Genomic DNA, 57671 nt, shown 5'->3' with positions numbered 1-57671 from the left:
CACGGAATCTTCCAGGGAATCGTTGTACAGAAGGCATTTAAAATGGGGTATGTGGGTGTTCGGGAAACTGTTAAGATGCTGCGTGGAGAAGACTATAAGAAGAATATTAATTCCGGGTGCCAGCTTGTGACTCCTGACAATATGTATACCAGTGAGATCGAAAAACTGCTTTTTCCGTTTAATACGTTAAAAACATATGGTGATCTTACACCGTAAATAGTCATAAATGTACAAAGAAAAGGGTTAAATATTTACCATACAGTAAATATTTAACCTTTTTTTGCAAGATATTCTATTACAATTATTGATTTTTGACGGTATTATAATAACCAAGAAAACACAAGATACGTGCAAAACGTGAGGAGGGTAAAAATTGGAAAACTTAAAACAAAATCCAATCGTTAAGAAGCTCGGATTGAACAGAATACTTCTTGTCTGTGTTCTGATTCTTATGTTCCTGGTTTTTAAAGTAGTTCTTGGAAACAAGTTTCCGGCTGTTGATAGTATCAGATCTACTTTGAACTATGTGTACTTCCTGGGCTTCTTGTCACTTGGCGTTACATTCGTAATCGCTACAGGAGGAATTGATTTCTCCATCGGACCTGTAATGTTCTGCTGTGCACTGGTATCCGGTTACTGCATGACATCTTACAAGGTTCCCTGTGCAGTTGCCATGATCCTTTGCATTCTGATCGGTCTCTGCTTTGGTATTTTCAATGGCTGGATGGTTTCTTACATGTCAGTGCCACCATTCATTATTTCCATGGCATCCATGAACATTGCAAAAGGTATTGCTTCTGTATTCACAAAAACACAGTCCGTAAGCTGGCCGGCAGCTGGCGATGCAAACGGCTGGTTCCGTAATATCGTTTCCGTAAACGGCTTCCCTGTAGGAATTATTATTTTCCTGGTAATGGCAGTTATCTGCGGTATCGTTCTTTACAACACAAAACCGGGACGTTACATCCTCTGCCTTGGTTCCAACAAAGAGGCTGTCCGCCTTTCCGGTGTTAACACAAAGAAATGGGAAATGCTTGCTTATGTGATCTGCGGATTCCTGGTAGGTATTGGAGCACTCTTCTTTGTAGCTACATACACAACTGTTCAGCCTGGCTATGGCGATCAGTACAACAACGAGGCTATTGCAGGTTGCGTTATGGGTGGTACATCCATGGTTGGTGGACTTGCTTCCATCGGCGGTACTGTAATCGGCGTATTCATCATCTCTCTTCTTCAGCAGGGCATCATGGCATTTGGTCTTGGTAAAGGACAGCAGATGATCATCACAGGTATCATCGTTATCGTTGCAGTTTATATCGACGTTTCTGCAAGACGCAGAAAGAACTGATCTTAGAGGGAGGATGCGACAATGGGTGAAGTTATTTTAACTATGAAGGACATTGATAAGTCCTTTCCTGGAGTTCATGCTCTGGATCACGTTAATTTCGAAGTAAAACGCGGCGAAGTACATGCACTTATGGGAGAAAACGGTGCCGGTAAATCAACACTGATGAAGGTTCTTACCGGTATTTATCAGAAGGATTCAGGTTCCATCGTTTACAAAGGACAGGAAACAGAATTCCACAATACACGTGAGGCACAGGATGCCGGCGTTGTAATCGTACATCAGGAGCTGAACATGGTAGGTGATCTTACCGTTGCTCAGAACATCTTTATCGGACGTGAGCCGAAAAAAGGTTTCCGCATTGATGACAAAAAGATGATCGAGGATTCAAAGAAGCTTTTCCAGGATCTGAACATTGAGATCAATCCGAAGGAAAAGATGAAAAACCTGACAGTCGGAAAACAGCAGATGTGTGAGATCGCAAAAGCAATCTCTCATAAAGCTGAGGTCATCATCTTCGATGAGCCTTCCGCAGCACTTACCGAGAAAGAGATCGCGGATCTGTTCGAGATCATCCGTGACCTTCGTAAGAAAAATCTTGGTATCGTGTATATCTCACACCGTATGGATGAGATCAAAACCATCACAGACCGTGTAACAGTCATGCGAGATGGTGGTTACGTAGGAACTCTCATCACAAAAGACAGTACAAAAGAAGATATCATCAACATGATGGTTGGTCGTGTTATTTATGAGGATCCGAAGCAGGAGAGTGCAGTTCCGGCAGATGCACCGGTAGTTCTTAAGGTTGAACATCTGAACGCAGGAAAGATGGTTCAAGATGTAAGCTTTGAACTGAAGAAAGGTGAGATCCTTGGTTTCTCAGGACTGATGGGTGCAGGACGTACCGAGACAGCCAGAGCACTGTTCGGAGCAGACCCGAAACAGAGTGGTAAGATCTCTGTTATGGGTAAAGATGGACAGCTTCACGAAGTTACCATCAACAGCCCGCAGGATGCTGTTAAATACGGTATCGGTTATCTGTCAGAGGACAGAAGAAGATACGGCTGTGTTGTACAGAAATCTGTAACAGAGAATACAACACTGGCAACAATGGAAGAGTTTACCAATGGTATCTTTATCAACAAAGCAAAAGAGAAAAAAGTTGCTGAGAAATATGTAAACGAACTTGCAACTAAGACACCTACTACAGACCAGCTGGTAGTTAACCTTTCCGGTGGTAACCAGCAGAAGGTAGTTATCGCAAAATGGCTGACACGAGACAGTGACATCCTTATTTTCGATGAGCCTACCAGAGGTATCGATGTTGGTGCTAAGAACGAAATCTACAAATTAATGAACAGACTGGCAGCAGAAGGAAAATCCATTATCATGATTTCTTCTGAGATGACGGAAGTTCTCCGAATGAGTGACCGTATCATCATCATGTGTGAGGGTAAAGTTACCGGATGTATTGATATCTCCGAGGCAACCCAGGAAAACATCATGGACAAGGCCACACGGAATATCGATTAAGGAGGAAAGTCATGACTAAGAAGAAAAAAAGTATTTTAAGTGATCAGAGATTTATTGTTTTGCTCGTTATCATTGTCCTGTGTGCAATATTCTCAGGCTTGAGTAAAGAATTCAGACAGTACACCACGATCCTGAGTATGCTGGATTTCTCATATTACGATCTTCTTATGGCGATCGGAGTTACATTCCCGCTTATCACTGGTGGTGTTGACCTGTCAATCGGAACTGGTATGGTAGCATACGCACTGATCGCCGGAACATTGATCAGAAACAACAATTGCCCGGTAGCTCTGGCAATGCTGATCTGTGTTGTTCTTGGTATCGCAGTCGGTGCACTGAACGGTGTACTGATCGGTGTTATGAACCTGCCGCCATTTTTGGCAACACTTTGTACCTGTATGATCACCCGTGGTGCCGGATCTCTCTGCAGTGCGACACCTTGGCCGGGACTTACACAGGATGGTGGATGGTTCCACACAATCTTTAAAGTAACTGTTGGTACAGGAAGAAGTGCTTCCCGTTATCCGCTTGGATTCCTGTGGATGGTCATTCTGGTTCTTCTTATGGAGTACATCCTGAACCACACCAAATTCGGTCGTTATACAATTGCAATCGGTTCCAACAAAGAGGCAGCAGCCCTTTCCGGAATCAATACAAAGTTCTATCACGTAATGGTATACGTTGTCTGCGGTCTGTTTACAGGTCTTGCAGCGATCGCATACGCAGCAGTAACACCTACTGTACAGCCTGGTACTGGTGCCGGACTTGAGATGGATGCTATCGGTGGTGTATTCGTTGGTGGTGTAGCAGCTACCGGTGGATATGGTTCCGTGATCGGTACATTCGTTGGTATCTTCGTCATCATGCTTCTGAAAACAGGTCTTCCATATATCGGCCTGCAGGCAAACTGGCAGCAGATCATCACTGGTATCGTTCTGATCGTAGCCGTTCTGATCGATATCCTGAAAGAGAAAAAAGCAGCTCACTGATAAGCAGTGAGATATAATGTGAAAAAGGGTGCTGTTCACAGAGAAATGTGACAGTACCCATTATCAAAGATGTGAAACGCCAAGGGGTAGCAATGGCGTATGAACATAAAAAAAATATATAATATATTTAAGGAGGAAATATTATATGAAAGCAAAAAAGGTTATGGCATTAATGCTCTGTGCAGCAATGGTAACAAGCATGAGTGCAACTGCAGCTTTTGCAGCTGAGGAGAAAGAAGATGCAGCAACAGAGAAATCTGCAGATTCCACAGCAGCTGAGGATCCTACTGCACAGTTCGACGGACTGAAAGCAAACGAAGCTTATGTGTTCCCGATGATGGTTAAATCTTTCCAGTCCACATACTGGGATGCAGCTCAGGAAGGTATGAAGAAAGCATCTAAGGAGCTGGGCGTTGATTATAAACCACAGGGACCGAACAGTGAGTCCGATATCGCTGACCAGGTTAACATGATCAACACAGCTATCGCTTCCAATCCTGTTGGATTAGGACTTGCAGCTTGTGATACATCTTCCGTTACAGATGCACTTAAGACATGTGCAGAAAAAGGAATCCCGGTTGTAACATTCGATACAGGTATCGCTGATGCTCCAGAGGGATCTGTAGTATGCGAGGTTTGTACAGACAACGCACAGGCTGGTGCAGTAGCAGCTGAGAATATGTACAACAGCATTAAAGACGTTGTTAAAGATGCTGAGGGACAGGTTGTAATCGGTGAGGTTAACCAGGATGCAACAGCTCAGAACATCCAGCAGCGTGGTACAGGATTCATCAACAAGATGATCGAGCTTCTTCAGGCTGATGGCAAGACAGTTGCAGTAAGCGGTAACGAGTTCTATGTAAACGCAGCAGAGGGTGCTGACGCAGACGCTAAAGACGCTGACGTTGTTATCCAGGTAGCTGTTCCGGCACAGACAACTGTAGAGCTCTGCTCCACAGAGGCACAGGCAATCCTTTCCCAGGAGAACTGTATTGCAATCTTCGGTTCCAACCAGGTTTCCGCAGAGGGTGTTCTTGCAGCAAATGCTAACCTTAACGTTCTTGGTTCTGACCCGGCAAACGGTGATGTAGTTGGTGTTGGTTTCGATGCTGGTTCTATCATCAAAGCAGCTGTTAAAGATGGCACATTCGTTGGTGCTGTTACACAGTCTCCTCTTATGATGGGATACTATGCAATCTACGCTCTGACAGCAGCAGCAAACGGCCAGGAGCTTGAGGATGTTCCTACAGACGGTTACTGGTATGATGCAACAAATATGGAAGACGAGGATATCGCTCCTAACCTTTATGACTAATCATATAATTGATAAGATCGTGAAGTTATAATGAACGCGGATTGCGTTCACGGACGTATGAAATAAGAGATCCGCTGGCTGATTCAGTCAGCGGATTTTTTAAACAAATAATGTAGTAGTTCATAAATAATCACTGTATTATTGGCAAATAAAGACACTTTTTTTGACAAAAGAGGTTCTTATCACCGGAAGGATCCTGATGTATGATAAATACAACATCAGATATGAAAGTGATCAGAAGCTTACATATTGAGGAGGATTTAAAAATGGCAACATATTATTTAGCAGTAGATATCGGAGCATCCAGCGGACGTCACATTCTGGGACATATGGAAAACGGAAAAATGATCCTGGAAGAAATCTATCGTTTTGAGAACGGTATGGTTAAGAAAGACGGAGAACTCTGCTGGGAGTTTGACCGCCTTTTCAACGAGATCGTAAACGGTCTTAAGAAATGTAAAGAGATCGGCAAGATCCCGGTAAGCATGGGTGTTGATACTTGGGGTGTTGACTTTGTGCTTCTTGACAAGGACGACAAGGTTCTTGGCAATACAGTAGGCTACCGTGATCATCGTACAGAGGGAATGGACGAGGAAGTTTATAAGACAATTTCCCTGAAAGATCTGTATGCAAGAACCGGTATCCAGAAAGCGATCTACAATACAGTATATCAGCTGATGGCAGTGAAGAAGAAACATCCTGAGTATCTGGAGCAGGCTGAGACACTTCTTCATGTACCGGACTACTTTCATTTTCTTCTTACAGGCGAAAAAACTTGCGAGTACACAGAGGCAACCACAGGACAGCTTGTATGCCCGACAACCAAGGACTGGGATTATGAGCTGATCGATATGCTGGGATATCCAAGAAAGATATTCCAGAAGCTGATCATGCCTAGCACAAGCATCGGACATTTAACAGACGCAGTGAAGGAAGCAGTTGGCTTTGATCTTGAGGTTGTAGCACCGGCTACACATGATACAGGGTCTGCAGTTCTGGCTGTGCCTGCAAATGATGACGATTTCATTTATATCAGTTCCGGAACATGGTCTCTGATGGGAATCGAGAGAAAAGAAGCAGACTGCTCTGAGAAGAGCTGTGAGATGAACTTCACAAACGAGGGTGGATATGCAGGACGTTTTCGTTATCTGAAGAACATCATGGGTCTCTGGATGATCCAGTCTGTACGTCATGAGTTTGATGATGCGTACAGCTTTGCACAGATCTGCGAGATGGCTGAGGAGGCAAAAGACTTCCCGTCAAGAGTAAACGCAAACGATGAGTGCTTCCTTTCTCCTGAGAACATGACAAAAGAGGTTCAGGACTACTGCCGCAGAACAGGACAGCAGGTTCCGGAAACTCTTGGCGAGATTGCAACCGTTATCTATACAAGCCTTGCAGATTGCTACGCTAAGATTGCAAAAGAAATCGAGGAGATGACAGGAAGAACCTACAGCCGTATCCATATCGTAGGCGGTGGTTCCAATGCAGGATACTTAAATGAGCTGACTGCAAAAGCTACAAAGAAAGAAATCCATGCAGGCCCTGGTGAGGCTACTGCAATCGGTAATATCACAGCACAGATGCTGAAGGCCGAGGAGTTTAAAACGATCGAGGAGGCTCGTACAACCATCCATGAGTCCTTTGGTATTAAAGTATACAAAGCATAAATAATTTGAGGTCTTATTATGTTAGTTAACACAATTTTGAGAAATGGGTAAAAGACGAGCATCTTGGAATGATCGCTTCTCATTATGACGGATTTGCACAGGGTAAAGCAGGTGTCCTTGACAGTATGCTGATCCCGGCATTCTCCATGCTGATCAAACAGGGTACTGCATGTGCGGTAGAGGGTGACATGAAGGTTGCCATGGCAAAACAGGCGGCGGATATCTGACACAGTTCTATCCGTACACAGGTCCGGTGACCTACCTTGCGTTCACTCAGGATAAAGACGGAAACTTCAAATTCGTTGTAGCTGAGGGCGTAAACGAGGAGGGACCGATTCTTTCCTTCGGTGATACAAACATGAGAACACGCTTCACATGCGGAGCAAGAGAGTTCGTTAACCGCTGGAGCGAGGCTGCCCGACACACCATATGGCAGCTGCTACAGGAAGACACATCGATACGATCCTGAAGGTTGCAAAAATCTTTAACGTACCGGTAGATATCGTGACAAGATAAATTCTTTCTTATGTATTCAACCTAAAACATATTCAAAAAAGGAGACTGCGCGGAGCGGTCTCCTTTTTCAGTGGGAAAAATAAGATAAAAAAGATCTGCCGGAAATGCAACAGGCAGATTCGGCAGGCAGATTCGGCAGATTTTGGTTTTGCAGTTATTTTTTATGCATAAGTGTGTGCTCCCTGGAAAGCTCATCGTGCAGCTGGATGGAAGACCAGTGCTGAGTTACCGGTGTGAGCATGGCCTTCAGTGCAACAGGCGGGAGCTGGTTTTCACGGAAAAAAGCAAGAAAACTATCCATCTGTGCACTGGAAAAATCCTTCAGCACGATCATCTCATCACTGAAATTGTTTCCCAGATTAAACTGGGATGAGGGATGAAATCCCGGAATCTCAAAAAGATATCCTAGCGGATGAAGAAATTCCGGCGCAGTGACGATCCGTGTCTTAACCTTCTGACGATTCAGATAGCGGCGGATCTGGCGAAGCCGTTCCGGGTCGTTAAAATTATATAAAAGAGCTTCTGGCTGTGTATTCATATAGTGTCATACCTCATTTCTGAATAAAGATTTTTGTGGAACATAAGTTACTTTTCGCGATGTGCAGGGAAGCGGATCTCAACCTCTGTCCCTTCTCCAGGCTTGCTGGAATAAGTGAGTCCGTAATTATTTCCATAGAGAATTTGGAGTCTCCGGTGTGTATTATAAACTGCGATATTGGTGCCGCCGGACTGGCTTTTTCCCTTTCCGGAAAGGATAGTTGACAGGATTTCCGGCGAAATCCCAACACCGTCATCGGAAATCAGAAGAACAATATTCTCAATGTGGAGATGCGTCTGCCCAATCAGTACGAAAATATGATCTCTATGACAACACTGGATTATATTGAACAGAAATACCGGACTGCTACGCTGACGGAGCTTTGTGGTCGTCTGCATCTTCCCATGCATGTCCTCAGTAAGATGATCAAGAAAAGCACAGGGTTTAATTTCAAGGAACTTCTTCAGAGAAAACGTCTGAACAAGGCTGTAGAGCTGATGTGTGAAACAGATCTGCCTGTCAGTGACATCATTGCGGCTGTAGGCTATGAAAATAACAGTTATTTTCATCGGGTATTCAAGGAACATTATCACATGACACCGCGGGCGTTCCGGGTGAAAAACAGTGAGAAAGAACAGTTGAGGCTGTAACAGCCTCAACTGTTTTTTTAAATATCATGGAATTGTCCGATCTTGTTTTTGATCCGCTGCATTTCGTTATCCATATCGATCACAGTGCGGGCGCAGTTCAGCAGTTCATTGCTGACATCCTCATAACCGTCCATTTCTTCGATATTCTGCTTGTAACGCAGCTGATGCTCCAGAGTTGCCCAGAAATCCATACCGTTGGTACGGATCTGGATCTCTGCACGCATGGGAGTTTTTCCCTTGGAGAAGAATACGGGGATTTCCACGATCATGTGATAACTGCGGTAGCCGTTTGGCTTTGGATTTTTGATATAGTCCTTTACCTGGATGACGGTAATGTCATCCTGCCTGGTGATCAGGTCTGCAATAGTGTAGATATCATCGATAAAGGCACAGACAACACGGATGCCTGCCACGTCATTCAGCTGATTCTGAATATTCTCCGCAGTAAACTCATAGCCGAGCTTTTTGAGCTTTTTGTAAATGCTTTCCGGCTTTTTGATCCTTGTTTTGATGAAGGAGATCGGGTTACGTTTATATTCCAATGAAAATTCATCGTTGAGGACTTCCAGCTTGGTGCGTACCTCACGGACCGTACATCGATACATCATCATCAGATCATTAAATTTTGCGGAATTTTTGATAAAAACCTGTGGATCGGGGGTATCCAGCCAGGTGTTTGTATTTCTTTCAGCCATAGTGTTTTTCTGGTGAAACTCCTTTCTTATGTAATATTTATAACAATTACTTTCATACAATTATAGAACAAAATGATATTTTTTTCAACATTTGTATTGACATATCAGAAAAGCTGTGCTATTTTATAGAAAAAGTTTGATTGAGTAAACCACTAAACCACTAAACCGTTGAAGCGGAGATAAAGATATTCATGCGCGCACAGAGAGTCCGGGAGGGTGAGAGCCGGGTCGAGAGGCAGTTTATCAAATGGACCGCAGAGGGCACAGGGAAAGATATTTTCGGGTATCAAGTATTCTGTGACGTGAGGGCATACGTCAGTTGCCGGGAATATGAAGGTATTCCGCCAAGTGCACGGGTCAGACCGTGAATCAGGGTGGCACCGCGGGTGATTTTGAATTTAGAGCTCGTCCCTGACAGAACCAGATTCTGTCGGAGACGGGCTTTTCTTTGATTTCATGAGCAAGCAGCGAATGCAGATCACGAATGTCCCGTCCTCCGGTAAGGAATGAAAAACTCAGGAGGGCCTGTATATGTATCCAACATTAGAAAAAATCAAAGAACTCGCACAGTCAGGCGAATACCGGCGAATCCCTGTATGCAGAGAGCTGTATTCCGACCGCTATACACCCGTAGAAGTCATGAGGACCTTACGCACAGCCAGCAGACATTGCTATCTTCTGGAAAGTGCCAGCCAGACAGAGGTATGGGGACGCTATTCCTTCCTGGGATATGAGCCATCCATGGAGATCACCTGTACAGACGGAAAGCTTCAGATCCGCAGGATCCATGAGGACGGAACTGAAGAAAAAACCGTACAGCAGGTGAAGCATCCGGGAGATGCTATTCGGGAGATCCTGAAAGAATACAAAAGCCCAGTGCTGGAAAATATGCCGACCTTTACCGGAGGTCTGGTAGGATATTTTTCCTACGATTATATTAAGTACAGCGAGCCGAAGCTGGAGCTTACCGACGAGACAGTACAGGATTTCCGGGACATGGATCTGATGTTTTTTGACCAGGTGATCGCCTTTGACCATTACAGACAGAAGGTGCTTCTGATCACCGGTGTGATGACGGATGATCCGGAAAATTCCTATCAGAAGGCGGAAGCAAAATTAGAAGAGATGACAGATCTGATCCGAAACGGAAAACAGAAGGAATTTCCGTCTTTGAAACTGAAATCTTCCATTGAGCCGCAGTTCCCGAAAGCAAAATACTGTGAGATGGTTGAGAAAGCGAAGCATTACATCCACGAAGGAGATATTTTCCAGGTGGTGCTCTCCAATCCGATGCGAGCGAAAGCAGAGGGAAGTCTGTTTAATACATACCGTGTTCTCAGGGCTACCAATCCTTCGCCGTATATGTTTTATTTTTCCAGTGATGATATTGAGATTGCAGGAGCCTCCCCGGAAACACTTGCCAGGCTTGCAGGAACAGAATTAAGTACCTTCCCGCTTGCAGGAACAAGACCAAGAGGCAAGACAAAAGAAGAGGACCTGGCGCTGGAAAAAGGACTCCTGGCTGATGAGAAGGAACGTGCCGAGCATAATATGCTGGTGGATCTTGGTCGAAATGATATCGGAAAGATCAGTAAGATCGGTACCGTGAACGTAGAAAAATATATGTGCATCGAGCGTTTTTCTCATGTGATGCATATTGGTTCCACAGTTACCGGCCAGATCCGGGATGACAGGGATGCGGTAGACGCTGTAGATGCCATTCTTCCGGCAGGAACACTTTCCGGAGCTCCGAAATTCCGTGCCTGCCAGATCATTCAGGAACTGGAACAGAACAAGAGAGGAATTTACGGCGGAGCCATCGGATATCTGGATTTTGCCGGAAACCTGGATACCTGTATTGCCATTCGCCTGGTTTATAAGAAAAACGGTGAGATCTGTATCCGGTCAGGAGCAGGGATCGTAGCAGACAGTATTCCGGAAAGTGAATTTCAGGAGTGCTGCAACAAGGCAAGAGCCGTTGTACAGGCAATCGAAACTGCACAGGAGGGACTGGAATGATAGTACTGATCGATAATTATGATAGCTTTTCCTACAATGTTTACCAGCTGATCGGTTCTGTGGAGCCGGATATCAAAGTGGTAAGAAATGATGAAGTGACCATCAAAGAGCTGGAGGCCATAAAGCCGGAGGCATTGATCCTTTCCCCTGGTCCGGGAAAACCGGAGGATGCGGGAATCTGTATTGAATCCATAAAATATTTCAAAGACAAGCTGCCGATCCTGGGTATCTGCCTTGGACATCAGTCCATCTGTGAAGCCTTCGGAGGGACAGTATCCTACGCAAAAGAGCTGATGCACGGAAAGCAGAAAGAGATACATAAAGTTGGAAAGAGCCGGATGTTTGAAGGACTTCCGGAAACTTTTCCGGCAGCCAGATATCACTCACTGGCAGCTATCCGGGATACCTTACCGGAGGAACTGGTTGTTACCGCTGAGTCTGAGGACGGAGAGGTGATGGCACTGGAGCATAAAGAATATCCGATATTCGGATTACAGTTCCATCCGGAATCTGTTATGACACCGGATGGAAAAACAATGATCGAGAACTTTATGAAGGTTATCAGAGACAGATAAGACAGAGAACAGCAATCCATAAAAGATAGAATCGTTACAGAACAGGAGGAAACAACAATGATCAAAGAAGCAATCATCAAGCTTTCAAAAAAAGAAGATCTTACATATGACGAAGCAGAAGCCGTAATGAATGAGATCATGGACGGAGCGGCAACACCGGTACAGATGGCATCCTACCTTACTGCACTTTCCCTGAAAGGAGAGACTATTGATGAGATCACTGCATCAGCAGCCGGAATGCGTGCACACTGCATCAAGCTCCTCCACGATATGAATGTTCTGGAAATCGTAGGAACCGGTGGTGACGGAGCAAACTCCTTTAACATTTCCACGACATCTTCTCTTGTGATCGCAGCAGGTGGCGTTCCGGTAGCAAAACACGGAAATCGTGCAGCATCTTCCAAGAGCGGTGCAGCAGATGTTTTGGAAGCACTTGGCGTAAAGATCACCATCCCGCCGGAAAAAAGTGCAGAGATCCTGAAAAAGATCAACATCTGTTTCCTGTTCGCCCAGAATTATCATATTGCCATGAAATATGTGGCACCGATCCGTAAAGAGCTGGGAATCCGCACGGTATTTAATATCCTCGGACCATTAAGCAACCCGGCAGGCGCAAACATGGAGCTGATGGGAGTCTTTGACCAGTCTCTGGTAGAGCCTCTGGCACAGGTTATGATGAAGCTTGGCGTGAACCGCGGAATGGTAGTTTTCGGGCAGGATAAGCTGGATGAGATCTCCATGAGCGCACCGACTTCTGTGTGCGAGATCAAGGACGGATGGTTCCAGTCCTATGAGATCACACCGGAGCAGTTCGGCTATACACGCTGCAGCAAAGAAAATCTGGCAGGCGGCACACCGGCAGAGAACGCAGAGATCACAAAAGCCATTGTAAACGGAACCGAAAAAGGCCCGAAGCGTCAGGCGGTCTGCATGAACGCAGGTGCAGCACTTTATATCGCAGGAAAGGCAGAGAGCCTGGAAGCCGGCGTAAGAAAGGCTGAAGATCTGATCGACAGTGGTGCAGCTGCTGCCAAGCTTGCGGAATTCATCAAATTAAGTAACGAGATTTGAAAATAATAGCGGCAGAAGAGAAATCGGCAATTCCTATCAGAAGAGATATGAACGGAAACATTAATCTGTCAGACTTCTTGAAATTGCCGAATGAGAGTTGAACTGAAATACCAAGGAGACAAACAAAGAATGAGCGAAAAAAACATTCTGGAGGAAATCGCAGAAAAAACAAGAGAACGTATCCGGAAGGAAAAACTTCAGTTTCCCCTGGATCAGTTGAAAACCCTGGCAGAAAAAGCGCCACAGCAGCCGTCCTTTCTGGAAGCGTTGAAAAAGCCGGGTATGTCTTACATCTGTGAAGTAAAAAAAGCTTCCCCCTCCAAGGGGCTGATCGCACCGGAATTTCCGTATCTGGAAATTGCGAAAGAATACGAGGCAGCAGGTGCATCTGCAATCTCCTGCCTCACAGAGCCATTTTATTTCATGGGAAGCGATGCTTATCTCCGTGAGATCACAGAAACGGTGGATATCCCGGTCCTCCGGAAGGACTTCACGGTGGATAAGTACATGATCTACCAGGCAAGAGCATTCGGTGCATCGGCAGTGCTTCTGATCTGTGCTATCTTAAATGACCAGGAACTCCTGGAATACCGAGAGCTTGCAGAAACTCTGGGAATGGATGCACTGGTGGAAGCTCATGACGAGAATGAAGTGGCAAGAGCATTAAAGACAGGTGCAAAGATCGTCGGTGTAAACAACCGTGACCTGAAAACCTTTAAGGTTGATATGAATAACAGCATCCGTCTTCGAAACCTGGCACCGGACAATGTGGTCTTTGTGTCTGAGAGCGGAATCAAAAACGCAGGTGATATCGCTATCCTGGAAAGAAACCGGGTAGGTGCAGTCCTGATCGGTGAGACCCTGATGCGAAGCCCGGATAAGAAAGCTGCATTGGAAAATCTGAATGGTAGAGCGCTTGTATAAAGGCCAAACGAAAGAATAGAGCAAATAAGTAACAGAGCTGACCAGCAGCAAATAGTAACGAAACAGGAAGGTGCAGGGTTAGACAGAAAGGGCAGGATTGACTGAATATGAGAGAACAACAGTTGAAACATGGGAGCAGAACCAGAATCAAGATCTGCGGCCTGACCCGTCCGGAAGATATCCAGGCAGTTAACGAAGCAAAACCGGACTTTGCAGGATTCATTGTAGAATTCCCAAAAAGCAGAAGAAACGTTACCGTGGAGCAATTGAAGGCTCTCCAGGAAGAACTGGATGAGAGCATTTTGCCGGTAGGCGTATTCGTCAATGCACCGGTGGAGCTTCCCGCACAGCTTTTAAACGAAGGAACCATCGCACTGGCACAGCTTCACGGCCAGGAGGACGAGAATTATATCAGACAGCTTAAGACCATGACAGACCAGCTTCTGATAAAGGCTTTTTCCATAAAAACAGAAGCAGATATAAAGAAAGCGATCCGTTCGGAAGCAGACTATATTCTGCTGGATCAGGGCGCAGGAGGAACAGGAGAAACTTTCGACTGGAGTCTGGTACCGGCGATCAAACGTCCCTGGTTTCTGGCAGGAGGTCTGGGCTGTGAAAATATGGAATCGGCCATACATCTGCTTCACCCCTGGGCAGTAGATTTAAGCAGCAGTGTAGAAACCGACGGTCACAAAGACCCGAATAAAATATTAGAAGCAGTATACGCAGTAAGGAACATAAAGGAGGAAATATAACATGTCAAAAGGAAGATTCGGCATCCATGGCGGACAGTACATCCCGGAAACACTGATGAACGCTGTTTTGGAGCTTGAGGAAGCATACAACCATTACAAAAACGACCCGGAATTCAACCGTGAGCTCACAGAGCTTCTCAATGAATACGCAGGAAGACCATCCCGTCTTTACTATGCGGCACATATGACCGAGGACCTTGGCGGAGCCAAGATCTATCTGAAAAGAGAAGACTTAAACCACACAGGAGCCCACAAGATCAACAACGTACTTGGTCAGGTGCTCCTGGCAAAAAAAATGGGCAAGACCCGTGTCATCGCAGAGACAGGAGCCGGCCAGCACGGTGTTGCAACTGCAACCGCAGCAGCACTGATGGGAATGGAATGTGAGGTATTTATGGGAAAAGAGGACACCGAGCGGCAGGCTCTGAACGTATATAAAATGCGTCTCCTCGGAGCAAAGGTCCATGCAGTTACAAGCGGAACCGCAACCTTAAAGGATGCCGTTTCCGAGACCATGCGTGAGTGGACAAACCGTATTGCAGATACCCATTATGTACTGGGATCTGTTATGGGCCCGCACCCGTTCCCGACCATCGTACGTGATTTCCAGGCCGTGATCTCCAAGGAGATCAAAGAACAGATGCTGGAAAAAGAGGGAAGACTTCCGGATGTTGTCCTGGCCTGTGTGGGCGGCGGCTCCAATGCTATCGGAACTTTCTACAATTTCATTGAGGACAAAGACGTTCGTCTCATCGGCTGTGAGGCAGCAGGACGTGGCGTGAATACTGCGGAGACTGCGGCAACCATCGCAACTGGTCGTCTCGGAATCTTCCATGGTATGAAATCCTACTTCTGCCAGGATGAATACGGACAGATCGCACCGGTATACTCCATCTCCGCAGGTCTTGATTATCCGGGTGTAGGTCCGGAGCATGCATACCTTTATGATATCGGAAGAGCAGAGTACGTTTCTGTTACAGATGACGAAGCAGTAGATGCTTTTGAATATCTTTCCAGAACAGAAGGAATCATTCCTGCGATCGAAAGTGCCCACGCAGTGGCCTATGCGAAAAAGATCGCACCGACACTTGGAAAGGACAAGATCATGGTAGTTACCATTTCAGGACGTGGAGATAAGGACTGTGCGGCAATTGCCTGCTACAGAGGGGAGGATATTCATGAATAAGAGAATTACAGAAGCATTTGCAAACGGAAAAGCATTTATTCCTTTTTTAACCTGCGGAGATCCGTCTCTGAAGGTAACAGAGCAGCTGGTTTATGCAATGGAAGAAGCAGGAGCAGATCTGATCGAGCTTGGGATCCCGTTCTCAGATCCTACCGCAGAGGGACCTGTGATCCAGGAAGCTAATGTCCGGGCACTTGCAGGCGGCGTGACTACAGATAAAGTTTTTGCAATGGTAGAAAAAATCCGTAAAAATACAAAAATCCCAATGGTATTCATGACCTATGCAAACGTAGTATTTTCTTACGGAACAGAGCGTTTTATCAAGAAAGCAGCAGAAGTTGGAATGGATGGACTGATCCTTCCGGATGTTCCCTTTGAGGAAAAAGAAGAGTTTGATGTTGTGTGCAAACAGTACGGCCTTGACCTGATCTCCCTGATCGCACCGACCTCCCATGAGAGGATCGCTATGATCGCAAAAGAGGCGGAAGGCTTTGTTTACTGCGTATCGTCCCTTGGTGTAACAGGAATGCGTACCAGCATTACCACAGATATCGGAGCTATGGTGAAGCTGGTAAAATCCCAGAAAGACATCCCATGTGCAGTAGGATTCGGAATCTCCACCCCGGAGCAGGCAAAAAAAATGGCAGACCAGTCGGACGGTGCCATTGTAGGATCTGCGATCGTGAAGCTCTGTGGTGCCTACGGCAAAGACTGCGTGCCGAAGGTGAAGGCTTATGTGAAAGAGATGAAGGATGCGATCAGATAAGTTCCCGGCTGAAATCGCAACACAGATCACAAAGTGTAATAAAAATCTGCTTTATCCCAAAGAAAGGGTAAAGCAGATTTTTTTCTGCTCTGAACAGAGGCCGGAAAAATTGCAGGAAATATCTACTTGACAGTCAGAGACCAAATGATAGATGATATAAAAAAAGGTGAGGAGGAAATTGGGGATGAATCGGGAAGAAGCAAAGAAGAAAGCAGAAGCGCTGGTTGCCAGGATGACTCTGGAGGAAAAAGCCAGTCAGTTAAGGTACGATGCACCTGCAATAAAAAGATTGGGAATTCCGGCGTATAACTGGTGGAATGAGGGACTTCACGGTGTTGCCAGAGCAGGGCAGGCAACGGTTTTTCCACAGGCGATCGGAATGGCGGCAGCTTTTGACCGGAAAAGTGTGGCAGAGATGGCCGGTATCGTGGCAACAGAGGGCAGAGCAAAGTATAATGCATATTCCGTAAACGGTGAAAGAGATATTTATAAGGGATTGACGTTCTGGTCTCCTAATGTCAATATTTTCCGTGATCCACGATGGGGTAGAGGCCATGAAACTTATGGGGAAGATCCGTATCTTACAAAAGAACTGGGAGTTTCCTTTGTAAAAGCACTTCAGGGAAATGGGGATACAATGAAGGCAGCAGCCTGTGCCAAACATTTTGCAGTACATTCCGGGCCGGAGGCACTCCGTCATGAATTTGATGCGGAAGCATCCGCAAAAGATATGGAAGAAACGTATCTGCCGGCATTCGAAGGTCTGGTAAAAGAAGCGAAAGTAGAAGCGGTTATGGGAGCTTATAACCGGACAAATGGGGAACCCTGCTGCGGAAGTCCCACATTACAGAAAAAACTCAGAGGCGAATGGAAATTTCAGGGGCATTTTGTATCAGACTGCTGGGCGATCCGTGATTTTCATGAACACCATATGGTAACGGATACAGCCGTTGAATCTGCAGCACTGGCGATTAATAATGGCTGTGACCTGAATTGTGGAAATACCTATCTTCACATTATGAAGGCATACGAAAAGGGGCTTGTCACAGAAGAAACCATAACCCGGGCAGCAGTGCGGCTTTTTACCACAAGGTATCTGCTGGGGTTGTTTGATGGAAGCGAATATGACCATATCTCCTATCTTGAGGTAGAATCTCCCAGGCATCTGGATGCAGCGGAGAAAGCAGCGGAAAAAAGCTTTGTTCTGCTGAAAAATAACGGGATTCTTCCGCTTGATAAAGAAAAACTGAAAACAATAGGGATCATCGGACCAAATGCGGACAGCAGACAGGCGCTGATCGGCAATTATCACGGGACAGCTTCCAGGTATATTACCATACAGGAAGGCATCCAGGATTATGTGGGAGACGATGTAAGGATCCTTACTTCCAGAGGCTGTGATCTGTTCCGAGACCGGACGGAGCACCTTGCGTTTACCAGAGATCGTATTGCGGAAGCAAAGGTGGTTGCGGAAAACAGCGATGTGGTGATCTTATGTATGGGACTGGATGAGACACTGGAAGGAGAAGAGGGAGACACCGGAAACAGCTATGTATCGGGAGATAAAGAAGATATTGAACTTCCCGGAGTACAGCGAGAACTGATGGAAGCAATCGCAGACACAGGAAAACCGGCAGTATTCTGTCTGCTGGCAGGAAGTGACCTTAATCTGAAATATGCGGCAGAGAAATTTGATGCCGTCATGATGCTGTGGTACCCTGGATGCCAGGGCGGGAAGGCAGCGGCAAAGGTACTGTTTGGAGAAATCTCGCCATCAGGAAAACTTCCGGTGACATTTTATGAAAGCCTGGAAGAACTTCCGGATTTTACCGATTATTCCATGAAAGGCAGAACATATCGCTATATGGAACGAAAAGCACAGTTTCCTTTTGGATATGGTCTGACGTACAGTAAGGTGGCAGTAGATAAAGCAGAGGTCAAAACATGTGGACAGAAGATAAACGTGGAGGTAGAAGTGCAGAATAACGGCGCATATGATACAGAGGATGTTGTTCAGATCTATGTAAAAAATATCGACAGCAAAAATGCCATTCCCAATCCGATGCTGGCCGGTTTTCAGCGGGTATTCCTGAAGGCGGGAGAATGCCGGAAAATAGAAATCCCAATATGGGAAAAAGCATTCACTGTAGTAGATGAAACAGGAAAACGGATGGAAGAAGGAAAGAAATTTGAAATTTATGCAGGCTGCAGCCAGCCGGATGAAAAAAGCAAAGAACTGACCGGAATCATGCCGGTAAAGATCATCTGGGAAAAATAATAAGAAAATCTAAAGTAACAGGAGGGCGATGCATCAGGCAGCGCCCTCCATTTATATCTAACGCATAAACAACCGTACCATTTTCTCATAAATCTTCCGATATTTCTGATACCGCATAGGAAGATCAATCCAGGTCTTTTTATCTACAATACTCTTATAATGAGAGAATGTCCGGAAGCCGTCGATGCCATGATAGGATCCCATGCCGCTTTCACCAAAGCCGCCGAAGCCCATATTGCTGGTTGCCAGATGTATGAGGACATCGTTGATACAGCCACCGCCGAAACCACATCGGGAAGTAACTTCCCGGGCATTTTTTTCATCTTCGGTGAAGATATAAAGAGCCAGCGGATGCGCCATGGAATTGATCTTTGTTACGGCACCTCCGAGAGAGTCATAGGTGAGGACCGGAAGTACCGGACCGAAGATTTCCTGCTGCATGACCGGATCTTCGAAGGTTACGTTATCAAGAACTGTCGGCTCGATCTGAAGTGTTTCACGGTTGGAACCACCGCCGCAGACAGTTTTGGCAGGATCGATCAGACTGTTGATACGGTCGAAATGCTTTTCGTTGATGATCTTTCCATAATTCCGGTTCTTCAGTGGTTCTTTTCCATACTGGCGTGTGATCTGTCTGCGAAGCTCTGCGACCAGGGCTTCTTTGATCTCCGGATCACAGTAGATGTAGTCCGGAGCCACGCAAGTCTGGCCACAGTTCAGGAACTTGCCGAATACGATACGTTTTGCCGCAAGGCGGAGATTGGCTGTTTTGTCCACGATGCAGGGGCTTTTTCCACCCAGCTCCAGAGTGACTGGTGTGAGGTGTTCGGAAGCCTTTCTCATGACCTCTTTTCCCACAGACTGGCTTCCCGTGAAGAAGATGTAATCAAAGTGCAGACTGAGAAGATGTGTGTTTTCCGCACGTCCGCCTGTGACAGTTGCAACGTATTTTTCATCGAAACATTCATGGATGAGAAGACGGATCACTTCGCTTGTTGCCGGTGAGTAGGCACTTGGTTTCAGGATGACTGTGTTTCCGGCTGCAATGGCGTCTACCAGTGGTTCTATGGTGAGAAGAAACGGATAGTTCCACGGACTCATAATGAGAACCACACCGTAGGGGGATGGTTTGCGGAAACTGTGGGAATGGAACTGTGCCAGTGGAGTTGGAACGGTCTGTTCTTTTGTGTAGGAGCGGATATTTTTTAGCATATGTGTGATCTCGGAGAGCACCAGTCCGGTCTCACACATATAGCTTTCGAAATTACTTTTTCCCAGATCCTTTTTCAGCGCGGCGTGGATCTGATCTTCGTGTTTCCGGATGGAAGCGCGGAGACGTTTCAGGGCGCTGATGCGAAAATCAAGGTCAAGAGTTGCGCCGGAGTAGAAGTACTGGCGCTGTTTATCTAAAAGCTGGTTGATCTGTTCTTTTTCCATGGAATTGTAGTCCTTTCTGAAAAAACTGTATTCGAAATATCGAAAAAATCTTTCTATGCCAATGGCTGTTTTAGCAATTGCCTGCCGGAGGCATCAGTCTGTAATACAGTGTTTCAAGTTCGCCGGCATCCATCAGTACAGGAACCGGGTACAGAGGATTGGCTTCTTTATCTGCGTAATGGGCAAGCTCCGGGATGTCTGTTTCCTGGATTTCCGGAATATAGTCTCCGATGTCATAGCGTTTTTTCATATCTTTTATTGCATCAATAAACATCCGGGCAGCAGTTTTATCGTCCTCATGTTTATCGCAGAGACCGGCAGTTACGGCAAGGTTGCGAAGTTTGTGAGTGATGGAATCTCCGTATGTTTCCAGTACCATAGGAAGGATCACTGCATTGGCAAGCCCATGTGGAACATTATATTTTCCGCCGAGGGAATGTGCAATTGCGTGGACATATCCAACGTAGGATTTGGTGAAGGCACAGCCTGCGAAATAGGAGGCGCGGAGCATATTTCGTCTTGCTTCAATATTATTGCCGTCTGTGTAGGCGGTATCCAGATTTTCAAAGATCAGTCTGACCGCATCCAGGGCATTTTTTCTTGTGCCAGGTGTAGTGGAATTTCCAATGTAGGCTTCCACTGCGTGAGTCAGGGCATCCATGCCGGTGGTAGCTGTGATAAACGGCGGAAGGCTTAAAGTCACTTTCGGGTCAAGGACTGCGTAGCGTGGGATCAGCGGAAAATCGTTGATGGCATATTTGTGCCGTGTTTCTGCATCGGTAATGACAGCAGCAAGTGTTGTTTCACTTCCTGTTCCTGCAGTCGTGGGGATGGCGATGAGAAGAGGAAGCTTTTTGTGGATCTTCAGGATTCCCTTCATCTGAGCAAGAGACTGGTGTGGCTTGGCAATGCGGGCTGCTGTGGCTTTTGCACAGTCCATACTGGAACCTCCGCCGAAGCCGATGATCGCCTGGCAGTCATTGTCCAGATACATGTGAAGGGCTTCGTCCACATTGACGGTTGTTGGATTGGCAACGGTTTTGTCATAGATGTGGTAAGAGATGCAGCTTCGCTTCAGTGTCTGCTCCAGTCTTTCTGTAAGGCCAAGGCTTCGGATCCCTGCATCTGTGATGATGAGTACATTGTTATAGTTTCTTTTTTCCAGAACTTCCGGAATACCTTTGACGCTTCCGATGATCTTCGGATTGCGGTAAGGAAGCAGTGGAAGGGCGAATTTAAAGACATTCTGGAAAACCCGGCAGTAAGCTTTTTTTAATGGATTCATGGTAGTTTTCGTTCCTTTTAAAGTCAAATTATTTTATTCTAAATATTATATATAGCAGTTGGAAGGGGAAAAGTCAAGGTTGCCGTTTATGGAAGTGCATCGCGAAGCGTGTTGCTGAGAACAGAGTAACCGTAACGTCATAAAAAAGAAAACAGGAAAATATAATATTGTCATGGTTGTAAATATCCTTTACACTAAGGGAGTCAAACAGAATCATTATGCAAGGATTGTATATCCAGCGTAAGGCAAATGTTCGCAGGATAGATATTGATCACGGAGGAAATCATGCCAGAAACAGACACATCCGAAAAAAATCCTCTTCACGTATCCGAAGTGGATGATAATTTAAAAGAATTAAGCCCTCACGGTTCCTTTGAACTGCCGGTGGAAACCTATATGGCGAACTGTGAGATTTTTCATGCACTGTATGACCACTGGCACAGTGAGATGGAGATCATGTATATTGAAAAAGGCAGTGGCTTTGCCAGACTGAACCGGGAGAGCATCCGCCTGAAAAAGGGGGATCTCCTGATCGTGAACTGCGGAGTTCTCCATAGTATGCGCACGGATCTTAAGAAGCCTCTTTATTATAAGAGTGTGGTTTTCAGCCTGGGCTTCCTTGCAGGTCAGCCGGGAGATATCTGCCAGGAATGTGTGGTATCACCATTAATAGAAAACAAGGCAGAATTCTGCCATCATATAGAAGAAGGAGATTCCGGATATGAGAAGCTACGGGAAATTTTTCTGGAGATCCATGACTGTCATACGGAGAAGAAGCCATATTTTTATGTGAAGCTGAAAATGCTGTTCTTTGATTTCTTTTATGAGATGCTGACGAAGCATTATATTATCCCGGTAAGCACAGAGCAGAACAAGAGCCTTGCAGCAGTAAAGGAAGTGCTGGATCATATCAGCCTTCACTACCAGGAGAATCTTACCGTTTCAGAGCTTTCCGGACTTTCCAATTACAGTGAGTATTATTTTATGAAGCTTTTCCGCCAGTATACGGGAAAAACCCTGGTGGAATACATCAATGACTTCCGTATGGAGAAGGCGAAGTATCTTCTTACGCATTCCGATGCACCTGTGACGGAGATCGCCATGCAGGTGGGATTTAACAGTACAAGTTATTTTATAAAGAAATTTCAGCAGTCCAATAAGGTTTCACCGCATAAGTACAGGAAGCGTATGAGACAGATCTGAGAAAGCTCCCGAAGCAACCGCATATGTATCGGTTACGTTTTTATGCAGAGCTACCGTAAAAAGTGAAAAACAGTCTGACAAATATCTTGCATATCATGACAGGATTGTTATATTTTTGAAAAGAAATGCGTGATATCCTAATATCATCAAAAACAAAGCAAACAACCTTGTAAAAACATATTTCATCCCATCAAGATCCATGAAAGGAGATCAAAATGGAAACATTAAGCAAAGTATTTGAAGACAAATATAACAAAAATGTAAAAGATTGTACAAATGAGGAAATCTATCACGGACTTCTCTCCTGGACAAAGGATCAGCTGAAGGGCCGCGGCTACCAGGATGGAAAAAAGAAAATTTATTATATTTCCGCAGAGTTCCTTATCGGTAAGCTTCTTTCCAACAACCTGATCAATCTGGGCGTTTATGATGAAGTTGCGAAATATCTCAAAGAAAACGGAAAAGAGCTTTCCATGATCGAGGAGATCGAGCCGGAGCCATCTCTCGGAAACGGCGGACTTGGCCGTCTGGCAGCATGCTTCCTGGATTCCATTGCAACTCTGGGACTTCCGGGAGAAGGAATCGGACTTAATTATCACCTCGGACTTTTCAAACAGGAGTTTAAGGATCATCTTCAGTTTGAGACACCGAATCCGTGGATCCAGCCGGAGAGCTGGCTTACAGATGCAGGCGTTTCCTATTATGTCCCATTTAAGGGCTTTATGCTGAAATCCACACTGTATGATATTGATGTTGCAGGCTATGAGAACAAAGCGATCAAGCTTCGCCTTTTTGATATTGATATTGCAGACGAGAGCATTGTGGGCGAGGGAATCTCCTTTGATAAGAAGGATCTGCTCCACAATCTGACACTGTTCCTTTATCCGGATGACAGCGATGATGCAGGAAGAAAGCTTCGTATCTATCAGCAGTACTTCATGGTAAGCAATGCGGCACAGCTGATCCTTGATGAGGCAACAGCAAAAGGCTGCAATCTTCATGACCTTGCCGATTACGCAGTGATCCAGATCAACGATACACATCCGAGTATGGTAATTCCGGAGCTTATCCGTCTCCTTACAGAGCGTGGGATCGAGTTCGAGGAGGCATGCGAGATCGTATCTCATGTATGCGCTTATACCAACCATACCATTCTTGCAGAGGCACTTGAGAAATGGCCGATTTCCTATCTTGAGGAGGTTGTTCCGCATCTGATGCCGATCATCCGCAAGCTGGACGAGCGTATCAAAGCAAAATATCCGCAGGAAAATCTTGCCATCATCGACAAGAACGACCTGGTACACATGGCACATATGGACATCCACTACGGATTTTCCATCAACGGTGTTGCATCCCTTCATACCGATATCCTGAAGGAGACAGAGCTTCATCAGTTCTATGAGATCTATCCGGAGAAATTCAATAACAAGACAAACGGAATTACCTTCCGCAGATGGCTCCTTCACTGCAACCATCCGCTGACAGAGTACATCACCTCCATGATCGGTGACGGCTTCCGCAAGGATTCCTTTGAGCTTGACAAGATGCTTGGCTTCAAGGGAAATCAGGACGTTCTTGCAAATATCCTTAAGATCAAGCAGGATGCAAAGAAGAGATGTGCGGAGTTTATCAAAGCCAACACAGGTGAAGAGATCAATACACACAGTGTTTATGATATCCAGATCAAACGTCTTCATGAGTACAAACGTCAGCAGCTGAATGCACTTTACATCATTGACCGTTACCTGAAGATCAAGGCAGGCGAGAAGCCGCAGCGCCCGGTAACCTTTATCTTCGGTGCAAAGGCAGCTCCTGCATACGTTATCGCAAAGGATATTATCCACCTTCTCCTCTGCTTACAGGAGCTTATCAACAATGATCCGGAGGTTTCCCCGTACATGAAAGTTGTTATGGTGGAAAACTACAACGTAAGTGCAGCAGAGAAGCTGATCCCTGCCTGCGATATCTCCGAGCAGATCTCTCTTGCTTCCAAGGAGGCCAGCGGAACAGGAAACATGAAGTTCATGCTCAACGGTGCTGTAACACTGGGAACCATGGATGGTGCAAATGTGGAGATCAGCCAGCTGGTAGGCAAGGATAATATCTATATCTTCGGAGAGTCCAGTGAGCAGGTTATCGAACACTATGAAAAGGCTGACTACTGCTCCAGAGATTTTTATGAGAAAGACGAGCGCATCCGTCGTGCAGTAGACTTTATCGTAGGAAACGAGCTTCTTTCTATTGGAAGTGAGGAGCATTTAAGAAGACTGCATCATGAGATCGTAAGCAAAGACTGGTTCATGACTCTTCTTGACTTCGAGGATTATGCGAAGGTGAAAGATCAGGCACTGCTCGATTATGAGGACAGAACCGCATGGGCAGAGAAAATGCTTGTAAATATCGGAAAAGCAGGATATTTCTCTTCAGACAGAACCATCGAAGAGTACAACAGAGATATCTGGCATCTGACAGCGGAGAAATAAAACGGTTTTAGGCAGATTGCTCCGGCTCGGAAGAAAAATAGAAAAATAGAAAATAAAAACACCGGCATTCATCGGAATATGTACTGAGGCTGAGATGTCAGAGATGATTTGGCAGCTTGGACAGGACATGGTACAGATGAATGGCCGGTGTTTTTTGTGAAATTGGTTACGAAAAATTGTTTACGGAATCAGGCAAGCGATACTTCAGGCTTTTCCATGCTTAAATGCCATCATCATCTCCTTGGTAAGGCTGATATTATCTCCTTCATCCGGAATGTCTTCCCGGTTGAACCAGGAGGCCATGGAAAGCTCATCGTGGTCTACAGTCAGAGTGTCGTCGCCATCCAGATCACAGTAGAAGCCAAACAGAAGTGTTCCGGAGAAGGACCATGGCTGGCTCTTGTAGTAGCGGAGATTTTTGACCTTTACGCCGATCTCTTCCATAACTTCACGGTGGACAGTCTCCTCGATGGTCTCACCAATCTCGGCAAAACCTGCGATCATGGCGTAGCGGGTGTGATTTCGGCCCTCATATTTGGAGAGGATCAGCTTGTCGCCGTTGGTAACGCCTACGATCACAGCCGGAGAAAGCACCGGATATTCACCGTTTCCACAGGCAGGGCAGATCATCTTGCGCTCATGTTTATCATGTACCATCGGTTTGCCGCAGCAGCCGCAGAAACGGCGCTTGCTGTACCACTGAAAGAGCTGATATCCGGTGATTCCTGCGAAAGCCAGATACTGTGGCTCCGCTGTGCGGAGAACTCTTGTGATCTCAAACTGATAACCAGGAAGGAGACTGGTGTCAAGATCCGGGATCAGATAAAAATGCTCTTCGTCAATGGAGAAGAGATAGATATAATTCTCATATAGGTTTTCAACTTTTCCTTCCAGCTCTCCAAAGCTTGGAAGAGTCATAGTCTCGCCATCTTTTTTCATAAGGATCTTTCCTTCTTCATAGGCGAGGATGTGGCTTTCTTTATCCGGGGCCACAGGTTTGTACTCATTGTGATAGGTATGTGGTGCGATATCCTGGATCATGATCGATAATTCCTTTCCGAATTTATTGTTTTACAGTGTTTGCTGAGAAGTTTTGCCATATAAAATACAGCACGCTTTCTACAGTATAAGCTTACCTTAAGAAAAAGGCAACTCCAGCAATAACAAAAAAAGTTGTATGAGTCAGAAAATCAGTGTAAGATAAATGTATTATATTGTGCAGAAGATGTGAAAGATCTGAAAATTTTTCTGCACAGAAGGAGAAGATCATGCCAACAACAGAAAAGCCGGGACTGACCCGGGATGCCATTAAATATCTGGCAATTTTTACCATGCTTCTGAATCATATCGCCAACGTGCTTCTGCCGGAAAACACGATCCTGTGGGAAGTGTTTATAGACATTGGCTACTTCACAGCCATTACCATGTGCTATTTTCTTGTGGAAGGTTTTTACTATACACATTCCCGGAGAAAATACGGTGAAAGGCTTCTGATCTTTGCCGGAATCTCCCAGGTTCCCTATATGATAGCCTTTGGAAATTCACAGCTGAATATGATCTTTACTCTGTTTATCTGTTTTATGATCCTGGTTGTTCAGGAAAGGATGATGGCAAGTAAATGGAGAATTCCACTTCTGATCCTGCTCCTTTTACTATCCGTTTGTTCGGACTGGGCGATCCTGGCACCGGTTTTTACCATCTGGTTCCATGAGAGCTGGGGGAACAGGAAGAGGATGATAACAGCGTACGGAGTCGGTGCTGCCCTTTTTGTGCTGTTTAACTACAGCTCCTACGTGGAAAAAATGGCAGCCGGACCGGCGATGCTCCATGCTCTGTTTTCGGCAGCAGGGATCGTGGCATCAGGAATCATCATCCTGTGCTTCTATAATGGCAAAAAATCCGAAAAAGCACCGAAGTTTTCCAAGTGGTTTTTCTATATCTTTTATCCGGCACATCTGCTGATTCTGAGCATAGTCCGTGTTATAGTACAGTAAGAGATAAAATAAAATCTCTCCAATATTTATAACCGGATAGATTGCCGAAAATAAATTTCATATCCACATAAAACATAGTAATTCTGTAAGAAAACAGAAAAATAGCGAAAAAACTCTTGAAAACCCACAAATTATCTGCTATGCTAACTGACATGACAAAGGCGTCTGGAAATTGAGTTTCCAGGCGCTTTTTGCGTTGCAGAATAATTGAGGGAATTGAGGAGGAAATGAATGATGAATGCAGGAGATACCGGCTTTATGCTGATCTGTACAGCCTTTGTGTTCTTTATGACACCTGGGCTTGCGTTTTTCTACGGAGGACTGGTCCGCAGGAAAAATGTGGTAAATACCATGATGGCCTGTGGGGCGATCATGGGACTGTCCGTAGTTATGTGGACATTGTTTGGATATTCGCTGGCATTTGGAGGAAATCATGGCGGGATCATCGGAGATTTTCGCTGGTTTGCGCTGAATGGCGTAGGCTGGGAGCCGGGACCTTATGCGGATACGATCCCGCATCTGGTATTTGTGGCGTTCCAGATGATGTTTGCTATGATCACACCAGCACTGATCACCGGTGCCGTGGTTGGCAGAATGCGTTTTAAGGCGCTGTTTTTCTTTATTGCGATCTGGTCTTTGATCGTGTATTATCCAATGGCACATATGGTCTGGGGAGACGGTGGATTTCTGGCAGCCATTGGCTCTGTGGACTTTGCAGGAGGAAATGTGGTACATATCAGTTCCGGTGTCAGTGCACTGGTTCTTGCCATTTATCTTGGACAGAGACGAGGCTATGCAAAAGCAACCTATCGCACACACAATATCCCATTTGTATTTCTCGGAGCAGCTATGCTGTGGTTCGGATGGTTCGGCTTTAATGCAGGAAGTGCGCTGAAGGCAGATGGCCTTGCGGCACATGCCTTTATGACCAGCAGCATTTCTTCTGCCTGCGCACTGCTGACCTGGATGCTGATCGAGGTGATCCGCGAGGGAAAACCGACACTGGTTGGTGCATCCACAGGTCTTGTTATCGGACTGGTAGCCATTACACCGGGAGCTGGTTTCGTACCGGTATGGGCATCCTTTATCATTGGGATCCTGGTAAGCCCGATCTGTTACTTTACTGTGATCCTTTTGAAACAGAAGCTGAAGATCGATGATGCCCTGGATGCTTTTGGCTGCCATGGTATCGGTGGTATCTGGGGAGGAATCGCAACAGGTCTCTTCGGAAAAACTTCCATTAACTCTGTTGCAAAATGGGATGGCCTTGTGTTTGGAGATCACCGTCTGTTTCTGGCGCAGGTATTGAGTATTGTGATCACCATTGCGGTTGCCATTGTGGGAACGCTGATCTGTATCGGGATCGTGCGTATCTTTACACCGCTTCGTGTAGATCCGAAGGAAGAGATGGTCGGGCTGGATGCATCTCAGCATGGAGAGAATGCATATCCGTCATTTAATGGATTTGACTGATAAAAGAATTTGTCCGGCAATGATCGTGTGAAAATGGAGGAAATCGTATGCTTATAAAGATAGAAGCAATCGTAAGAGAAGAAAAAATGGAAGATGTAAAAGCAGCGTTAAATGAGATCCAGGTTAACGGTTTTACAGTAACCCAGATCATGGGATGCGGAACACAGCGTGGTTACACAGAGTATGTCCGTGGTTCCAAGATCGATGTATTTCTGAAACCGAAGATCAAGTTTGAAATTGTGGTATCATCGGAAGATTGGGAGATCAAAGTTATTGATGCTGTGCAGAAAGCAGCGTTTACCGGTGATCCAGGCGATGGAAAGATATTTAGCTATGAGATCCGTAACGCTGTTCGTATCCGTACAGGTGAGACAGGATACGATGCGCTGCAGTCGGAATTTCTGTAAATTGTTTTATTAATATGTAAATTATGCGTGAAAGAGTCCTTCGGGAAGTCGCAGAGATATCAGGAGATATGATCTTGAGATTTTTCGGAGGACTTTTTTACCACAGATTTAACAATAGTCTTACGTTGATTTGATGAAAAACAGCATGTGGCCGGTATAATATATAAGATGTACACGAAAACTAAAAATAATAGATAAGGCAGACATGACAAAAAAGAAATCAAAGAAAAAAATAAGAAAAAAACAGAAATCTATTAAAGATGGATTCGAACAGGACCAAGAAGAGCAGGAGAAGGAGAATCCAAAAAAGGATGCTCCGGCTCAGAAGTCAGAGCAGAGCAGAGTTCCGGATTCAATAGAACCAGAAAATCAGAAACTGACAGCAGAAAAAACAGCAGCCATTGCAAGTTACATCAAGGATCCGGACTACCGCCTCCGCTGTAAGGCGGCCATCGATATCCTTATGGCAAAACTGAAGATGATCAATGCAGAGCTTTCCGGGCAGAAAAAACGTACTGTGATCAGTCAGACTACCAGTCGGATCAAAAGTGCGGAAAGTATTTACGCAAAACTTCTGAAAAAAGGCTTGGAACCGGATTTCGAGACAGCCAGAAAAAATCTGAAGGATCTCATAGGCATCCGTGTAGTCTGTCCGTTTGAGGATGAGCTTTACCAGGTTGCAGAATCCCTGGAAATGCAGAAGGATATCGAGATCGTCCGGATAAAGGATTACATTAAAAATCCAAAGAAAAACGGCTACAAAAGTCTTCATCTGATCGTGAAAGTACCTATCTACTCTGCGGAAGGTGAACAGAAAGAACTGGTGGAAATACAGCTTCGGACCATTGCGATGGATTACTGGTCTGTGTTAGAATATGAATTGTATTATAAAAAAAGAGACAATGCGGAAATTGAAACAGAATTAAAAAAATATGCAGAAGAAATTGCTAATCTGGATCACAGAATGCTGGGATTACGAAATAAAATCGAAAAAATCTGAGCAATCAGCGAATGCGAGATCAGAATGCCTGTTTTATGACAAACCTGTAAAATTACTGCATCAGAAAAGGAGAATATCCCGGTGCTGGAGAAATAAAAGATATTTACACATGAAATTATAAATTAGGATTTATAAAAAAGAAAACGGAGAATTCCCGAAAGAAAAATTTAAGGAATTCTCCGTTTTATTATCTGACTGAGCAAACTATGAAGTTATTATTCAATATAGAGCTGTGCAACAAATGGGGCATAAGATATCCAACTGCTTTTTCTCTGCCATAGTTGCATTTCAACTGCAAAGATGACACTTTTCACAGGCGGACGGTGTGGCTGCACAACCGCCGAGAGCAGTTTCACGAAGCTCTGCAGGAAGCTTTTTGCCCACAGTATACATGGCATCGATCATCTCATCCAGCGGGATGAACTGGGGGATACCGGCCAGTGACATTTCCGCTGCGATTAGGGCATTGGAAACACCGGCTGCATTACGGTTCTGGCAGGGATATTCCACCAGGCCGCCTACAGGGTCGCACACAAGTCCAAGCATGTTCATAAGAACCGTGGAAGCAGCATAAGTACACTGAAGAGGTGTACCGCCAAGAAGCTCCACAGCAGCGGAAGCAGCCATTGCAGAAGCGATTCCGACCTCAGCCTGACATCCGCCAACAGCACCGGCAACTGTTGCATTACGCATGGCAAGATAGCCGATCGCGCCTGCATTAAATAGTGCCTGGCGGATTTTTTTATCGGAAAAGCCGTAGACCTCCTGAAGAGCAAGCATCATTCCGGGAACGATCCCGGCACTGCCGGCAGTAGGAGAGGCAACGATAAGTCCCATGGAAGCGTTGGTCTCAAGGGTTGCCATAGCGTAGGTGATCCCCTTTCCGAGAACATTTCCGCACAGGCTTTTTCCCAGGTCATGAAATTCGCAGAGCTTTCGGGCTTCACCGCCGATCAGTCCGCCCATAGATATCACCGGATCTTTGATAGGGGAAAAAGCAGCATCCTTCATGATCTCCAGAACACGGTCCATGCGCTGGTCCACGATTTCAGCAGTGGTTTCACCGAGAAGGATCTCACGCTGGCGCATTACTTCGGAAATCGGAAGCTTTTTTTTCTGGCAGAGAGCAAGAAGTTCCTTGGCATTTTTGAAATCCATAAAACACATCCTCCTTTTCCCTACATCTGAACAACCATGACATCATGGATGTTGGTGTTCCGGTGAATGCTTTCTACGATATCTTCCGGGAGATGACCGTCGGATTCCACGATCGTATAGGCTGTGGTTCCTTTGGATTCACGGAAGAGGCGCATGAAGGCAATGTTAATGTTACGTTCACTTAAGCATCTGGTGATGTAGGCCACAACACCGGGAGTATCCTGATGAATCACGATGATGGCACTGTATTCGCCGGTGAAATCCACTTTCACGTGGTTGATTTCCACAATGCGGACCTTGCCGCCGCCCAGCGATTCCCCCCGGACTGTCATTTCCTGTCCCTGTTCATTGACCATATGGATATCTACAGTGTTGGGATGGACATCGGTTTCCGCTTCATTTGGAGTAAAGGAAAAGTCGATCCCCTGTTCCCTGGCAATATCAAAAGAATTCCGTATACGCATGTCATCTGTGGAAAAGCCCATGATCCCGCCAAGGAGGGCACGGTCTGTACCGTGTCCCTTGTATGTTCTGGCGAAGGAACCATAAAGGATGAATTCTACTTTTTTCAGGGGCGGCGTGATCATCTTCTGGGCAAGGAAAGCAATACGCGCAGCCCCTGCGGTATGAGAACTGGAAGGACCGATCATGTTGGGCCCCATAACGTCAAATACACTGATAAAAGACATTTTGCTTAATCCTCCTGTGGTGTTTTTGCGATAAATTTCTTATAAATGGTGTCAACGATCACGCCGATGGCGTTGTCACCGGATACATTGCAGGCAGTTCCGAAGGAATCCTGGGTAATGTAAAGGGCAACCATGATCGCACAGATGGCACCGTCCGGATCACCGGCTTCCGCTCCGAATACCATGTAAAGGAATGGAAGGGCAGTCATGATGGAACCACCGGGAGCACCGGGAGATGCAACCATGGCAACACCGAGAGTCATGATGAACGGAACGATGATCCCAAGACTGATGGGCAGCTGGTTCATAAGGCAGACTGCAGTAGCACAGGCTGTGATGGTGATCATGGAACCGGCCATGTGGATGTTTGCACAGAGCGGTACTACGAAGTTGCGGATCTGCTCGCACACGCCGTCCTTTTTGGCACATTCCAGATTGACCGGGATGGTAGCTGCGGAAGACTGGGTTCCCAGAGCAGTTGTGTATCCCGGGATCTGATTTTTGATCAGAGTGAAAGGATTCTTTTTGCTGACAGTACCTGCGATCACAAACTGGATCGTAATGCAGATCAGGTGCATGATGATAACAACAAGGAATACTTTCCAGAGGATGCTTAAGATGGCAAAGGTTTTTCCGGAAATAGTCATATCTGTGAAGGTTCCGCAGATGTAAAGCGGAAGCAGCGGGATGATAATGGTATGAAGGACTTTGTCAATGATCTTGGAAAAGTCACTCATTCCGTTATAAAGGCTGTTTCCCATTTCTTTTCCACGCATGGAAGAGAGGCACAGTCCCATGACAAAGGCAAGGGCAACAGCAGAAAGAGTATCCATGACCGGCTCCAGTGTGATAGAGAAAAACGGTGTCAGGGATGCGTCTGCGGTAGCTGCGATCTGATCCAGTGCACCTTCACTCATAAAGTGTGGGAACAGGCTGGATGATACCAGATAGGATGCGGAACCTGCGATCAGAGTGGAGCCATAAGCCAGAGCCACTGTGATCAGGAGAAGCTTCCCTGCACCCTGTGAAAGATCCGCAATACCCATGGTCACATAGGCAAGGATCATCAGCGGGATGACGAATTTCAGAAAGGTACTGAAAAATCCGGAAAGGGTTACAACAAAGCGACAGAAGCCTTCCGGAAGGAACTGGCCGAACAGGATACCTACGATGATGGCAATGATCAGCTTCGGCACAAGTCCGATCTTGATTTTTTTCTTTTCCATTTGGATTCTTTCCTCCTAAGTATGAATTTATTCATTTTGCACAAAAATACGATTGACGTCCTCGTGATTGTATTGTAACATTGACATAAAAATAAGGCAAATTCACAGATTTCATCATCACGATGAAAAAATTTCATAGTAAAAGGGAGAAAATCATGGAAATCCGTCAGTTGGAGACGTTTGTACATGTAGCACAGCTTCAGAGCTTTTCCAGGGCAGCAGAGGTTCTGGGATACACCCAGTCAGCGATCACTGTCCAGATCCGTCTTCTGGAAAATGAGCTGGAAACAAGACTTTTTGACAGAACTGGAAAGCGTGTGGTGCTTACTCCGTCCGGAAAAGAGTTTATGGAGCATGCAAGCCGGATCTTATATGATGTAAATAAAGCAAAAAAGTCAATGAATGACGATGCGGAACTGAAGAATCCATTACATATCGGGACGATTGAATCTCTTTGTACAGCAAAGCTTCCGGCTGTTCTCAGCAAATTTCGTGAGTTTCACCCGAAAGTAAATATGCAGGTGACTATTGATACACCGGAGCAGCTGATACGGATGATGGAGCATAACGGGCTGGATCTTATTTACATACTGGATACCCCAAGGTGGGACCAGAACTGGGTGAAGGTCATGGAGAAGGCGGAGCCGGTAGTATTTGTGGCCTCTGCAGATTCGGAGTTTGCGGGAAAGACGCTGAAGATGGAGGATATTCTGGAAGAGCCTTTTTTTCTCACGGAAAAGAATGCCAATTATCGCCAGGCCCTGGATCAGCAGCTGGCGCTTAAGAAGCAGGCCCTGTCACCGGTATTGGAGATCAGCGATACCGCTTTCATCATCCGCATGCTGGAAAAGAACCACGGACTTTCCTTTCTTCCCTATCTGGCTGTGGAGCGGGATATCCGGAAAGGAAGAATTGCCCTTTTACATGTGGAAGATGTGGAGATATCCATGTACCGGCAGATCTTTTACCATAAAAATAAGTTTAAGACGAGAGAGATGGAGGAATTCATCCGCCTGGCGGCAGAGTGAAAGGCAGAGCTTGTAAAAACAAATAAAATGTGGCACTATAAAAGAAAAAAGCACAGGAGAGAAAAAATGAATCTTATTGAAGAAGCAAAAGCTCTTGGTTTTTCCGACGCAGCGGTCATAAGTACCGATCAGCTTGTATTTGTGCCGGAATACCGGGTTTTCTGCGAGGACAATCTTTGCGGGAATTATGATAAAAACCCGGCATGTCCACCACAGAGCGGCACTGTAGAGGAGATGAAAGAGCATGCGCTGAAATACGAAAAAACGCTGATACTCCAGACAATGCAGGATGGCCTTATGGACTACAAAAAGGCAAAACTTGCTCATAACAAACTGACAGAACAGCTGGCAGAGAAGATGAAAGAAGAGGGAATAACTGATCTTCTGATCATGAGTGCGGGACCTTATAAACATAATTTCTGCATGTCCGCTTACTGTGTGGATGCACAGAAAATGGCAGACGCTGCAGGAATGCTATGCTGGACCAGCGACGGAATGATCCGTTATTTTTCCCAGGTTCTTTTCCATGGGTAAGATGAAGGATTTTGTAAAGGAATATGGGAGAAATAGATGGAGTTTTACAAATGCGAGTATCCGTTGACAGAAACAGAAAAAACGTGTAGAGTTTAAATAAATGTAATTACATAAAAAGAATCAGCAGGAGAAAAACCAGAATGGAAAAATCAACAGTTTATTTCACTGATTTTCGTTGTCCGGTGGGAACCAGCCAGCTGGACAAACTGAAAAAACTCTGTGTTGCCGCAGGAATCAAAGATATTGATATGGATGGAAAATTCGTAGCCATCAAGATGCATTTCGGAGAGCTTGGAAATATGGCATTCCTTCGTCCGAACTATGCAAGGGTAGTCGCAGATCTTTGTAAGGAGCAGGGCGGAATGCCGTTCCTGACAGATTGTAATACTCTTTATCCGGGAAGCAGAAAGAATGCACTGGAGCATCTGGACTGTGCAAATCTTAACGGATTTAACACGATCACAACCGGATGCCAGATCATCATCGGTGACGGAGTTCGAGGAACCGATGAAGTAGAAGTTCCGGTAGTAAACGGAGAATACTGCAAAACTGCCCTGATCGGACATGCTATCATGGACGCAGATATTTTTATCAGTCTCAGCCATTTCAAGGGACATGAGACAACCGGCTTTGGCGGTGCTCTGAAGAATATCGGTATGGGATGCGGAAGCCGTGCCGGAAAAATGCAGCAGCATGCCAGCGGAAAGCCGGCCATCCATGAAGATGTCTGTCGTGGTTGCCGCCGTTGTGCGAAAGAGTGCGGAAGTGATGCGATTACATATGTAAACAAGAAAGCAGTTATCGATTACGATAAATGCAAAGGCTGTGGCCGCTGTATCGGGGCCTGCAGCTATGATGCCGTATACAATCCGAATAGCAGTGCAAACGAGCTTCTTGATCGCAAGATGGCAGAGTATGCACAGGCTGTCTGTCACGGACGTCCCCATTTCCATATTGCACTGGTACAGGATATCAGCCCTAACTGTGACTGCCATGGTGAAAATGATGCGCCGATCCTTCCGGATATCGGAATGTTCGCAAGCTTTGACCCGGTTGCACTGGATCAGGCCTGTGCAGATGCCTGCCTGAAGGCAACACCGATCGCCAACAGCCAGCTTGGAGAGCATCTGGCAGAGCCGGGATGGCACTGTCACCATGACCACTTTAAGGATTCCAATCCGAATATTGAGTGGAAGGCAACCCTGGATCAGGCAGAAAAGATCGGCCTGGGAACCAGGGAATATGAGCTGAAGATAATCAAATAAGAAACAGAAATCATATAAAATCACGAAAGCACGCCTGCAACATGGCGTGCTTTCTTGCGTAAATAAAGAAATATAAAATGAAAAAACGTATAAAGACGGTATTTTTAAATAAAAAACATGTGCGTGCATATGCGTGCTTGAAACACAGCCATTGTGAATAATATACAAAGAAATAACAGGAAAATTTGGACAAAAACGAGAAAACAGAAAAAGCTGTAAATTTATATTGCATAATCAGACTGCGTGTGATAACATACACACAACATAATTAACACGCATTTAACACGCAAACAAAGAGAAAAAGCACGCAAATACGAAAATATCAAAGATAAGCGGAGCTAATGTGCAGGAAAACGTGCAGATCGTGTGGACAGAAACAGGCTGCATTCTGTGAGCAGAGAATATAGAGCAGGCCTGAAATCTTTTTCAGAGGAGGAAATTATGACAGGAATACAGAAAAAACAGCGTCTGCTGACTATGATATTCGGAGCTTTTGCAATCTTTTTTACCGGATATCCCCATGTATGGTCTATTTACCAGCCCTATGTGATGGAGCAGGCAGGCTGGAGCCAGGGACAGGCATCCATGTGCTTTTATCTGGCACTGAGCACCTTTGTATTCGGAAATATCTTAGGCGGAAGGATGCAGAACCGCTTTAAGGAAAAGACGATTGTATGGATCGGAGGCGGGACCTTTGCGGCAGGAATCCTGGCATCCGCATTTCTGATCGTTTCCACACCGCTTCCTATGTATCTCTCCTATGGAGTGATGCAGGGATTTGGACAGGGAATGATCTACACGGTGATTCTGGCAACGGTACAGAGATGGTTCCCGGACCGTACCGGATTTGCTTCCGGTGTTGTGGTAACTGCCAACGGACTTTGCGGATTTTTCCTGGCGCCGCTGAGTCGAAAGCTGCTGGAGGCAGAGGGTGTGCAGAAAACCTTTCTGATCATTGGGGCAGCCATCGCAGTTTCCTGGATTCTGTGCGGCATCTTTTTTCAGGCACCCGATAAGAGTCTGGTGAACGCAGGTGGCTCTGCGGCAAAGTCCGGAACATCGGAGATGAAGCAGTATACATCCGGAGAGATGATGCGTACAAGAAATTTTTATCTTCTTCTTGCGACCATGTTCTTTGGACTGATTTCTTATTTTATGGTTTCACCGGTATCCCAGACCTACCAGATCGACCTTGGGATCCCGTCTGCAGTGGCAGTCAGCGCCGTTATGCTTGGATCCATTGTCAATGCGGGAGCAAGACTGGTGCTTCCGACACTGGCAGATAAAGTGGGAAGGATCGTCTGCATCAAAGGAGTGCTGATCGTGGCAGTGATCGCTATGGGAGTTCTCGCTGTATCAAGATCCCTAGCAGTAACGGTTGCTGTTGTGCTGATGTACGGCTGCTACGGCGGCATCATGGGAAGCTTCCCGTCCCTGACAAGCTCTATTTTCGGAATGAAGCACACCGGGGAGAATTACGGATTTGTCATGTTCGGCATTGTATTTGCAACCTTTGGCGCACCGGCGATCTCCGGTCTGGTGAGTAGCAAAGGTTATGAGATGAACGTGGTATTTGGGATCGGAGCTGTTTTTGCAGTGATCGCATTTGTATGCCTGACTCTACTTGGACAGAATCTTGTGAAAGAGCATGCCGAAAAATCTGCCGGAGTAAAGAATGATACAGCACAGGTAAGCAAACCACAGGCAGAATAAGTCTGAATGTAACTGGATGCAGAGCTGTATCAGCTGCCGGATCAAAGACAGCTGACTGAGAATCAGAAAACAGAAAAACCTGGAAGAAATAAAATGCCTGTGGCTGATTTCTTCCAGGCTTTTTTTGAGTTGCCGGAATCAGATATTTCTGCTAGGATAACTGAAGGATGAGAAAATCAGATATCGTATTTGCCTGTTTATGGATGAGAGCGTGTGAAATACTGCAAAAATAAGGAGTTGATGCATATGATCACCTGTCAGGATATACTGGAGCTGCAGCTGGACGGAGTGGAGCTGATCGCTGGGGAAAAAGGTCTCACAAGACCTGTCACATGGACCTATATGGTGCAGACCCGGCCTTTTGAGGAGCATATGAACCAGGGGGATTTTGCCCTGTGTGTGGTAGACTATGTCCGGTTTGACCTGGAAGAAGCCGGGAAAGCCATGGAAGAACTGTATGGGCTTGGAATTTCCGGCTTTGGGATTTCGATCACCGATGATAAAGAACCCGTCCCGAAGGAGATGATCGACAAAGCCAATGCGCTTCAGCTCCCGCTGTTTTACATTCGGTGGAAGGGAGCTTCTTTTGTGGATATTGCCCAGAGTGTGGGAAAGATCATCCTGGAATATGAAATGCAGAACAGGCGGATGGGAGATTATTTTGATCTGTCGTTCGAAGAAACCGTGAGACGACATAATACAAGAAACAGAGAATTTGGTGAAAAAGATATGCGCAGATGGTGGAGAGAAAAAGATTTTTCTTCAGTTCTCAGGGAACAGGCTATTACCTGCGAAATGGATACAGACAGTATTGTTGAGAAAATATACTCGGATTTGAACGCAGATCGCAAAGCGATTGCGTTCATGAGTATATAAAGTAAATGTAATACAAACATGTTCAGACTGGCAGAATAATTGCAATCATGCTGCCTTTTTTGCTGCTTTCCAGTACTTTTACCTGTCCGTTATGCTGTCTGACAATTTCACTGACAAGTGCAAGCCCCAGGCCGGCACCGCCCATAGCACGGCTTCTTGATTTGTCCACACGGAAGAACGGGGTGAAGATTTTTTCCTGATATTCAGGAGGAATGCCGATTCCGGTATCAGAGACTTCAAGAAAGACGTAATTGACAGACGTGGATGTATCTGTTATTTCTTCGGAAGGATGGATATTTACGGTTACTTTTCCACCGGAGTGATTGTATTTGATCGCATTTTCCACAAGATTGTACACAGCGCGATACAGCAGCAGATAGCTTCCGGTAATGATGCAGTCCCCTTCCTGCTGGATCAGTTCAACTTCTTTCTGTTCCGCTACGGAGGCCAGGTCGCAGAAAACCTCATCCGTCAGTGCTGCCAGAGAGATCCTTTCGGAACGTTCAACAGTCTGTACACCGGTCATATCCAGGAGGATTTCAGCCAGATGGGAAAGTCGCCCGGTCTGTTCCTGTAGCATGGCAAAAATCTCCTGATAATCTTGTAAAGCAGGTGCTTCCCTGCGGGCAAAGACCTCCAGGTTTGTCTGGATAACGGCAAGAGGAGTCCTCAGCTCATGTGCTGCATTGGCAGAAAACTGCTTCTGGGCAGTAAAGGCTTCATCCAGGCGTGCGAGCATTTTGTTAAATGAAACTGTCAGGCGGGAAATCTCGTCATTGGTAGCAGGAACTTCAAGAGCCTCTGAAAGGTTCTGGACCTCTATTTTGTTCACCTCCTGGCTGAGTCTGCGAAGCGGAAGTAATGCCTGACGGCTGATAAAATAAGTGCAGATACTGCTGAGAAGGATGATGATCCCTGTTACCATAAGTCCTTTGGTGAGAAAAAGTTTTTTGGTTAGCTGCAGCTGATCGGAAAGCTCCGGAAATAAGACGGAGGGATTCATATTAAAGGTGATGGGAGCAGAATCTGTGTTATCGATCCGTATCATGTAATCTCCCAGATCCTCCATTCCGGCAACTGCAGACTGGCTGATAAAAAAATACATCAGAATGCAGGTGACTGTCATAAGCAGTGCGGTGATCAGTGTCAGACGCCATTGAAGAGATAGCTTTCCGGTTATTTTTTTCATTTTATATCCTCCGTTAAAATGTAACCCTGGCCGATCTTATTCTGTATTGGATCAAAGCCGAGAGCAGTGCGCAGCTTTTTTCGAAGAGAAGAAATGTGGACACGAATGGAATTGCTGAGACTGTTGACGCTTCCGTCCCAGATATGCTCGATCATTTCTTCCGGGCTTATGATACGGTTCTGATGAAGAAGGAAATATTCCAGAAGAGAACTTTCCTTTCGGGTCAGAGAAAGAGGAAGTCCATCGATACTGGCCTTTCTTGTACGGGTATCAAAGCTGATACGTCCGCATTGCAGACATACATCCTGCTGGATAAATTTCCTTCGTGTCAGACTTCGGATCCGTGCCTCCAGCTCTTCAAAATGAAAAGGCTTTGTGAGATAGTCATTGGCACCGAGATCAAGCCCTTCAACCTTGTCCTGGATCTGTCCTCTGGCAGAGAGGATCAAAACGGGAGTGGAAGTATCGGATTCCCGAAACTGGCGCAGGATTTCTAGCCCATCAACGCCTGGAAGGTTCAGATCAAGAAGGATGAGATCATAATTTTCCACCAGACATAATTCCAGTCCTTCATCCCCGTCAAAACATGTGTCCGCTTCATAGCCATCCATGCGAAGTCCCTCCGCAATAGACTGGCAGAGCTGCTTTTCATCTTCGATTATCAATATATGCATAATAAATTCTCCTAAAAAACAGTTGATTTTGCTTTGTTATCTATCATATCATGTATAGCATAAAATTCCTGTAAATTTTTTCACTTCTTAACAGAGATTTTATACAGGAGATGATATAGTAAGGCTACAGAGAGCAAGATTTACATATAAAATATACGTCGGTTCCGGATATGGGCCGGTGATATCAGAAGGGAGAATATAAACAATGAAATTAAGAACACAGAAAATAACAGCACTTATGGCAGCAGCGGTATTAGGAATATCTGCATTTGGAAGCGTACCGGTAACGGCGGCAGAAAGCACGGAAACAGCAGATATCGGAGAGGCAATGGCGGTGGATGGAGAGGCAGTTTCATCAGATCTGGTAGCAGGTACATTTAAGCCTTCCGACGTAACCTGCAAGGCACAGGATTCTTATGAATATCCGTTTCTGGGACTGAAGCTTTCACTTTCGAAGGAGCTGTTAAATCAGATCAAGGATCAGAGCATTGCAATGCTTACTACGGAAGATTTTGAGAATCAGACCAATGCAGTGACATATGCCTATGTAAGCTGGAGCAAAATGACAGAGGAACAGAAAAATGCCGAAATACAGAAGATGGGAACCGGATATGACGACTGGGTGGCAGGTCTGGACAGAATTGGTACAATTGGCGTTTATGACGAAGCTTCACAGAAAAAGCTGGATGAGATCACAGGCTGTACAGAGCATAAAGAGCTTGGAAGCAGCAGTGACGGGAAATACAAATATTATCTGAGCACTAACAAAGATGCAGATGAAAAGCTGACAAAGGAGCTGGAAAAGATCAAAACCGACATTACGGAAATGACACCGTATCAGAATATTTCCGTGTTTGAACAGCCACAGGATACCAGCGTCAACCCGGAGGATGTAAAATCTGTAGGAAAATTTGAAACAACAGGAATAGATGGAAAAACATATACAGAAAAAGTATTCAGTGACTATGACCTGACGCTGGTAAATATTTTTACAACCTGGTGCTCACCATGTGTAAAAGAAATTCCGGAACTTCAGGAGCTTTATAAAGAAATGAAAGATAAAGGCGTCGGAGTAGCAGGCGTGGTGCTTGATACTACAGATGAAAAGGGAAATCAGGACGAGGAGGCTGTAAAAAAAGCTGGCATTCTTCAGGAAAAAACAAAAGCAGAGTATCCGTTCCTGATACCGGATACTACTATGATGAACGGCCGTCTGCAGGGGATTTCCGCATTTCCTGAAACATTTTTTGTTGACAAAGATGGAAACATTGTAGGCGATACCTATACAGGAAGCCATACACTGGACGAATGGAAGGAAATCGTGGAAAAAGAGCTTAAAAACGTTTCAAAGTAAAAGATGATCATTACGGAGAGTGAAAAAATGATTCGGAAAATAACAGAATCCAGGTGGATCGGACCAGCTCTGGCGTTTTTGGGGATTTTACTGATGATACTGGGAATCTGCAGAGGTGAGGTATCTGTAGTTTTTACAAAAGCGATCAACATCTGTATGGAGTGTATTGGCATTGGATAATAAGAAGATGAAAATAAATGAATGGCCGCGGCATGGAGTCCAGGCATTGTGGGCGGCCCTTACAAACAGTCACATATCAGGCTTTGTGACTGGAAAGATCTATACCGGAAAACTGAAAAATGTCTGTGTTCCGGGGCTGAACTGTTATTCCTGCCCCGGGGCAAGAGGGGCCTGTCCCATTGGTTCCCTTCAGGCTGTGATCGGAAGCTGGAACTTCAAGATGGCATATTATGTGGCTGGATTTCTGATCTTTGTCGGAGCGCTGCTTGGAAGACTGGTGTGCGGATTTCTCTGCCCCTTTGGACTGATCCAGGATCTGTTGAACAAAATTCCTTTTCCAAAGAAGATCCGGACATTTCGGGGAGATAAGCTTCTGCGAAAACTGAAATATGTGATCTTTCTTGTATTTGTGATCATACTTCCAATGTTTGTAGTAGATATCATGGGACAGGGAGCGCCATATTTCTGCAAGCTGATCTGCCCGGCAGGAACGCTGGAGGGAGGTATCCCTCTGGTGCTGCTGAACAAATCCATGAGAAGTGCAGTAGGCTGGCTGTACATGTGGAAAAATACAATCCTGGTGATCACCATTATCTTATCAATTATGATATACCGGCCATTCTGTAAGTATATCTGCCCGTTGGGAGCTTTTTATTCGGTATTTAATAAAGTTTCCGTTTTTCGTTACAGAGTAGATAAAGAAAAATGTGTTCACTGCGGAAAATGCAGGAATATCTGCCAGATGGAGGTCGATCCGACGGAAAATCCAAACAGTACAGAATGCATCCGATGTGGAAGATGTAAAAAGATATGTCCGACACAGGCAATCCGGTGTGGGTTTGCAGGCAAACCCTGATACAGAAAAATACGAAAACGGTACAGCTTATAAAATATAAGGTGTACCGTTTTTTGCAGAAAACTACTTTTCCATATTATCTATCAGTAACATATTCAGCTGTTCCCAGCGCTTCAGATCTTTTTTTGTAAAAAGCAGCTGGTGGCGGAACGCTTCGGTAAGCTCCTGTGGTTTTAAAGTGATCACACATTTGAATGCGCAGGGCATCAGATCCGCACTGGAAATCCCACACAAAAGTCCTGTTGTAAAATCTCGAAGCTCCAGAGGATTAAAAATGTACAGGAGATCTTCTTCCAGTGGGTTATACTGATTTACAAAGGAAAAACGGATCAGCATATCACTGTAAAGAACTTTTCCGGTGTAAAAAATCTCACTGCTTCTTCCGTTGGCAGAAACAGAACAGATCGTTAAGGTTGCTTCGTATTTTCCGGATTCGCCTTTTTTTTCATAAATATCGATGACGCCATCCTTCGTACGCTGATAGCGTCCATCGTAAAAGTAAAAATATAGCCTCTGTGCCTGAAAAAATGGGCTTTTTTGTCCTTTTCCCGGTGCATTGGACGGTTTACTGGCTGTTTCAGGAAGACCAGTGGTAAGCTGGGACATAGATACCTGGAGAATCTGGCTGATCTCATATAAAGTTTCGATATCAACGGAGATATCTCCATTTTCATATTTGCATACGGTAGCTCGACTTTTATGGATGGCATCTGCCAGATCCTGCAGAGTCATCTTTCCGGCTTTTCGGTATTTTCTTATTTGTTCACCTACATAACAGGTAAAATTACTCATTTTGTTTCCTCATACTATCTATTTTTCTTATTAATTTATATTGTATACGATTATATCGGAAAAACCGGTATTTTGTAAAGTAGTAAGAAACTTTTTTAGAATAAAATTTCGTAAAAAGAAACTTCTGCCATTTGCACTTATCTTTATTTAAGGTAAGATATGGCTGTTAGGCTGAAGGTTTCAGCCTATATCAAATATATACTTGAAGAGGGGAAATTGAAATGAAAGAAAAAGGAAGTAGCTTTTCCGGCTCAATAGGCTTTGTCCTGGCGGCAGCCGGAAGTGCAGTAGGAGTTGGAAATATCTGGAGATTTCCATATCTCTGTGCCAAAGATGGCGGAGGACTTTTCCTGCTGGTTTATCTGGTACTGGTACTGACTTTTGGATTTGTACTGTTGACAACGGATGTAGCACTTGGGAGAAAGACAAAGAAAAATGCATTGAGGGCTTTTGAATCTCTTGATCCAAAGTGGAAATTTTTAGGACATTTAACGTTTATGGTTCCGGCATTGATCATGACCTATTATTCTGTTATCGGTGGATGGATTGTAAAATATTTTTTTACTTATATTATTTCTGATGGGAAAGATGCGGCTTCAGATGTATACTTTACATCATTTATTACATCAGATATTGCACCTGTTGTATTTATGCTGATCTTTCTGGCACTGACTGCCTGGATCGTATTTCGTGGTGTGGAAAAGGGAATCGAAAAGTTTTCCAGGATCATTATGCCGGGGCTGATTCTTCTGATTGTGATCATTGCGATTTTTTCACTGACACTGTCCCATACTGATACGGATGGAACTGTCCGCACCGGTATGCAGGGGCTGGCTGTTTATCTCAAACCGGATTTTCATGGACTGACGGTAAAACGTTTCCTGGAGATCCTTCTGGATGCGATGAGCCAGTTATTCTTTTCCTTAAGTGTATCTATGGGAATCATGATCACTTATGGTTCTTATGTGAAAAATGAAGTTAATTTAAATAAAGCAACAAATCAGATTGAGATCTTTGATACCGGCGTTGCATTTCTTGCAGGAATGATGATCATACCGGCTGTTTTTGTATTTCTCGGAAAGGATGGAATGGCTTCCGGCCCAAGTCTGATATTTATCTCACTGCCAAAGGTTTTTGATGCCATGGGAGTATTTGGCCGTCCGGTGGCAATTGCATTTTTCCTGATGATGGGATTTGCGGCACTGACTTCCTGCGTGTCTGTCATGGAGACACTGGTTGCAAACTGCATGGAACTCTATCACAAACCCCGTAAGAAAATGTGTGGTGCTGTCGGAATCTATTCTCTTGTTACAGCAGTGCTGATCTGCCTTGGTTATAACAAACTGTATTTTGAACTTAAACTGCCAAATGGTTCCGTTGGACAGCTGCTGGATGTGATGGATTATATCAGCAACAGTTTTCTGATGCCGTTTATCTCACTTTTGACAAGTATTCTGATCGGCTGGGTGATCGGCCCTGACTGGATCATAGGAGAAGTGGAACGAAATGGGGAACACTTCAAACGGGCAGGATTATATCGCTTTATGATCCGTTATGTAGTGCCGGTTGTAATGCTGATATTATTCCTGGTATCTACAGGATTTGCAGATTTGATTTCATAAGTGTGGTAATATGTTTATGGCGTCTGGACAGTCGCATTAACGGATGACCGGTACAAGATACGATTAAATAACAGAGGATTTGATGAAAAAAGATATGTACGAATGTTGGAGAGAAAACTAATACATAGAACGGAAATGATTCAGAAAATTAGACTTAGCTCACTTTAAAAGTGAAAAAATAATTTGATAATTTCTTGACAAGTACTAATAAATATGTTAGTATTCAATCATCAAATTAATAAAGTCTTCGGTGACTGACGGAGTTGTGGGATAACCACGAGGGAGCCGGAGATTCGATGAGTCGACCGTCTGGGCAGTATTTGAAAAACTTCAGATACTGCTCTTTTTTATGGGATAAAAGATGCAGACGGTTGCAGCGGAGAAAGGAGAACATTATGGGATTTAAAAGTGACATCGAGATTGCACAGGAGTGCACAATGGAGCCAATTACCAAGATTGCAGAGAAAGCAGGTATTGATGACAAATATCTGGAGCAGTATGGTAAATACAAAGCAAAGATCGACTATAATCTTCTGAAAGAAACAGACAAAAAAGACGGAAAGCTGATCCTGGTAACAGCCATCAACCCGACACCGGCAGGTGAGGGAAAAACTACGACAACCGTAGGTCTTGCAGATGGAATGCAGAGACTTGGAAAAAATGTTATGGTAGCTCTTCGTGAGCCATCCCTGGGACCGGTATTTGGTGTCAAAGGTGGTGCGGCAGGCGGCGGCTATGCACAGGTAGTTCCGATGGAGGATATCAACCTTCATTTTACCGGTGATTTCCATGCAATCGGTGCGGCAAACAACCTTCTTGCAGCAATGATCGACAACCATATTTTCCAGGGTAATGAACTGAACATCGACCCGAGAAAGATCACCTGGAGACGATGCGTGGACATGAACGACCGTCAGCTTCGTAATGTAGTAGACGGACTTGGCGGAAGAACAAACGGTATGCCGCGTGAAGACGGATATGACATCACTGTAGCATCTGAGATTATGGCAGTTCTCTGTCTGGCAAGTGATATCAAAGATCTGAAAGAGAGACTTTCCAGAATCATCATCGGATATACTTACGGTAAGGTTGCTGAGCAGAAACCGGTAACAGCAGGAGACCTCCACGCAGAGGGTGCTATGACAGCACTTCTGAAGGATGCCCTGAAACCAAACCTTGTTCAGACACTGGAGCATGTTCCGGCGATCGTTCATGGCGGACCATTCGCAAATATCGCTCACGGATGTAACTCCGTAACCGCTACAAAGATGGCTATGAAGCTTGCTGATTATGCCATCACAGAGGCTGGATTCGGTGCTGATCTTGGAGCTGAGAAATTCCTGGATATCAAGTGCCGTATGGCAGGTCTTACACCAAGTGCCGTTGTTATCGTAGCAACCGTACGTGCTCTGAAATATAATGGTGGCGTTGCAAAAGCAGATCTTAACAATGAGAACCTTGAGGCTCTTGAAAAGGGTATCCCGAACCTTCTGAAGCATGTAAGCAATATCAAAAATGTATACAAGCTTCCATGTGTGGTAGCTATTAACGCATTCCCGACCGATACCAAGGCAGAGCTTGATTTTGTGGAAGCAAAATGCAAGGAGCTTGGCGTAAACGTAGCACTTTCCGAGGTATGGGCAAAAGGTGGCGAAGGCGGAATCAAGCTTGCTGAGGAAGTGATCCGTCTTGTTGAAGAGCCGAATGATTTCACATATGCTTATGAACTGGAAGGCTCCATCGAGGACAAACTGAACCAGATCGTACAGAAGGTTTATGGTGGAAAGAAAGTGGTTCTTACAGCAAATGCCCAGAAGCAGGCGAAACAGCTGGAGGCACTTGGATTTGGCAACTGCCCGATCTGTGTGGCTAAGACCCAGTACAGCTTAACAGACGACCAGACAAAGCTTGGTGCTCCGACAGATTTCGAGGTAACAGTAAGAAATCTTAAGATTTCCGCAGGTGCAGGATTTATTGTTGCACTGACAGGTGAGATCATGACCATGCCAGGTCTTCCGAAAGTACCGGCAGCAACCAAGATCGACGTAGACGAGAGCGGTAAGATCACAGGACTGTTCTAATATAAAGATTTTTTGAGGGGAATTCAGATAGAAAGCGGTAGAGCCTGCAGAAATAGAGGCTCTGCCGCTTTTTATATTGTTGTGGAGAGAGTATTGAAAAACTTTTAAAAGCAGGAAAAACACTGGGTTTGACGATCCCGTGATACGAATTTGATACGAAAACCCCCGGAAGTGGTCGAGACTTCCGGGGGTTTTTGTTCCGTTTATGTAAGGTGTTTTAATCCTTTAGGCTGTTACTGCCTGTCGTTTCTGTCCAGCCTAGCCACAGTTGCCATAACAGAAACAAAGAAAGTAATTATAGAACTTGTCATAGGACTTTACATCCTTTCAACTGGAGGTTCGGCAGCAACAGCATTATAGCATGTTCAGAACAAAAATGGTATAATATTATAAATTGTCAAGAATGTCAAGAATGTCAGTAATCTCCTGTTGCTTGTTGGGATAAAACTCACAATGTCGAGGAAATCTCAGAGGGGACGCGCATGTGACATTTGCGTTAATTAAGAGGAATCCTATAGAAAAAATTGTAGAGATAAATGAATGTGGGGGAAAATATGGTATACACATGCAAATATAAATCGCTAATCGGAGATATTTTACTTGCCGCAGATGAAATCGGACTTACCGGTCTGTGGTTTGAAGGACAGAAATATTTTGCAAATACACTTCCGGAAGATTATGTTCCACAGGAAACGAAAATTCTCACAGAAGCAAAAAAATGGCTGGATGTATATTTCTCCGGTGAAGAACCGAAATTTACTCCGCCACTTCATCCCACCAGTTCAGTATTCAGACAGGAAGTGTGGAAGATTTTACTGGAGATTCCCTACGGACAGACGATCACATATGGAGAAATTGCGCGCAGAATTGCAGTGATGAAAAACACTTCCCATATGTCCGCCCAGGCAGTAGGCGGTGCGGTTGGACATAATGAAATTTCCATTATCATTCCCTGCCATCGAGTTGTAGGAACAAATGGAAGCTTGACGGGCTATGCCGGAGGAATTGACAAAAAAATTTCACTTCTTAAGCTGGAACATACAGATATGAGCCGTTTGTTTATTCCAAAGAAAGGAACTGCACTGTAAAACTCAGGCTGAGAGGACGGTCTGGTGCAGGCGTCCACGAAAAGACAGATATTTTATTTATGAAAGCATGCTATGAAAATTGCCAGCAGGATTTCGGAGGAATAATTATGGGAAAAATACTGGATGAAGATTTAATCTATGAGATACTGTCCGTGGTGGAAGAGATACCTGAGGGAAAAGTGGCCTCCTACGGACAGATCGCACGGCTGATCGGGCGGGATAAAAATTCACGTCTTGTAGGAAAAGTCTTAGGTATGGCAGAATTTTACGGGAAGTATCCCTGCCACAGAGTTGTGAACCATGCAGGGCGTACTGCACCAGGCTGGAGAGAGCAGAAGATGCTTCTGGAAGACGAGGGTGTGGAGTTTAAGGCAAATGGATGTGTAGATATGAAGCAGTATCAGTGGGAGGAGTAGTGTTTTATGAATTGTAGAAATATGATGCAGATCCCGGAGCTTACAGAAGTTCTGAAGCTGAAAGCAGGGGAAAACGGTCTGGAGTAGTTTGTCCGATGGGGCTATTTTGCAGACTGCCTGCAGTGCATCAAAAGTGAATACAGGATTGAATAACTATATCCATGGAGGAGAATTCGTAGTTCTGACAAATCCCAGTGTCACTAACGACAGCCGGAAACTCGTGCTGGAGGAAAAGGACAGAAACGCCGGAGAGCAGCTGTCTTCCTCTATTCTGGATTCAGAACATTTAAGCCGAGAGCGTGTGATGGCACAGGCCAGATATCTGAACCTTGCACCGCTTACCATGACCGATGAGCAGATGGAGAAAGGACTTGAGATCTTTGAAGCTTCTCTGAAAGAGGCATTAGAAGCATAGATTAATAGAAAGTTACTCTGTAACAGAAAAATAAAACATGCTTGACAAACCATAAATTCCTCGTATAATTATCAATGGTAATTAACTAAGATAATTATATGAGGAGTTTTTTTATGACAAATGAAAAGATCAAGCGGATGTTTGATGCGTTTTATCAGGCAAAGCGGATCCGGGATATGCTTCCGCCACTGCCACAGGGAGTAATGCCATCCTACATTCAGTATCTGGATGCAATCCACTCTCTGCAGAAGGAAAAAAAAGATATCAGGATTTCCGATCTCAGTGATGCCATGAACCTGCCCCGTCCCGGTGTCACCAGAACAGTGAAAGAAATGGAGGCAAAGGGATATCTTCAGAAGCTTACGTCTCCGGATGACGGGCGCGTTACTTACATTTCCATAACAGAAAAAGGAGAGAGGCTTTCCAGGAAGTATGATCAGGATTATTTCAGCAGTCTGGCGCCCTATCTTTCAGAGATTTCCGAAGAAGAAGCAGACAATATGATCCGAACCATCGGGAAATTTTATCAGATTATGTGTGACAGGAGGGAACATTATGACAAATGATAAGGCAGATTTTACCCAGGGAAATATCCTGAAGAAGCTGGTTGCATTTATGATGCCGGTACTCGGTGCGCTGATCCTGCAGGCTGCCTATGGTGCGGTCGATCTTCTTGTAGTTGGAAGATTCGGTTCCACATCCGGACTGTCAGCGGTTTCCACCGGAAGTCAGGTACTGAATCTGGTTACCTTTGTAGTGATCCAGTTTGCTATGGGTATCACAGTTCTGATCGCACGTTATCTTGGAGAAAAAAGACCGGAGCAGATCGGCTCCGTTATCGGTGGGGCTGCAATCGTCTTTACCATGATCTCTATCGTGCTGTTTATTGTTATGGTAGGCTTTGCACATCCGATTTCCATGCTGATGCAGGCACCGGAAGAAGCGGTAGCGCTGACTGCATCTTATGTACGGATCTGTGGCAGCGGAATTTTCTTTATTGTTGCGTATAACCTGCTGTCTGCTATTTTCCGTGGCCTTGGTGACAGCAAATCTCCGTTGCTGTTTGTGCTGGTGGCATGTATTGTAAATGTGATCGGAGACCTGGTACTGGTAGCCGGCTTACATATGGATGCAGCAGGGGCTGCTATTGCTACGGTTTCTGCTCAGGCCTTAAGTGTTGTATTTGCAGTAGTTCTGCTGATAAAGAAGGAGCTGCCGTTTACCATTACAAAAAAAGATTTCCGGCTGAATCCTCAGTGCAGACGCTTTCTTAAGATCGGACTGCCGCTGGCACTTCAGGAATTCCTGACACAGATTTCATTCCTGGCCTTGTGCGCATTTGTCAACCGCCTGGGTCTGGAAGCATCCTCCGGTTACGGAGTTGCATGTAAGATCGTAAACTTTGCCATGCTGGTTCCAAGCTCCCTGATGCAGTCCATGGCTTCCTTTGTTTCACAGAACGTAGGAGCCGGAAAGCCGAAACGTGCGAGAAAATCCATGCTTACGGGAATTGGAGTTGGCCTGTCTGTGGGATGCCTGGTATTTATCCTGATCCTGCTGAAGGGTGATGTGCTGGCAGGATTCTTCTCAACGGATGCCGGCGTTATCCAAAAGGGCTTTGATTATCTGAAGGGGTTTGCTCCGGAGACACTGGTAACAGCTGTTCTGTTCAGTATGATAGGCTATTTCAACGGAAACAACCAGACCATCTGGGTTATGGTCCAGGGCCTGATCCAGACGCTTCTGGTACGACTTCCAATGGCGTACTTTATGAGTATCCAGCCGGATGCCAGCCTGACAAAGATCGGTCTTGCAGCACCGGTATCTACCACAGTGGGAATCATTCTGAACATCGGATTCTTTCTGTATTTTACCCGTGTGAAAAAAGAAATTGTTTCGGAAGAATGACCGGATAAAGGGATGTAAATGAGAGGGGTGATATGATATAATCAGAATCACCCCGGCAGAGGTGATGGTACTGACCCCTGAAATAGCTGCCGGAATCTTGACAGCTGTAAAGGAGGAGTACAGGATGATTTGCGGGATGACGTATTTTCAGATATGTCTGTATTTTTTGTTTTATTCTTTTGGAGGATGGGTCGTTGAAGTTATCTTCCATGCAGTAACCTTAGGAAAGGTTATAAACCGGGGATTTCTCAACGGTCCGGTATGCCCGGTGTACGGATTTGGTGTACTTTCCGTGTTTGCATTGCTTAATACGCTTCAGAGCGGCGGACATCAGATGAGTGAGGGAATGATCTTTCTGTTTGGAATCGTTCTTGCAACTGCGGTAGAGCTGGTTGCCGGATGGCTTCTGGATGTATGCTTCCATGCAAGATGGTGGGATTATTCTAATAAGCCGCTGAATTTTCATGGCTATATCTGTCTTGAGTTTTCCCTGATATGGGGACTTGCCATTGTGATGGTCGTAAAGGTTTTTCAGAAGTATGTGGAGCGTCAGGCTTCTCATACACCTTCCACACTGGAATGGGTTGTTATGGCAATTCTGTATGCGGTGTATCTGGCTGATCTTATTGTAACAGTGGCGGTGATCCGCGGACTGAATAAAAAGCTTACCCGACTGGATAAGGTACGTGCGGATCTGCGGATCGTGAGTGATAAGCTCAGTGATACTCTGGCAACAACTACCATTGATACAGCACAGAAGGTGGGAGAGGGAAAGGTTCAGGTTGCTCTTGCTAAGGCAGAGCTCAGAGATGCGACTGTGGCTCAGAGAGAAAAATCTGCCGAAATGCTTCGGATGAAGAAAGCGGAGCTTCAGGCACAGTTTGATGAGCTGTCAAGCTCCATCACAAACCATACGGTATTCGGCCAGGGAAGAATCATTAAGGCTTTCCCGGAGATGAAACACAGAGATTATTTTGAACTGATCCAGGAACTGAAGAAAAAACTCAGATAAGAAAAATGAAACGCGATAAAGAGGCAGCAGGAAATGTTGGAAATTTCCTGCTGCCTCTTTTGGCGTATCAGAGCTTCAGCTTATCGGATCCGTTTCTTTATCATTGGTCCGATGATCATGGCGATGATCATTTTTATGAGATCTGCCGGGATAAACGGAATTACACAGATTCCAAGAGCTGCTTTGAAAGTGGAATCTGCAACGATGCAGAACCATACAGTTCCGAAAAGATAGCATACAATTGTTCCTGCGATCATACCAACGAGCTGGATCAGAGGCTTATGGCAGTTGTCAATTACCAGTCCGGCAATAACAGCCATAACGATAAAGCCGATGATGTATCCGCCTGTAGGACCGGCCAGCTTTGCAGGGCCGCCGGTAAATCCGGAAAATACCGGAAGACCTACAAGTCCAAGCAGAAGATAGATCAGATAGCTGATGGTTCCTTTTTTCCATCCGAGAAGATACAGGGACAGATAAATGGCAAGATTGGTAAATGAGATCGGAACCGGACCGATCGGAATGGACAGCGGCGCAAGAATACAGGTGACAGCTGCCATAAGAGCGGTCATGGTGATCTCGTAGGTTTTTGTACGTGGTGCAGAGACAGTATTTGTCTGATTCATATTAAAAGAGCCTCCTTTGAAAAAGGTAATATATTTACTGGTTTGGGTAAGTAATGAAATGCTGTAAGTGTGTATGACAGGTCATATGTCCATAAGGATGCTTACGCAGATTCAATCTCATAGGTGAATCCTGCATCCGTAATGGTTTTCAGAGTGTCTTCGATTCCCTGACCACCTTCTGTAAGATAACCGGAAGCAAAAATAGAGTCTACAACACTGAGCAGTTTTTTTTCTTCGCCTTTAAAATAAACTTCTCTTCCGGCAGCACATCGGATATCTGCTTTAGGCACAAGAAGTCTTGCCAGGCAGAGGACCTTCATACAGTATTCTGTTGTCAGCTGGGAAATATCTGCATTTCCGAGAGGAGTTCCCTTGATCGGAAGAAGAAAGTTGATCGGCAGTGCTTCCGGCTGGATCTCACGTAATTCCAGAAGCATGTCAACAACGTCTTCCTTACTTTCACCCATGCCAATGATACCGCCGCTGCAGATCTCGAAACCAAGTCCCTGAAGCATATGGATATTCCGGACACGCTGGTCAAAGGTATGTGTACTGCAGATATTCTGATAAAAGGAACGGCTGCTGTTCAGGTTATGGTTGATCCGGTCAAGACCAGCCTCTTTGAGCATTTTTGCCTGGTGCTCTGTGAGAAAGCCTATGGAGCAGCAGAGATGAGTTCCGTGTTCTTTCATTTTGCGGATCCTGCGGGCCAGCTCCTCGATCTCTTTATCTGTAAATTTCATACCACTCAGTCCGATACAATGTCTGGATAAATGATAATCATTTACGAAATCATTGTCCTGATATAATTTGTCTTCATCTACCCATTTGTATTTATCAATATCGGCAGTGGAACGACATGACTGGGCACAGTAGGCACAATCCTGGGAACAGTTACCGCTGCGGGCATTGGTAAGGATGTGGATGCTTACCCGGTTTCCCTTATATTTGTAACGTAAACTGCTGGCACGGTCGATCAGTGCCTCAAGTTCTTCGTCCGGAGTATCTAAAATTGCAATGGCTTCATCTCTGGAAAGCGATGGAGCTTCTTTTTCGCATGATGCAGTGTTCATGTCAATACCTTCCTTTTGAGTTTTTTTGTACGGGTATCACTTTATCACATAGAAATATTGAATGTCAACTGTAAATATAAAATGAGTTTACAATTAAAAAACTGTAGTATTAAGGTAATGCTTAGGATCATCAAAGCAGGTAATTTCCTTGATTCGGTTAAAATAATTCTCAATTCAATATCATATCTTTATAAAATCTTAATACGGAAGCAGAGACTTTTATACTATCTTTGAAAGTAGTTATATATAATAAAATGCATTACGAGGATAGCACTGTTAAAAGTATTGATAAGGAGTTCTGATCATTTATGCCGGAAAAATCATATAAGAAAAAACATATGACATCTTTTCAGCTGATTATCATGGGGTTTGCAGGAGTGATCCTTTTGGGAACCGTTCTGCTGATGCTTCCATTTTCTTCTGCGGAGAAAGTGATCACACCATTTCATGAGGCACTTTTTACAGCCACTTCGGCGGTATGTGTTACAGGTCTTGTGGTAAAGGACACTGGAAGCTACTGGTCCCTGGCAGGCCAGACGATCATTCTTGCACTCATACAAACAGGTGGGCTTGGAGTAGTGACTGTGGCTGCGTCTGTTTCCATTCTTTCCGGAAAGAAAATATCCCTCATGCAAAGAAGCACCATGCAGGATGCAATTTCAGCTCCAAAAGTCGGAGGAATCGTCAGACTAACAAGGTTTATTTTGAGGGGAACATTTTTGATCGAAGCTGCAGGGACGGTGTTGCTGCTGCCGGTTTTTATGGGAGATTATGGAAAAAAGGGAATCTGGATGTCAGTTTTTCATTCAATCTCTGCTTTTTGTAATGCCGGCTTTGATATTCTGGGGACAGATTCCAGTATGTTTCCATCGCTGACCGGGTATTCCGGAAATATACTTATAAATCTGGTAATTATGCTGTTGATCATTACAGGAGGAATCGGTTTTCTCACATGGGATGATATTTATACAAATAAACTGAACTTTAAACGCTACCGCATGCAAAGCAAGATCATTCTCATGACTACCGCATGTTTGATCTTATTTCCGGCAGTCTTTTTCTATATCTGTGATCTGACAAAATTACCCATGGGAAAACGCCTGTTAGCAGCAACGTTTCAATCGGTAACGACAAGAACTGCCGGATTTAATACTATAAACATTTCAGAGATGAGTGAGGCATCAAAAGCAGTTATGATATTGTTAATGCTAATTGGTGGTTCACCGGGATCTACAGCAGGTGGAATGAAAACAACAACTTTTTCAGTACTTATTTTAAATGCAATTGCGACATTTCGAAGTCAGGAAAATGCAGGAGCTTTTGGGCGAAGACTTGAATATCATGTGATAAAAAATGCAGCGACAATAGCCATGTTATATTTTGCCTTGTTCTTTGGCGGCGGAATAGCGATCAGTGTGTACGAAGGCCTTCCGCTTTTAAATTGTCTGTACGAAGCTGCTTCAGCTGTTGGTACGGTAGGGCTGACGCTGGGAATCACACCGGAACTTCATGTTTTTTCACAAGTCGTGTTGATCATACTGATGTATCTGGGACGTGTAGGTGGTCTGACCCTGATCTATGCGGTATTTTCCGGAAGAAATAAGGGAAATGCAAAGCTCCCTCTGGAAAAAATCACAGTTGGATAAGAAGGAGAAAAATAATATTATGAAAAATGTATTGCTTATTGGACTTGGAAGGTTTGGAAGACATATTGCCATGCAGCTCAATCAGCTGGGACATGAAGTTATGGCAGTTGACTGGAAGGAAGAAAGAGTGGACAAAGTACTGTCATTTGTGACGAATGCTCAGATTGGTGACAGCACCAATGCTGAATTTTTACAGTCCCTTGGAATTGGAAACTATGACATTTGTTTTGTGACCATTGGAGAGAGCTTTCAAAATTCTCTTGAAACAACATCCCTTCTAAAAGAACTGGGTGCAAAATTGGTGATATCCAGAGCTGAACGTGATGTTCAGGAAAAATTTCTTTTACGCAATGGTGCCGATAAGGTAGTTTATCCGGAAAAGCAGGTGGCAAAATGGGCCTCCTTCCGTTATACAGATGATCATATACTGGATTATATGGAGGTGGATGCTTCCCATGCAATTTTTGAAGTGGAAGTGCCGGAAGAATGGGTTGGAAAAACAGTGGGTGGACTTGACATCAGAAAACGCTACAATATTAATATTCTGGCAGTAAAAAATGAAGAGGAATTCAGTATTGCAATTTCACCGGAAACATATTTTGCAGAAAATGATAAATTACTGGTATTAGGAGAATACAGAGCTCTTCAGAAGTGCTTCCGCATATAGCTCATTGCCATGAAGAAAAAATTTTGACCACAGAACAGCTGCGTGATATAATTCCAGAAAACAGCAGTAGAAGGAGAATGACAGAATGAGCTTGAAAATGGAGGATACAGTAAAAAACAGAACCTATCCGAAACGGCCATTTGCATGGTATGTGGAAAAACCGTCTGCAAAAGATTACTTGCTGACGGTTTTTATATTTGCAGTATGCACTTTGATCGGCCTGCTGTTTCAGAAACTGGATCTTACAGATACAAATATTGTAACGATATACATTTTGGGCGTATTGATCACTTCGATCGTGACAGATGGTTATCTTTGCAGTGTAGCCGGCTCCTTTTTAAGTGTATTCTTATTTTGCTTTTTCCTGATGGAGCCAAGGATGTCTTTTGAGACATACGCGGTGGGATATCCGGTGACATTTTTCATAATGCTTATTTCGTCTGTACTTACAGGAACCCTTGCGGCAAAGCTGAAAATGCATGCAAAGCTGTCTTCACAGATTGCCTTTCGCACACAGGTTCTGTTTGATACGGATCGTCTGCTGCAAAAGGCAAAAAGTGAGACAGAAATCCTCGGAGTTACCTGTACACAGCTGATACGCCTGTTAAACCGCAGCATCACGGCATATGTTGTGGAAAATGGAACTTTATCAGAAGGAAAGCTTTTTTCCGGGGAAAAAGAGAGCACAGAGGATTTTCTGACACAGGAAGAACAACAGGCGGCCAGATGGACTTATGAAAACAGACAGCGTGCCGGCGCATCCACACAGTATTTCTCACAGGCAAAATGCTTATATCTGGCAATTCGAAGCGGGAATAATGTTTATGGCGTAATCGGGATCCCTCTGCAGAAAGAAACACTGGACTCTTATGAATACAGCATCCTGCTGTCTGTAATAAATGAATGTGCACTTGCAATGGAGAATGTACAAAATGCCATAGAAAAAGAAAAAAATGCGGTTTTAGCAAAAAATGAGCAGCTGCGTGGCGATCTTCTTCGGGCGATCTCCCATGACCTGCGTACTCCGCTTTGTTCTATTTCCGGAAATGCAGATATGCTTCTCAGTAACAGTGACCGTCTGGATGAAGCTACAAGGTATCAGATCTACACGGACATTCATGAGGATTCAGAGTGGCTGATCGGAGTTGTGGAAAATCTGCTTTCCATTACCAGGCTCAATGATGGAAGATTGAAGTTTAAATTTACGGATCAGCTTTTGGATGAGGTAATAGCAGAGTCACTCCGACATATCGGCCGGAAGCATGATGCGTATAAGATCGTGGCGGACTGTGAAGAACTTGTTCTTACACGTATGGACGTGCATCTTATTATACAGGTTCTGGTAAATTTGATCGATAATGCGATAAAATATACGCCGTCAGGCTCTGTCATCAGCATTCGGGGGTTCAAAAAAGCCGGGAAAGCACAGGTAAGCGTGGAAGATAACGGCCCCGGGATCCCGGATGAAATGAA

At 44.9% G+C, this 57671-nt stretch carries 55 protein-coding genes and 1 riboswitch (2 of these 56 running past the window's edge); of the genes, 41 read left to right on the top strand and 14 right to left on the bottom strand.

What is annotated here, in order from left to right; all coding sequences use genetic code 11:
* From NCY57_RS00810 to NCY57_RS00780, 7 genes are all read left to right on the top strand, one after another.
* Window positions 1–216, top strand: the 3' end of a protein-coding gene (locus tag NCY57_RS00810) for a substrate-binding domain-containing protein (protein ID WP_129974805.1). The gene continues 792 nt to the left of window position 1, outside the view; the window shows 216 of its 1008 coding nt (coding positions 793–1008); its start codon lies off the left edge, out of view; its stop codon occupies window positions 214–216.
* 157 nt (window positions 217–373) lie between these two features.
* Entirely contained in the window at window positions 374–1348 is a 975-nt protein-coding gene (locus tag NCY57_RS00805; protein ID WP_250789357.1) for an ABC transporter permease, read from the top strand.
* A gap of 21 nt (window positions 1349–1369) precedes the next feature.
* Window positions 1370–2881 (top strand): sugar ABC transporter ATP-binding protein, encoded by a 1512-nt coding sequence (locus NCY57_RS00800; protein ID WP_118608416.1) that lies wholly within the window; start codon window positions 1370–1372, stop codon window positions 2879–2881.
* Between the two features lie 11 nt (window positions 2882–2892).
* Window positions 2893–3870 (top strand): ABC transporter permease, encoded by a 978-nt coding sequence (locus NCY57_RS00795; RefSeq protein WP_118608415.1) that lies wholly within the window; start codon window positions 2893–2895, stop codon window positions 3868–3870.
* 145 nt (window positions 3871–4015) lie between these two features.
* On the top strand, window positions 4016–5185 hold the full coding sequence (locus NCY57_RS00790; protein WP_129974802.1) for a substrate-binding domain-containing protein: 1170 nt from the start codon (window positions 4016–4018) through the stop codon (window positions 5183–5185).
* A gap of 266 nt (window positions 5186–5451) precedes the next feature.
* Window positions 5452–6855, top strand: coding sequence for a rhamnulokinase (rhaB, locus tag NCY57_RS00785; RefSeq protein WP_015527297.1), 1404 nt, complete (start codon window positions 5452–5454; stop codon window positions 6853–6855).
* Between the two features lie 68 nt (window positions 6856–6923).
* Window positions 6924–7082, top strand: a complete 159-nt coding sequence (locus tag NCY57_RS00780; RefSeq protein ID WP_015527296.1) for a hypothetical protein — start codon at window positions 6924–6926, stop codon at window positions 7080–7082.
* A gap of 443 nt (window positions 7083–7525) precedes the next feature.
* On the opposite strand, the gene NCY57_RS00775 is transcribed toward NCY57_RS00780, so the two are convergent.
* Both NCY57_RS00775 and NCY57_RS16985 read right to left on the bottom strand, forming a co-directional pair.
* On the bottom strand, window positions 7526–7909 hold the full coding sequence (locus tag NCY57_RS00775; RefSeq protein ID WP_015527295.1) for a DUF3783 domain-containing protein: 384 nt from the start codon (window positions 7907–7909) through the stop codon (window positions 7526–7528).
* Between the two features lie 47 nt (window positions 7910–7956).
* Complete coding sequence (locus NCY57_RS16985) at window positions 7957–8307, bottom strand: sensor histidine kinase (protein WP_015527294.1); 351 nt, start codon at window positions 8305–8307, stop codon at window positions 7957–7959.
* On the opposite strand from NCY57_RS16985, the gene NCY57_RS00765 reads away from it, so the two are divergent.
* Window positions 8200–8559 carry a helix-turn-helix domain-containing protein gene (locus NCY57_RS00765; protein WP_242981978.1) on the top strand — a complete coding sequence of 120 codons (360 nt, stop codon included), beginning with the start codon at window positions 8200–8202 and terminating at the stop codon, window positions 8557–8559. The two genes, NCY57_RS16985 and NCY57_RS00765, sit on opposite strands and share 108 nt — an antisense overlap.
* Before the next feature lie 17 nt (window positions 8560–8576).
* On the opposite strand, the gene NCY57_RS00760 is transcribed toward NCY57_RS00765, so the two are convergent.
* Window positions 8577–9254, bottom strand: coding sequence for a GTP pyrophosphokinase (locus NCY57_RS00760; protein WP_015527292.1), 678 nt, complete (start codon window positions 9252–9254; stop codon window positions 8577–8579).
* Between the two features lie 531 nt (window positions 9255–9785).
* Here NCY57_RS00760 and trpE point away from each other — a divergent pair.
* The 8 genes from trpE to NCY57_RS00720 all read left to right on the top strand — a co-directional run bounded on the left by trpE (window position 9786) and on the right by NCY57_RS00720 (window position 18828).
* On the top strand, window positions 9786–11273 hold the full coding sequence (gene trpE, locus NCY57_RS00755; RefSeq protein WP_250789356.1) for an anthranilate synthase component I: 1488 nt from the start codon (window positions 9786–9788) through the stop codon (window positions 11271–11273).
* Complete coding sequence (locus NCY57_RS00750; RefSeq protein WP_250789354.1) at window positions 11270–11848, top strand: anthranilate synthase component II; 579 nt, start codon at window positions 11270–11272, stop codon at window positions 11846–11848. Before trpE ends, NCY57_RS00750 begins: the two co-directional genes overlap by 4 nt.
* 57 nt (window positions 11849–11905) lie before the next feature.
* Window positions 11906–12919, top strand: a complete 1014-nt coding sequence (trpD, locus tag NCY57_RS00745; protein WP_250789352.1) for an anthranilate phosphoribosyltransferase — start codon at window positions 11906–11908, stop codon at window positions 12917–12919.
* 129 nt (window positions 12920–13048) lie between these two features.
* Window positions 13049–13843: an indole-3-glycerol phosphate synthase TrpC gene (trpC, locus tag NCY57_RS00740; protein WP_250789351.1), complete on the top strand. Its 795-nt coding sequence runs from the start codon at window positions 13049–13051 to the stop codon at window positions 13841–13843.
* 107 nt (window positions 13844–13950) lie between these two features.
* A complete protein-coding gene (locus NCY57_RS00735; protein WP_092068540.1) occupies window positions 13951–14598 on the top strand; it encodes a phosphoribosylanthranilate isomerase in 648 nt (215 codons plus the stop codon).
* Between the two features lies 1 nt (window position 14599).
* A complete protein-coding gene (gene trpB, locus NCY57_RS00730; RefSeq protein ID WP_250789349.1) occupies window positions 14600–15784 on the top strand; it encodes a tryptophan synthase subunit beta in 1185 nt (394 codons plus the stop codon).
* The gene (gene trpA / locus NCY57_RS00725) at window positions 15777–16550 is read left to right on the top strand and encodes a tryptophan synthase subunit alpha (RefSeq protein ID WP_250789348.1); all 774 of its coding nucleotides are present in this window, start codon (window positions 15777–15779) and stop codon (window positions 16548–16550) included. The genes trpB and trpA overlap by 8 nt, the downstream gene beginning before the upstream one ends.
* Before the next feature lie 184 nt (window positions 16551–16734).
* Window positions 16735–18828, top strand: a complete 2094-nt coding sequence (locus tag NCY57_RS00720; protein WP_250789346.1) for a glycoside hydrolase family 3 C-terminal domain-containing protein — start codon at window positions 16735–16737, stop codon at window positions 18826–18828.
* Window positions 18829–18885: 57 nt separating this feature from the next.
* On the opposite strand, the gene NCY57_RS00715 is transcribed toward NCY57_RS00720, so the two are convergent.
* Window positions 18886–20265 carry an aldehyde dehydrogenase gene (locus tag NCY57_RS00715; protein WP_021652166.1) on the bottom strand — a complete coding sequence of 460 codons (1380 nt, stop codon included), beginning with the start codon at window positions 20263–20265 and terminating at the stop codon, window positions 18886–18888.
* A 70-nt stretch (window positions 20266–20335) separates the two neighbouring features.
* A complete protein-coding gene (locus NCY57_RS00710) occupies window positions 20336–21550 on the bottom strand; it encodes an iron-containing alcohol dehydrogenase (protein WP_250789344.1) in 1215 nt (404 codons plus the stop codon).
* Window positions 21551–21835: 285 nt separating this feature from the next.
* On the opposite strand from NCY57_RS00710, the gene NCY57_RS00705 reads away from it, so the two are divergent.
* Both NCY57_RS00705 and glgP read left to right on the top strand, forming a co-directional pair.
* Window positions 21836–22753, top strand: a complete 918-nt coding sequence (locus NCY57_RS00705; RefSeq protein WP_250789342.1) for an AraC family transcriptional regulator — start codon at window positions 21836–21838, stop codon at window positions 22751–22753.
* A gap of 215 nt (window positions 22754–22968) precedes the next feature.
* Window positions 22969–25236: a glycogen/starch/alpha-glucan family phosphorylase gene (gene glgP, locus NCY57_RS00700; protein ID WP_250789340.1), complete on the top strand. Its 2268-nt coding sequence runs from the start codon at window positions 22969–22971 to the stop codon at window positions 25234–25236.
* A 204-nt stretch (window positions 25237–25440) separates the two neighbouring features.
* Here glgP and nudC read toward each other — a convergent pair whose 3' ends face one another.
* Window positions 25441–26277 carry an NAD(+) diphosphatase gene (nudC, locus tag NCY57_RS00695; RefSeq protein WP_022426711.1) on the bottom strand — a complete coding sequence of 279 codons (837 nt, stop codon included), beginning with the start codon at window positions 26275–26277 and terminating at the stop codon, window positions 25441–25443.
* 227 nt (window positions 26278–26504) lie between these two features.
* On the opposite strand from nudC, the gene NCY57_RS00690 reads away from it, so the two are divergent.
* The 4 genes from NCY57_RS00690 to NCY57_RS00675 all read left to right on the top strand — a co-directional run bounded on the left by NCY57_RS00690 (window position 26505) and on the right by NCY57_RS00675 (window position 30110).
* Entirely contained in the window at window positions 26505–27230 is a 726-nt protein-coding gene (locus NCY57_RS00690; RefSeq protein ID WP_243164968.1) for a TraX family protein, read from the top strand.
* Between the two features lie 234 nt (window positions 27231–27464).
* Window positions 27465–28703 (top strand): ammonium transporter, encoded by a 1239-nt coding sequence (locus tag NCY57_RS00685; RefSeq protein ID WP_092068756.1) that lies wholly within the window; start codon window positions 27465–27467, stop codon window positions 28701–28703.
* A gap of 47 nt (window positions 28704–28750) precedes the next feature.
* On the top strand, window positions 28751–29110 hold the full coding sequence (locus NCY57_RS00680) for a P-II family nitrogen regulator (RefSeq protein WP_015527276.1): 360 nt from the start codon (window positions 28751–28753) through the stop codon (window positions 29108–29110).
* A gap of 205 nt (window positions 29111–29315) precedes the next feature.
* Window positions 29316–30110 carry a GTP pyrophosphokinase gene (locus NCY57_RS00675; protein ID WP_244092747.1) on the top strand — a complete coding sequence of 265 codons (795 nt, stop codon included), beginning with the start codon at window positions 29316–29318 and terminating at the stop codon, window positions 30108–30110.
* A 288-nt stretch (window positions 30111–30398) separates the two neighbouring features.
* Here NCY57_RS00675 and sdaAA read toward each other — a convergent pair whose 3' ends face one another.
* From sdaAA to NCY57_RS00660, 3 genes are read right to left on the bottom strand one after another with little or no spacing between them, the layout of a single operon-like run.
* Window positions 30399–31268: an L-serine ammonia-lyase, iron-sulfur-dependent, subunit alpha gene (gene sdaAA / locus NCY57_RS00670; RefSeq protein WP_118608404.1), complete on the bottom strand. Its 870-nt coding sequence runs from the start codon at window positions 31266–31268 to the stop codon at window positions 30399–30401.
* Window positions 31269–31288: 20 nt separating this feature from the next.
* On the bottom strand, window positions 31289–31957 hold the full coding sequence (sdaAB, locus tag NCY57_RS00665) for an L-serine ammonia-lyase, iron-sulfur-dependent subunit beta (RefSeq protein WP_015527273.1): 669 nt from the start codon (window positions 31955–31957) through the stop codon (window positions 31289–31291).
* Between the two features lie 5 nt (window positions 31958–31962).
* Complete coding sequence (locus NCY57_RS00660) at window positions 31963–33183, bottom strand: dicarboxylate/amino acid:cation symporter (RefSeq protein WP_173739318.1); 1221 nt, start codon at window positions 33181–33183, stop codon at window positions 31963–31965.
* Window positions 33184–33338: 155 nt separating this feature from the next.
* On the opposite strand from NCY57_RS00660, the gene NCY57_RS00655 reads away from it, so the two are divergent.
* The 5 genes from NCY57_RS00655 (at window position 33339) to NCY57_RS00635 (ending at window position 38599) form a co-directional block, all read left to right on the top strand.
* A complete protein-coding gene (locus tag NCY57_RS00655) occupies window positions 33339–34211 on the top strand; it encodes a LysR family transcriptional regulator (RefSeq protein ID WP_118753072.1) in 873 nt (290 codons plus the stop codon).
* Between the two features lie 66 nt (window positions 34212–34277).
* Window positions 34278–34745, top strand: a complete 468-nt coding sequence (locus tag NCY57_RS00650; protein WP_173739317.1) for a DUF2284 domain-containing protein — start codon at window positions 34278–34280, stop codon at window positions 34743–34745.
* Window positions 34746–34885: 140 nt separating this feature from the next.
* Window positions 34886–36010: a DUF362 domain-containing protein gene (locus NCY57_RS00645; RefSeq protein ID WP_173739316.1), complete on the top strand. Its 1125-nt coding sequence runs from the start codon at window positions 34886–34888 to the stop codon at window positions 36008–36010.
* A 441-nt stretch (window positions 36011–36451) separates the two neighbouring features.
* Entirely contained in the window at window positions 36452–37723 is a 1272-nt protein-coding gene (locus NCY57_RS00640; protein WP_173739315.1) for an MFS transporter, read from the top strand.
* A 246-nt stretch (window positions 37724–37969) separates the two neighbouring features.
* Window positions 37970–38599 (top strand): PucR family transcriptional regulator ligand-binding domain-containing protein, encoded by a 630-nt coding sequence (locus NCY57_RS00635; RefSeq protein WP_173739314.1) that lies wholly within the window; start codon window positions 37970–37972, stop codon window positions 38597–38599.
* Window positions 38600–38621: 22 nt separating this feature from the next.
* Here the strand turns inward: NCY57_RS00635 and NCY57_RS00630 are convergent, their stop codons facing one another.
* Together NCY57_RS00630 and NCY57_RS00625 are read right to left on the bottom strand one after the other, a co-directional pair.
* Window positions 38622–39788 carry a sensor histidine kinase gene (locus NCY57_RS00630; RefSeq protein WP_173739313.1) on the bottom strand — a complete coding sequence of 389 codons (1167 nt, stop codon included), beginning with the start codon at window positions 39786–39788 and terminating at the stop codon, window positions 38622–38624.
* On the bottom strand, window positions 39785–40462 hold the full coding sequence (locus tag NCY57_RS00625; RefSeq protein WP_173739312.1) for a response regulator transcription factor: 678 nt from the start codon (window positions 40460–40462) through the stop codon (window positions 39785–39787). The genes NCY57_RS00630 and NCY57_RS00625 overlap by 4 nt, the downstream gene beginning before the upstream one ends.
* Before the next feature lie 205 nt (window positions 40463–40667).
* Here NCY57_RS00625 and NCY57_RS00620 point away from each other — a divergent pair, with 205 nt between their 5' ends.
* Genes NCY57_RS00620 through NCY57_RS00610 form a run of 3 tightly spaced genes read left to right on the top strand, consistent with a single transcriptional unit; the run spans window position 40668 to window position 42852 of the window.
* A complete protein-coding gene (locus NCY57_RS00620) occupies window positions 40668–41816 on the top strand; it encodes a TlpA family protein disulfide reductase (protein ID WP_173739311.1) in 1149 nt (382 codons plus the stop codon).
* Between the two features lie 27 nt (window positions 41817–41843).
* Window positions 41844–41996 carry a CD1871A family CXXC motif-containing protein gene (locus NCY57_RS00615; protein ID WP_118512802.1) on the top strand — a complete coding sequence of 51 codons (153 nt, stop codon included), beginning with the start codon at window positions 41844–41846 and terminating at the stop codon, window positions 41994–41996.
* A 7-nt stretch (window positions 41997–42003) separates the two neighbouring features.
* The gene (locus NCY57_RS00610; RefSeq protein WP_173739310.1) at window positions 42004–42852 is read left to right on the top strand and encodes a 4Fe-4S binding protein; all 849 of its coding nucleotides are present in this window, start codon (window positions 42004–42006) and stop codon (window positions 42850–42852) included.
* A gap of 63 nt (window positions 42853–42915) precedes the next feature.
* On the opposite strand, the gene NCY57_RS00605 is transcribed toward NCY57_RS00610, so the two are convergent.
* Window positions 42916–43644: a helix-turn-helix domain-containing protein gene (locus tag NCY57_RS00605; protein WP_021652982.1), complete on the bottom strand. Its 729-nt coding sequence runs from the start codon at window positions 43642–43644 to the stop codon at window positions 42916–42918.
* Window positions 43645–43865: 221 nt separating this feature from the next.
* Between NCY57_RS00605 and NCY57_RS00600 the strand changes: the two genes are divergently transcribed.
* The 8 genes from NCY57_RS00600 (at window position 43866) to NCY57_RS00565 (ending at window position 52186) form a co-directional block, all read left to right on the top strand.
* Window positions 43866–45266 (top strand): sodium-dependent transporter, encoded by a 1401-nt coding sequence (locus NCY57_RS00600; RefSeq protein WP_021652983.1) that lies wholly within the window; start codon window positions 43866–43868, stop codon window positions 45264–45266.
* Window positions 45267–45506: 240 nt separating this feature from the next.
* Window positions 45507–45588, top strand: a riboswitch (ZMP/ZTP riboswitch).
* Between the two features lie 73 nt (window positions 45589–45661).
* Window positions 45662–47347, top strand: coding sequence for a formate--tetrahydrofolate ligase (locus NCY57_RS00595; protein ID WP_092068491.1), 1686 nt, complete (start codon window positions 45662–45664; stop codon window positions 47345–47347).
* 554 nt (window positions 47348–47901) lie between these two features.
* Window positions 47902–48435 (top strand): methylated-DNA--[protein]-cysteine S-methyltransferase, encoded by a 534-nt coding sequence (locus NCY57_RS00590; protein WP_250789339.1) that lies wholly within the window; start codon window positions 47902–47904, stop codon window positions 48433–48435.
* 107 nt (window positions 48436–48542) lie between these two features.
* Window positions 48543–48851, top strand: coding sequence for an MGMT family protein (locus NCY57_RS00585; protein ID WP_015527257.1), 309 nt, complete (start codon window positions 48543–48545; stop codon window positions 48849–48851).
* Between the two features lie 145 nt (window positions 48852–48996).
* On the top strand, window positions 48997–49266 hold the full coding sequence (locus tag NCY57_RS00580) for a hypothetical protein (RefSeq protein ID WP_250789337.1): 270 nt from the start codon (window positions 48997–48999) through the stop codon (window positions 49264–49266).
* A gap of 113 nt (window positions 49267–49379) precedes the next feature.
* Window positions 49380–49832, top strand: a complete 453-nt coding sequence (locus NCY57_RS00575; RefSeq protein ID WP_250789335.1) for a MarR family winged helix-turn-helix transcriptional regulator — start codon at window positions 49380–49382, stop codon at window positions 49830–49832.
* The gene (locus NCY57_RS00570) at window positions 49822–51174 is read left to right on the top strand and encodes an MATE family efflux transporter (RefSeq protein WP_250789333.1); all 1353 of its coding nucleotides are present in this window, start codon (window positions 49822–49824) and stop codon (window positions 51172–51174) included. The genes NCY57_RS00575 and NCY57_RS00570 overlap by 11 nt, the downstream gene beginning before the upstream one ends.
* Before the next feature lie 124 nt (window positions 51175–51298).
* A complete protein-coding gene (locus NCY57_RS00565; protein ID WP_021977018.1) occupies window positions 51299–52186 on the top strand; it encodes a putative ABC transporter permease in 888 nt (295 codons plus the stop codon).
* A gap of 80 nt (window positions 52187–52266) precedes the next feature.
* On the opposite strand, the gene NCY57_RS00560 is transcribed toward NCY57_RS00565, so the two are convergent.
* Together NCY57_RS00560 and bioB are read right to left on the bottom strand one after the other, a co-directional pair.
* The gene (locus tag NCY57_RS00560) at window positions 52267–52812 is read right to left on the bottom strand and encodes a biotin transporter BioY (RefSeq protein ID WP_015527251.1); all 546 of its coding nucleotides are present in this window, start codon (window positions 52810–52812) and stop codon (window positions 52267–52269) included.
* Between the two features lie 101 nt (window positions 52813–52913).
* The gene (gene bioB / locus NCY57_RS00555) at window positions 52914–53885 is read right to left on the bottom strand and encodes a biotin synthase BioB (RefSeq protein ID WP_195274277.1); all 972 of its coding nucleotides are present in this window, start codon (window positions 53883–53885) and stop codon (window positions 52914–52916) included.
* A 308-nt stretch (window positions 53886–54193) separates the two neighbouring features.
* Here bioB and NCY57_RS00550 point away from each other — a divergent pair, with 308 nt between their 5' ends.
* The 3 genes from NCY57_RS00550 to NCY57_RS00540 all read left to right on the top strand — a co-directional run.
* Window positions 54194–55531 carry a TrkH family potassium uptake protein gene (locus NCY57_RS00550; protein ID WP_195274279.1) on the top strand — a complete coding sequence of 446 codons (1338 nt, stop codon included), beginning with the start codon at window positions 54194–54196 and terminating at the stop codon, window positions 55529–55531.
* Between the two features lie 19 nt (window positions 55532–55550).
* Entirely contained in the window at window positions 55551–56198 is a 648-nt protein-coding gene (locus NCY57_RS00545; protein WP_015527248.1) for a potassium channel family protein, read from the top strand.
* Window positions 56199–56283: 85 nt separating this feature from the next.
* A protein-coding gene (locus tag NCY57_RS00540) for an ATP-binding protein (RefSeq protein WP_173722405.1) crosses the window boundary here: on the top strand, window positions 56284–57671 show its 5' portion. It continues 196 nt past the right edge of the window; only the first 1388 of its 1584 coding nucleotides appear in the window; the start codon lies at window positions 56284–56286; its stop codon lies off the right edge, out of view.

This window comes from Blautia sp. MB18-30 (genome assembly GCF_023669475.1).
Taxonomy (GTDB): Bacteria; Bacillota; Clostridia; order Lachnospirales; family Lachnospiraceae; genus Blautia_A; species Blautia_A fusiformis.
The sequence above is the reverse complement of the archived record's forward strand: the minus strand, read 5'-3'. Positions and strand labels throughout refer to the sequence as shown.

What these genes read in the sequence shown, in the direction of transcription:
- NCY57_RS00660 (WP_173739318.1), bottom strand. Translation starts at nt 33,183, where the DNA reads ATGGAAAAGAAAAAAATCAAGATCGGACTTGTGCCGAAGCTGATCATT.
- NCY57_RS00610 (WP_173739310.1), top strand. Translation starts at nt 42,004, where the DNA reads ATGAAAATAAATGAATGGCCGCGGCATGGAGTCCAGGCATTGTGGGCG.
- NCY57_RS00780 (WP_015527296.1), top strand. Translation starts at nt 6,924, where the DNA reads ATGATCGCTTCTCATTATGACGGATTTGCACAGGGTAAAGCAGGTGTC.
- NCY57_RS00690 (WP_243164968.1), top strand. Translation starts at nt 26,505, where the DNA reads ATGCCAACAACAGAAAAGCCGGGACTGACCCGGGATGCCATTAAATAT.
- NCY57_RS00655 (WP_118753072.1), top strand. Translation starts at nt 33,339, where the DNA reads ATGGAAATCCGTCAGTTGGAGACGTTTGTACATGTAGCACAGCTTCAG.
- trpD (WP_250789352.1), top strand. Translation starts at nt 11,906, where the DNA reads ATGATCAAAGAAGCAATCATCAAGCTTTCAAAAAAAGAAGATCTTACA.
- NCY57_RS00640 (WP_173739315.1), top strand. Translation starts at nt 36,452, where the DNA reads ATGACAGGAATACAGAAAAAACAGCGTCTGCTGACTATGATATTCGGA.
- NCY57_RS00735 (WP_092068540.1), top strand. Translation starts at nt 13,951, where the DNA reads ATGAGAGAACAACAGTTGAAACATGGGAGCAGAACCAGAATCAAGATC.
- NCY57_RS00675 (WP_244092747.1), top strand. Translation starts at nt 29,316, where the DNA reads ATGACAAAAAAGAAATCAAAGAAAAAAATAAGAAAAAAACAGAAATCT.
- NCY57_RS00620 (WP_173739311.1), top strand. Translation starts at nt 40,668, where the DNA reads ATGAAATTAAGAACACAGAAAATAACAGCACTTATGGCAGCAGCGGTA.
- sdaAB (WP_015527273.1), bottom strand. Translation starts at nt 31,957, where the DNA reads ATGTCTTTTATCAGTGTATTTGACGTTATGGGGCCCAACATGATCGGT.
- trpA (WP_250789348.1), top strand. Translation starts at nt 15,777, where the DNA reads ATGAATAAGAGAATTACAGAAGCATTTGCAAACGGAAAAGCATTTATT.
- NCY57_RS00595 (WP_092068491.1), top strand. Translation starts at nt 45,662, where the DNA reads ATGGGATTTAAAAGTGACATCGAGATTGCACAGGAGTGCACAATGGAG.
- rhaB (WP_015527297.1), top strand. Translation starts at nt 5,452, where the DNA reads ATGGCAACATATTATTTAGCAGTAGATATCGGAGCATCCAGCGGACGT.
- NCY57_RS00715 (WP_021652166.1), bottom strand. Translation starts at nt 20,265, where the DNA reads ATGGAAAAAGAACAGATCAACCAGCTTTTAGATAAACAGCGCCAGTAC.
- NCY57_RS00720 (WP_250789346.1), top strand. Translation starts at nt 16,735, where the DNA reads ATGAATCGGGAAGAAGCAAAGAAGAAAGCAGAAGCGCTGGTTGCCAGG.
- trpB (WP_250789349.1), top strand. Translation starts at nt 14,600, where the DNA reads ATGTCAAAAGGAAGATTCGGCATCCATGGCGGACAGTACATCCCGGAA.
- NCY57_RS00550 (WP_195274279.1), top strand. Translation starts at nt 54,194, where the DNA reads ATGCCGGAAAAATCATATAAGAAAAAACATATGACATCTTTTCAGCTG.
- bioB (WP_195274277.1), bottom strand. Translation starts at nt 53,885, where the DNA reads ATGAACACTGCATCATGCGAAAAAGAAGCTCCATCGCTTTCCAGAGAT.
- NCY57_RS00565 (WP_021977018.1), top strand. Translation starts at nt 51,299, where the DNA reads ATGATTTGCGGGATGACGTATTTTCAGATATGTCTGTATTTTTTGTTT.
- NCY57_RS00585 (WP_015527257.1), top strand. Translation starts at nt 48,543, where the DNA reads ATGGGAAAAATACTGGATGAAGATTTAATCTATGAGATACTGTCCGTG.
- NCY57_RS00635 (WP_173739314.1), top strand. Translation starts at nt 37,970, where the DNA reads ATGATCACCTGTCAGGATATACTGGAGCTGCAGCTGGACGGAGTGGAG.
- NCY57_RS00625 (WP_173739312.1), bottom strand. Translation starts at nt 40,462, where the DNA reads ATGCATATATTGATAATCGAAGATGAAAAGCAGCTCTGCCAGTCTATT.
- NCY57_RS00710 (WP_250789344.1), bottom strand. Translation starts at nt 21,550, where the DNA reads ATGAATCCATTAAAAAAAGCTTACTGCCGGGTTTTCCAGAATGTCTTT.
- sdaAA (WP_118608404.1), bottom strand. Translation starts at nt 31,268, where the DNA reads ATGGATTTCAAAAATGCCAAGGAACTTCTTGCTCTCTGCCAGAAAAAA.
- NCY57_RS00800 (WP_118608416.1), top strand. Translation starts at nt 1,370, where the DNA reads ATGGGTGAAGTTATTTTAACTATGAAGGACATTGATAAGTCCTTTCCT.
- glgP (WP_250789340.1), top strand. Translation starts at nt 22,969, where the DNA reads ATGGAAACATTAAGCAAAGTATTTGAAGACAAATATAACAAAAATGTA.
- NCY57_RS00705 (WP_250789342.1), top strand. Translation starts at nt 21,836, where the DNA reads ATGCCAGAAACAGACACATCCGAAAAAAATCCTCTTCACGTATCCGAA.
- NCY57_RS00630 (WP_173739313.1), bottom strand. Translation starts at nt 39,788, where the DNA reads ATGAAAAAAATAACCGGAAAGCTATCTCTTCAATGGCGTCTGACACTG.
- NCY57_RS00795 (WP_118608415.1), top strand. Translation starts at nt 2,893, where the DNA reads ATGACTAAGAAGAAAAAAAGTATTTTAAGTGATCAGAGATTTATTGTT.
- NCY57_RS00605 (WP_021652982.1), bottom strand. Translation starts at nt 43,644, where the DNA reads ATGAGTAATTTTACCTGTTATGTAGGTGAACAAATAAGAAAATACCGA.
- NCY57_RS00790 (WP_129974802.1), top strand. Translation starts at nt 4,016, where the DNA reads ATGAAAGCAAAAAAGGTTATGGCATTAATGCTCTGTGCAGCAATGGTA.
- NCY57_RS16985 (WP_015527294.1), bottom strand. Translation starts at nt 8,307, where the DNA reads ATGCAGACGACCACAAAGCTCCGTCAGCGTAGCAGTCCGGTATTTCTG.
- NCY57_RS00765 (WP_242981978.1), top strand. Translation starts at nt 8,200, where the DNA reads ATGCGTCTGCCCAATCAGTACGAAAATATGATCTCTATGACAACACTG.
- NCY57_RS00615 (WP_118512802.1), top strand. Translation starts at nt 41,844, where the DNA reads ATGATTCGGAAAATAACAGAATCCAGGTGGATCGGACCAGCTCTGGCG.
- NCY57_RS00760 (WP_015527292.1), bottom strand. Translation starts at nt 9,254, where the DNA reads ATGGCTGAAAGAAATACAAACACCTGGCTGGATACCCCCGATCCACAG.
- NCY57_RS00680 (WP_015527276.1), top strand. Translation starts at nt 28,751, where the DNA reads ATGCTTATAAAGATAGAAGCAATCGTAAGAGAAGAAAAAATGGAAGAT.
- nudC (WP_022426711.1), bottom strand. Translation starts at nt 26,277, where the DNA reads ATGATCCAGGATATCGCACCACATACCTATCACAATGAGTACAAACCT.
- NCY57_RS00685 (WP_092068756.1), top strand. Translation starts at nt 27,465, where the DNA reads ATGAATGCAGGAGATACCGGCTTTATGCTGATCTGTACAGCCTTTGTG.
- NCY57_RS00560 (WP_015527251.1), bottom strand. Translation starts at nt 52,812, where the DNA reads ATGAATCAGACAAATACTGTCTCTGCACCACGTACAAAAACCTACGAG.
- trpC (WP_250789351.1), top strand. Translation starts at nt 13,049, where the DNA reads ATGAGCGAAAAAAACATTCTGGAGGAAATCGCAGAAAAAACAAGAGAA.
- NCY57_RS00645 (WP_173739316.1), top strand. Translation starts at nt 34,886, where the DNA reads ATGGAAAAATCAACAGTTTATTTCACTGATTTTCGTTGTCCGGTGGGA.
- trpE (WP_250789356.1), top strand. Translation starts at nt 9,786, where the DNA reads ATGTATCCAACATTAGAAAAAATCAAAGAACTCGCACAGTCAGGCGAA.
- NCY57_RS00775 (WP_015527295.1), bottom strand. Translation starts at nt 7,909, where the DNA reads ATGAATACACAGCCAGAAGCTCTTTTATATAATTTTAACGACCCGGAA.
- NCY57_RS00650 (WP_173739317.1), top strand. Translation starts at nt 34,278, where the DNA reads ATGAATCTTATTGAAGAAGCAAAAGCTCTTGGTTTTTCCGACGCAGCG.
- NCY57_RS00575 (WP_250789335.1), top strand. Translation starts at nt 49,380, where the DNA reads ATGACAAATGAAAAGATCAAGCGGATGTTTGATGCGTTTTATCAGGCA.
- NCY57_RS00750 (WP_250789354.1), top strand. Translation starts at nt 11,270, where the DNA reads ATGATAGTACTGATCGATAATTATGATAGCTTTTCCTACAATGTTTAC.
- NCY57_RS00600 (WP_021652983.1), top strand. Translation starts at nt 43,866, where the DNA reads ATGAAAGAAAAAGGAAGTAGCTTTTCCGGCTCAATAGGCTTTGTCCTG.
- NCY57_RS00570 (WP_250789333.1), top strand. Translation starts at nt 49,822, where the DNA reads ATGACAAATGATAAGGCAGATTTTACCCAGGGAAATATCCTGAAGAAG.
- NCY57_RS00545 (WP_015527248.1), top strand. Translation starts at nt 55,551, where the DNA reads ATGAAAAATGTATTGCTTATTGGACTTGGAAGGTTTGGAAGACATATT.
- NCY57_RS00590 (WP_250789339.1), top strand. Translation starts at nt 47,902, where the DNA reads ATGGTATACACATGCAAATATAAATCGCTAATCGGAGATATTTTACTT.